The organism is Burkholderiales bacterium (assembly GCA_015075645.1).
Classification (GTDB): domain Bacteria; phylum Pseudomonadota; class Gammaproteobacteria; order Burkholderiales; family Casimicrobiaceae; genus VBCG01.
In genome coordinates, this window is record JABTUF010000001.1 from 400332 (window position 1) to 457593 (window position 57262).

General features: G+C 69.7%; 54 protein-coding genes (2 of these 54 only partly in view). 18 read left to right on the top strand and 36 right to left on the bottom strand.

The genetic code is table 11. The features are described from left to right. The 5 genes from mnmA to HS109_01830 form a co-directional block, all read right to left on the bottom strand. Positions 1–752, bottom strand: the 5' portion of a protein-coding gene (gene mnmA, locus HS109_01810; protein MBE7521099.1) for a tRNA 2-thiouridine(34) synthase MnmA. The gene continues 412 nt to the left of window position 1, outside the view; only the first 752 of its 1164 coding nucleotides appear in the window; it begins with the start codon at positions 750–752; the stop codon falls past the left edge of the window. Next, on the bottom strand, positions 749–1225 hold the full coding sequence (locus tag HS109_01815; protein MBE7521100.1) for an NUDIX hydrolase: 477 nt from the start codon (positions 1223–1225) through the stop codon (positions 749–751). Before HS109_01815 ends, mnmA begins: the two co-directional genes overlap by 4 nt. Before the next feature lie 106 nt (positions 1226–1331). Further along, positions 1332–1715, bottom strand: a complete 384-nt coding sequence (locus HS109_01820; GenBank protein MBE7521101.1) for a hypothetical protein — start codon at positions 1713–1715, stop codon at positions 1332–1334. 398 nt (positions 1716–2113) lie between these two features. Continuing rightward, complete coding sequence (gene hda / locus HS109_01825) at positions 2114–2833, bottom strand: DnaA regulatory inactivator Hda (protein MBE7521102.1); 720 nt, start codon at positions 2831–2833, stop codon at positions 2114–2116. A gap of 52 nt (positions 2834–2885) precedes the next feature. Continuing rightward, positions 2886–4013: an AI-2E family transporter gene (locus HS109_01830; GenBank protein ID MBE7521103.1), complete on the bottom strand. Its 1128-nt coding sequence runs from the start codon at positions 4011–4013 to the stop codon at positions 2886–2888. Positions 4014–4104: 91 nt separating this feature from the next. Here HS109_01830 and purM point away from each other — a divergent pair, with 91 nt between their 5' ends. From purM to HS109_01860, 6 genes are all read left to right on the top strand, one after another. After that, positions 4105–5157: a phosphoribosylformylglycinamidine cyclo-ligase gene (purM, locus tag HS109_01835; GenBank protein MBE7521104.1), complete on the top strand. Its 1053-nt coding sequence runs from the start codon at positions 4105–4107 to the stop codon at positions 5155–5157. Positions 5158–5169: 12 nt separating this feature from the next. After that, complete coding sequence (locus HS109_01840; protein MBE7521105.1) at positions 5170–5814, top strand: phosphoribosylglycinamide formyltransferase; 645 nt, start codon at positions 5170–5172, stop codon at positions 5812–5814. Between the two features lie 22 nt (positions 5815–5836). Further along, on the top strand, positions 5837–6919 hold the full coding sequence (locus HS109_01845) for a DUF3108 domain-containing protein (protein MBE7521106.1): 1083 nt from the start codon (positions 5837–5839) through the stop codon (positions 6917–6919). Between the two features lie 118 nt (positions 6920–7037). Further along, the gene (locus HS109_01850; GenBank protein ID MBE7521107.1) at positions 7038–8180 is read left to right on the top strand and encodes an RsmB/NOP family class I SAM-dependent RNA methyltransferase; all 1143 of its coding nucleotides are present in this window, start codon (positions 7038–7040) and stop codon (positions 8178–8180) included. Positions 8181–8187: 7 nt separating this feature from the next. Then, the gene (locus HS109_01855) at positions 8188–9465 is read left to right on the top strand and encodes a mechanosensitive ion channel (GenBank protein MBE7521108.1); all 1278 of its coding nucleotides are present in this window, start codon (positions 8188–8190) and stop codon (positions 9463–9465) included. Between the two features lie 179 nt (positions 9466–9644). Continuing rightward, positions 9645–10844, top strand: coding sequence for a fatty acid desaturase (locus HS109_01860; protein MBE7521109.1), 1200 nt, complete (start codon positions 9645–9647; stop codon positions 10842–10844). Between the two features lie 99 nt (positions 10845–10943). On the opposite strand, the gene rpmG is transcribed toward HS109_01860, so the two are convergent. The 3 genes from rpmG to radC form a co-directional block, all read right to left on the bottom strand. Then, positions 10944–11099 (bottom strand): 50S ribosomal protein L33, encoded by a 156-nt coding sequence (gene rpmG, locus HS109_01865; GenBank protein ID MBE7521110.1) that lies wholly within the window; start codon positions 11097–11099, stop codon positions 10944–10946. A gap of 16 nt (positions 11100–11115) precedes the next feature. After that, positions 11116–11352, bottom strand: a complete 237-nt coding sequence (gene rpmB, locus HS109_01870; GenBank protein MBE7521111.1) for a 50S ribosomal protein L28 — start codon at positions 11350–11352, stop codon at positions 11116–11118. Between the two features lie 165 nt (positions 11353–11517). After that, positions 11518–12192 carry a DNA repair protein RadC gene (radC, locus tag HS109_01875; GenBank protein ID MBE7521112.1) on the bottom strand — a complete coding sequence of 225 codons (675 nt, stop codon included), beginning with the start codon at positions 12190–12192 and terminating at the stop codon, positions 11518–11520. Positions 12193–12236: 44 nt separating this feature from the next. Here radC and coaBC point away from each other — a divergent pair, with 44 nt between their 5' ends. Both coaBC and dut read left to right on the top strand, forming a co-directional pair. Next, on the top strand, positions 12237–13448 hold the full coding sequence (gene coaBC / locus HS109_01880) for a bifunctional phosphopantothenoylcysteine decarboxylase/phosphopantothenate--cysteine ligase CoaBC (GenBank protein ID MBE7521113.1): 1212 nt from the start codon (positions 12237–12239) through the stop codon (positions 13446–13448). A 20-nt stretch (positions 13449–13468) separates the two neighbouring features. Further along, positions 13469–13912 (top strand): dUTP diphosphatase, encoded by a 444-nt coding sequence (gene dut, locus HS109_01885; protein MBE7521114.1) that lies wholly within the window; start codon positions 13469–13471, stop codon positions 13910–13912. 194 nt (positions 13913–14106) lie between these two features. Here the strand turns inward: dut and HS109_01890 are convergent, their stop codons facing one another. The 6 genes from HS109_01890 to HS109_01915 all read right to left on the bottom strand — a co-directional run bounded on the left by HS109_01890 (position 14107) and on the right by HS109_01915 (position 20772). Next, positions 14107–15474, bottom strand: coding sequence for a radical SAM protein (locus tag HS109_01890; GenBank protein ID MBE7521115.1), 1368 nt, complete (start codon positions 15472–15474; stop codon positions 14107–14109). After that, positions 15471–16739, bottom strand: coding sequence for a glycosyltransferase (locus HS109_01895; GenBank protein ID MBE7521116.1), 1269 nt, complete (start codon positions 16737–16739; stop codon positions 15471–15473). The genes HS109_01890 and HS109_01895 overlap by 4 nt, the downstream gene beginning before the upstream one ends. A gap of 3 nt (positions 16740–16742) precedes the next feature. Continuing rightward, positions 16743–17819 carry an NAD-dependent epimerase/dehydratase family protein gene (locus HS109_01900; protein ID MBE7521117.1) on the bottom strand — a complete coding sequence of 359 codons (1077 nt, stop codon included), beginning with the start codon at positions 17817–17819 and terminating at the stop codon, positions 16743–16745. A gap of 5 nt (positions 17820–17824) precedes the next feature. Beyond that, complete coding sequence (locus HS109_01905) at positions 17825–18889, bottom strand: NAD-dependent epimerase/dehydratase family protein (GenBank protein ID MBE7521118.1); 1065 nt, start codon at positions 18887–18889, stop codon at positions 17825–17827. Between the two features lie 86 nt (positions 18890–18975). Then, complete coding sequence (locus HS109_01910; protein MBE7521119.1) at positions 18976–19743, bottom strand: glycosyltransferase family 2 protein; 768 nt, start codon at positions 19741–19743, stop codon at positions 18976–18978. Positions 19744–19989: 246 nt separating this feature from the next. Continuing rightward, positions 19990–20772 (bottom strand): hypothetical protein, encoded by a 783-nt coding sequence (locus HS109_01915; protein MBE7521120.1) that lies wholly within the window; start codon positions 20770–20772, stop codon positions 19990–19992. Positions 20773–21078: 306 nt separating this feature from the next. On the opposite strand from HS109_01915, the gene HS109_01920 reads away from it, so the two are divergent. Next, a complete protein-coding gene (locus tag HS109_01920) occupies positions 21079–21324 on the top strand; it encodes a hypothetical protein (GenBank protein ID MBE7521121.1) in 246 nt (81 codons plus the stop codon). 248 nt (positions 21325–21572) lie between these two features. On the opposite strand, the gene HS109_01925 is transcribed toward HS109_01920, so the two are convergent. The 11 genes from HS109_01925 to HS109_01975 form a co-directional block, all read right to left on the bottom strand. Then, positions 21573–21884 (bottom strand): hypothetical protein, encoded by a 312-nt coding sequence (locus HS109_01925; protein ID MBE7521122.1) that lies wholly within the window; start codon positions 21882–21884, stop codon positions 21573–21575. 42 nt (positions 21885–21926) lie between these two features. After that, positions 21927–24428, bottom strand: a complete 2502-nt coding sequence (locus tag HS109_01930; protein MBE7521123.1) for a tetratricopeptide repeat protein — start codon at positions 24426–24428, stop codon at positions 21927–21929. 109 nt (positions 24429–24537) lie between these two features. Then, positions 24538–26574, bottom strand: a complete 2037-nt coding sequence (locus HS109_01935) for a tetratricopeptide repeat protein (protein MBE7521124.1) — start codon at positions 26572–26574, stop codon at positions 24538–24540. A 768-nt stretch (positions 26575–27342) separates the two neighbouring features. Next, on the bottom strand, positions 27343–27804 hold the full coding sequence (locus HS109_01940; GenBank protein ID MBE7521125.1) for a pilin: 462 nt from the start codon (positions 27802–27804) through the stop codon (positions 27343–27345). A 123-nt stretch (positions 27805–27927) separates the two neighbouring features. After that, positions 27928–28368: a pilin gene (locus HS109_01945; GenBank protein ID MBE7521126.1), complete on the bottom strand. Its 441-nt coding sequence runs from the start codon at positions 28366–28368 to the stop codon at positions 27928–27930. Between the two features lie 251 nt (positions 28369–28619). Further along, positions 28620–29531 (bottom strand): FHA domain-containing protein, encoded by a 912-nt coding sequence (locus tag HS109_01950; GenBank protein ID MBE7521127.1) that lies wholly within the window; start codon positions 29529–29531, stop codon positions 28620–28622. A 91-nt stretch (positions 29532–29622) separates the two neighbouring features. Further along, complete coding sequence (locus HS109_01955) at positions 29623–30456, bottom strand: Stp1/IreP family PP2C-type Ser/Thr phosphatase (protein MBE7521128.1); 834 nt, start codon at positions 30454–30456, stop codon at positions 29623–29625. A 175-nt stretch (positions 30457–30631) separates the two neighbouring features. Beyond that, entirely contained in the window at positions 30632–31330 is a 699-nt protein-coding gene (locus HS109_01960) for a TerC family protein (GenBank protein ID MBE7521129.1), read from the bottom strand. 42 nt (positions 31331–31372) lie between these two features. Further along, positions 31373–32248, bottom strand: coding sequence for a succinate--CoA ligase subunit alpha (sucD, locus tag HS109_01965; GenBank protein MBE7521130.1), 876 nt, complete (start codon positions 32246–32248; stop codon positions 31373–31375). 10 nt (positions 32249–32258) lie between these two features. Beyond that, the gene (sucC, locus tag HS109_01970) at positions 32259–33425 is read right to left on the bottom strand and encodes an ADP-forming succinate--CoA ligase subunit beta (protein ID MBE7521131.1); all 1167 of its coding nucleotides are present in this window, start codon (positions 33423–33425) and stop codon (positions 32259–32261) included. A 67-nt stretch (positions 33426–33492) separates the two neighbouring features. Continuing rightward, the gene (locus HS109_01975) at positions 33493–34032 is read right to left on the bottom strand and encodes a DUF2889 domain-containing protein (GenBank protein ID MBE7521132.1); all 540 of its coding nucleotides are present in this window, start codon (positions 34030–34032) and stop codon (positions 33493–33495) included. 129 nt (positions 34033–34161) lie between these two features. Here HS109_01975 and glpK point away from each other — a divergent pair, with 129 nt between their 5' ends. The 3 genes from glpK to HS109_01990 all read left to right on the top strand — a co-directional run bounded on the left by glpK (position 34162) and on the right by HS109_01990 (position 37462). Further along, positions 34162–35640, top strand: a complete 1479-nt coding sequence (glpK, locus tag HS109_01980) for a glycerol kinase GlpK (protein ID MBE7521133.1) — start codon at positions 34162–34164, stop codon at positions 35638–35640. Between the two features lie 122 nt (positions 35641–35762). Then, complete coding sequence (locus HS109_01985; protein MBE7521134.1) at positions 35763–36245, top strand: winged helix-turn-helix transcriptional regulator; 483 nt, start codon at positions 35763–35765, stop codon at positions 36243–36245. Positions 36246–36283: 38 nt separating this feature from the next. After that, on the top strand, positions 36284–37462 hold the full coding sequence (locus tag HS109_01990) for an MFS transporter (protein MBE7521135.1): 1179 nt from the start codon (positions 36284–36286) through the stop codon (positions 37460–37462). Between the two features lie 17 nt (positions 37463–37479). Here the strand turns inward: HS109_01990 and ugpQ are convergent, their stop codons facing one another. The 7 genes from ugpQ to HS109_02025 form a co-directional block, all read right to left on the bottom strand. Next, positions 37480–38217 (bottom strand): glycerophosphodiester phosphodiesterase, encoded by a 738-nt coding sequence (ugpQ, locus tag HS109_01995; protein ID MBE7521136.1) that lies wholly within the window; start codon positions 38215–38217, stop codon positions 37480–37482. Continuing rightward, positions 38217–39281, bottom strand: coding sequence for a sn-glycerol-3-phosphate import ATP-binding protein UgpC (locus HS109_02000; protein MBE7521137.1), 1065 nt, complete (start codon positions 39279–39281; stop codon positions 38217–38219). The genes ugpQ and HS109_02000 overlap by 1 nt, the downstream gene beginning before the upstream one ends. Before the next feature lie 2 nt (positions 39282–39283). Next, positions 39284–40132, bottom strand: a complete 849-nt coding sequence (ugpE, locus tag HS109_02005) for a sn-glycerol-3-phosphate ABC transporter permease UgpE (GenBank protein MBE7521138.1) — start codon at positions 40130–40132, stop codon at positions 39284–39286. A 95-nt stretch (positions 40133–40227) separates the two neighbouring features. Beyond that, entirely contained in the window at positions 40228–41109 is an 882-nt protein-coding gene (gene ugpA, locus HS109_02010; protein MBE7521139.1) for a sn-glycerol-3-phosphate ABC transporter permease UgpA, read from the bottom strand. A 110-nt stretch (positions 41110–41219) separates the two neighbouring features. Further along, positions 41220–42548, bottom strand: coding sequence for a sn-glycerol-3-phosphate ABC transporter substrate-binding protein UgpB (gene ugpB / locus HS109_02015; GenBank protein MBE7521140.1), 1329 nt, complete (start codon positions 42546–42548; stop codon positions 41220–41222). A 132-nt stretch (positions 42549–42680) separates the two neighbouring features. Further along, entirely contained in the window at positions 42681–45776 is a 3096-nt protein-coding gene (locus HS109_02020) for an efflux RND transporter permease subunit (protein ID MBE7521141.1), read from the bottom strand. 4 nt (positions 45777–45780) lie between these two features. Beyond that, on the bottom strand, positions 45781–47007 hold the full coding sequence (locus HS109_02025; GenBank protein MBE7521142.1) for an efflux RND transporter periplasmic adaptor subunit: 1227 nt from the start codon (positions 47005–47007) through the stop codon (positions 45781–45783). A 145-nt stretch (positions 47008–47152) separates the two neighbouring features. Between HS109_02025 and HS109_02030 the strand changes: the two genes are divergently transcribed. Together HS109_02030 and HS109_02035 are read left to right on the top strand one after the other, a co-directional pair. After that, positions 47153–48157 (top strand): tripartite tricarboxylate transporter substrate binding protein, encoded by a 1005-nt coding sequence (locus tag HS109_02030; protein ID MBE7521143.1) that lies wholly within the window; start codon positions 47153–47155, stop codon positions 48155–48157. Positions 48158–48496: 339 nt separating this feature from the next. Continuing rightward, complete coding sequence (locus tag HS109_02035) at positions 48497–48811, top strand: hypothetical protein (protein ID MBE7521144.1); 315 nt, start codon at positions 48497–48499, stop codon at positions 48809–48811. A 14-nt stretch (positions 48812–48825) separates the two neighbouring features. Here the strand turns inward: HS109_02035 and HS109_02040 are convergent, their stop codons facing one another. Then, the gene (locus tag HS109_02040; GenBank protein ID MBE7521145.1) at positions 48826–49206 is read right to left on the bottom strand and encodes a DUF423 domain-containing protein; all 381 of its coding nucleotides are present in this window, start codon (positions 49204–49206) and stop codon (positions 48826–48828) included. Positions 49207–49284: 78 nt separating this feature from the next. On the opposite strand from HS109_02040, the gene HS109_02045 reads away from it, so the two are divergent. The 4 genes from HS109_02045 to astB all read left to right on the top strand — a co-directional run bounded on the left by HS109_02045 (position 49285) and on the right by astB (position 53598). Then, complete coding sequence (locus tag HS109_02045; protein ID MBE7521146.1) at positions 49285–49632, top strand: RidA family protein; 348 nt, start codon at positions 49285–49287, stop codon at positions 49630–49632. Positions 49633–49864: 232 nt separating this feature from the next. Next, positions 49865–51076, top strand: a complete 1212-nt coding sequence (locus tag HS109_02050; protein MBE7521147.1) for an aspartate aminotransferase family protein — start codon at positions 49865–49867, stop codon at positions 51074–51076. A gap of 82 nt (positions 51077–51158) precedes the next feature. Further along, positions 51159–52202, top strand: a complete 1044-nt coding sequence (astA, locus tag HS109_02055) for an arginine N-succinyltransferase (GenBank protein MBE7521148.1) — start codon at positions 51159–51161, stop codon at positions 52200–52202. Positions 52203–52260: 58 nt separating this feature from the next. Next, the gene (gene astB, locus HS109_02060; GenBank protein ID MBE7521149.1) at positions 52261–53598 is read left to right on the top strand and encodes an N-succinylarginine dihydrolase; all 1338 of its coding nucleotides are present in this window, start codon (positions 52261–52263) and stop codon (positions 53596–53598) included. A 55-nt stretch (positions 53599–53653) separates the two neighbouring features. Here astB and HS109_02065 read toward each other — a convergent pair whose 3' ends face one another. The 3 genes from HS109_02065 to HS109_02075 all read right to left on the bottom strand — a co-directional run. Continuing rightward, a complete protein-coding gene (locus HS109_02065; GenBank protein MBE7521150.1) occupies positions 53654–54928 on the bottom strand; it encodes an MFS transporter in 1275 nt (424 codons plus the stop codon). 387 nt (positions 54929–55315) lie between these two features. Continuing rightward, the gene (locus HS109_02070) at positions 55316–57109 is read right to left on the bottom strand and encodes a hypothetical protein (GenBank protein MBE7521151.1); all 1794 of its coding nucleotides are present in this window, start codon (positions 57107–57109) and stop codon (positions 55316–55318) included. Positions 57110–57117: 8 nt separating this feature from the next. Then, on the bottom strand, positions 57118–57262 hold the final stretch of the coding sequence (locus tag HS109_02075) for a glutathione peroxidase (protein MBE7521152.1). The gene runs 335 nt beyond the window's last position; 145 of the gene's 480 nt are visible here — the last part of the coding sequence; its start codon lies off the right edge, out of view; its stop codon occupies positions 57118–57120.

Sequence of the window (57262 nt, forward strand, 5' to 3'; positions counted from 1 at the left end):
GCCTCCGAGGCGCCACGCGCGCCTCCGATGCCGAGCCCCTGCCGCTGCCCGAGCGTGTAGTACGCGAGGCCCTGGTGGCGACCGACCTCGCGGCCCGCGGGCGTGACGATCGGTCCCGGCTCGCGCGGCAGGTAGCGCGCGAGGAACTCGCGGAACGGCCGCTCGCCGATGAAGCAGATGCCGGTCGAGTCGCGCTTGGCGTGGGTCGGCAATCCGGCGTCCCGCGCGATCTCGCGTACCCGGCGTTTCGCGAGGCCGCCCACCGGGAACGACACCGGCGCGAGTTGCTCCTGCGTCAGGCGGTGCAGGAAATAGCTCTGGTCCTTGGTCGCATCGGCGGCCTTCAGCAACTCGACGCGCCCGTCGACGCGGCGCACGCGCGCGTAGTGTCCGGTCGCGATGCGGTCGGCGCCGAGCGCGAGTGCGTGGTCGAGGAACGCGCGGAACTTGATTTCGCTGTTGCACAGGACATCGGGATTGGGCGTCCGGCCGGCGCGGTAGTCGGCAAGGAAGCTCGCGAACACCCGCTCGCGGTACTCGGCGGCGAAGTTCACCGCTTCGAGTTCGATGCCCAGCACGTCGGCGACCGCCGCCGCGTCGACCAGGTCCTCGCGCGAGCGGCACTCCTCGTCGCCCTCCCAGTTCTTCATGAAGACGCCGACCACCTCGTGGCCGGCCTCCTTCTCGAGGAGCGCCGCGACCGAGGAGTCCACGCCCCCCGACAGTCCGACGATGACGCGCTCGCGCTTCATCGCGACACGAGCCCCGCGCCTTCGCCGACGACCTCCTGCACGAGGTCGAGCGGCCAGCGCCGGCCGGCGCGGAAGTCGTCGATGCAGCGCAGGACGAGCGGGCTCCTGTGTTCGGCGCGCCGGGCGAGGACCTCGTCGTAGCGGAGCCACAACGCTTCGACGATGCCTTGGTCGAGCGCACGGCCGGACACCTGCGCGATCGGTCGCGCCGCGTACGCGAAGCGCACGAAGGTCGCGCCGTTGTCCGGCGCCTCCCAGCGGTAGACGCCGACGAGCGCGGTCGCCTCGACGCGCCACGCCGCCTCTTCGAGCGTCTCGCGCGCCGCGCCGGCCGGAGGCGATTCGCCCGGCTCGAGGTGCCCGGCTGGCTGGTTGAGCTTGAGGCCGCTCCGCGTGTGCTCGCGCACGAGCAGGAACGCGCCGTCCCGCTCGACGATCGCGGCGACGGTGACCGACGGGCGCGCGGGGGTGATTTCCCTCACGAAAGCGATCCCAGGAGTGCGCCCGTGCCGGGCGCACAAAAGGAAAAGGCAGGAGCGCGTGCGCCCCTGCCTTTCGATGCGGAGGAATGCGCGCCGGTTACTGCGTGGCGGCCTTCTGCATCTGCTTCTCGACCGCCGGGTCCTTCAGGTTCGGCTTGGCGACCCTCGGCGTGCCCTTCTCGGACTTCGCCTTGGCGACCGCGGCGGCTTCGCCCTGGGCGGTGTCGGCTTGCGCAGCGGCCTGCGTCGTCGAGGAAACGGCCTGCTGCTTTGCCGACTTGCCCTGCAGCGCCTTCGGCGTGCCCTTCTCGGACTTCGCCTTGGCGACCGCAGCGGCTTCGCTCTGGGCGGTGTTCTGCTCCGCGGCCTTCTGGGTGACCGACTGCACTTCCTGCTGCTTCTGCTTGGCGGTGGCGCCGGCCTGCGCGCCGGCAACGGTCGCGAACGAGGCCGCGATCAGCGCAACGAGGAGCTTGCTCATGGATTGTCCCTCAGTAAAAGCTGGTGGTGTGGGTGGATGGTTCCGGCCCCCCGAGGGACCGCTGTGAACCAAAGGTGTTCCAAAGCTTTGAAATCCTACGACGAAATGCCCGGCTCCGCAACCCCGACGCCCGTGCCGGCGCCCCGGGGAAGCCCGACCGGCCGCCACGCTCGCCGTGACCCCCGACGCGGCGCCGGGCATCGCGGAGGCGAGTGCCTGGGCCTTGGCGGGGGCCGCGGGCGCCGAAGCGGACCGGGCCGTCGAGCATGGACACATGCAATGCAACCCTCGATGGACGGAAGGTCGACGCCGAAGTCCTGCGTCGGCGCCCATAACGGCCCTCCGTTCGGGTGGGTTGACACGCTGCCGGACGGCGCGTTCGACACGCGAAGGCGCGTTCAGTCCTGCTTCAGTCCCGGATGATCCCCGGGCGGCGGATCCGGGTCGAACGACCGCTGCAGCCACTCGCGCAGGAGCGGCACCGTCACCGGGCGCTTCTGCGCCAGCGAACGCCGGTCGAGCGCGGCGAGCGCCGCGACGAGCGAACCCATGTCGCGTCGACCATGCGCGAGCAGGTAGGCGATCACCTCGTCGTCGAGCGCGAACCCGCGTGAGCGCGCGTAGGCCGCCAGCGCCGCCGGCTTGTCGGCGTCGGCGAGCGGCACGATCTCGTAGGCGAGTCCCCAGGCGAGCCGGGTCCGCACGTCGTCGCGGAACGGCAGCCGGGCCGGCGGCACGTCCGACGCCGCGACGAGCGTCCCGCCGCCCTCCTTCAAGGCGTTGTAGAGCGAGAAGAGCCGCGCCTGCGCCGACGGGTCCGCCTGCCCGATGTCGTCGATCGCCACCAGCATTCGCGGCTCGATCGAATGAGGCCACGCCGTCGCGCCGTCGCACAGGACGGCGGACCGCGCCGCCGCCCGTGCGGCGGCGCAGGTCGCCGCGAGCAGGTGCGACTTGCCGGCCCCCCGCGCCCCCCACACGACGATCCCGGTCTCGGCGAGCGCGCCCTCCGCTGCACGGCGCAACGCCTCCACGGCTTCGGCGTTGCGTCCCGCGACGAAGTTCGCGAAGGTCGGCGCCTCGGGGACCGCGAGATCGAAGACGAGTTGCTCGTTCACCGGGATGCGGAGACAGGATCGGTACGGCTCGCCATCGCGCGCCGTCGGGACGCTACGTTTCGTCGGGACCGTCGCCGTAGAGCGCGCTCTCGCTGTAGGCCGCGCGCAGGTGCCGCAAGCCGACGAGCAGCGCGGCCGACGCGGGCAGCGCGAGCAGCACGCCGGCGAAGCCGAAGAGCGTCCCGAACGCCAGCAGCGCGAAGATCACCGCGAGCGGGTGGAGCCCGATCCGGTCGCCGATGAGCCAGGGGATCAGCACGTAGTTCTCGAGCACCTGGCCGACCGCGTAGACCGACAGGATCGCGAGGAACGGCCCGACGCCGTTCCACTGCAGGAGCGCGGCGATCATGCCGAGCACGAAGCCGGTGCCGAAGCCCACGTAGGGGATGAACACGAGCAGCCCGGTGAGGACGCCGATGGGCAGTGCGTACTGGAGGCCCGCGATCGACAGGCCGATCATGTAGTAGAGCGCGAGCGACACCATGACGAGGCCCTGCCCGCGCAGGAATTCGGCGAGCACGGCGTCGACCTGGCCGGTGATCTGGCGCGTCCGCGCGCGCCAGCGGTGCGGCACCAGTTCGAAGAAGCGCTCCCAGATCATCGTCCAGTCGCGCAGGAGGTAGAACATCACGACCGGGATCAGCACCGCGTTGACGATGACCGCGAGCGCCAGCACTCCGCCCGCCCGCAGTCCGGACAGGAGGCGCAGGCTCAGCGCCTTCGCGCTCTCGACGTTCTCGGCGAGGAGGTCGCGCAGCGTGGCGAGGTCGAACGCGAGCGTGATGCCGAGGTTCCGCTCGACCCACGGCGCGACGTCGGCGAAGAGGCGGCCCGCGAGTTCGGGCAGCTTGGTCATCGCGAGCGCGAGTTCCGCCTGGACGAGCGGCACGAGCACCAGCAGCACCGCGAGCACCGCGACGATGAACAGGAGCACCGTGACCGTCGACCCGAGGGCGCGCGGCACCCCGCGGCGCTGCATCGCATTGACGATCGGCGTGCCGAGGTAGGCGAAGATCGCGCCGATCAAAAACGGCGTGAGGACCGGCCCCAGGAAGTGGAGCGCGAGCACCGCGACGATCGCGGCGCCGACGACCCACAGGTACTGCGGGATGGTGACCGGCCGGCGCGCGGGCTCGACGGGCGAGGTCGCGGCAGGCTCGTCGGGACGATGGGGATCCATTTCCGGTAGAATTCGCGCTCTCGACGGGCGTCGAACTGTACCGCGTTCGCGCCCCCGCGCCTAATTCAAACCCGGCTGCCGGGCCGACGCGATGCCGCCCGCCGATCCCTCCCCGACCCCAGGCCTCTCGTACCGCGACGCGGGCGTCGACATCGACGCTGGCGACGCGCTGGTCGAGCGCATCAAGCCGTTCGCCCGGCGCACGATGCGCCCCGAGGTGCTGGCCGGCATCGGCGGCTTCGGCGCCCTCGTCGAGATCGGAAAGCGCTTCCGTGAACCGGTACTGGTCGCGGGCACCGACGGCGTCGGCACCAAGCTGAAGCTCGCCTTCGCGCTCGACCGGCACGACACGATCGGCATCGATCTCGTCGCGATGAGCGCGAACGACATCCTGGTCCAGGGCGCCGAGCCGCTGTTCTTCCTCGACTACTTCGCGTGCGGGCGGCTCGACGTCGACGTCGCGGCACGCGTCGTGCAGGGCATCGCGCGCGGCTGCGAACTCGCCGGCTGCGCGCTGATCGGCGGCGAGACCGCCGAGATGCCGGGCATGTACGCGGAGGGCGAATACGACCTCGCGGGCTTCGCGGTCGGCGTCGTCGAGAAGTCCCGCATCATCGACGGCCGGAGCATCGTCCCCGGCGACGCGGTGCTCGGCCTCGCCTCGTCCGGGCCGCATTCGAACGGCTACTCGCTCGTCCGCCGCATCGTCGACGACGCGAAGGCGGATCTCGCGTCGTCGCTCGACGGCGGCACGCTCGCCGACGCGCTGATGGCGCCCACGCGCATCTACGTGAAGCCGATGCTCGCGCTGATGCGCGCGCTGCCGGTCAAGGGCATGGCCCACATCACCGGCGGCGGCATCACCGAGAACGTGCCGCGCATGCTGCCCGCCGGCGTGCAGGCGCGGCTGGAGCGCGCGAGCTGGAAGCGCCCCGCGGTGTTCGACTGGCTCGCGCAGCACGGGCGCGTCGACGACGCCGAGATGCTGCGCGTGTTCAACTGCGGCGTCGGGCTCGCGGTCGTCGTCGCCCCCGAGCACGAGGCGCGCGCGCTCTCGATGCTCGCGGACGCGGGCGAGCGGGCATGGCGGCTGGGCACGATCGTGGCGCGGCCGGACGGTGCGCCGGCGGCCCTCGTCGCCTGACGCGCGGCGCGCGTGGCGCTCGCCCGCATCACCGTCCTCGTCTCGGGCCGCGGGTCGAACCTCGGTGCGCTCTTGGCGTCCGAGCGCGCCGGCGCGCTGAAGGGGAGCATCACCCACGTGATCTCGAACCGCCCGGACGCGGGCGGACTCGCCCTCGCACGCGAGCACGGCATCGCGACCTCGGTGATCGATCACCGCGGCTTCGCGAGCCGCGACGCGTTCGACGCGGCGCTCGTCGCCGAGATCGACCGGACCGAACCCGATCTCGTCGTGCTCGCCGGATTCATGCGCGTGCTCGGACGCGCCGCGGTCGAGCGTTACTCGGGCCGGCTCATCAACATCCATCCGTCGCTCCTGCCCGCGTACCCCGGACTGCACACCCACCGCCGGGCGCTCGCCGACGGCGTCGCGATGCACGGCTGCACCGTGCACTTCGTGACGCCCGAGGTCGACGTCGGACCGATCATCGCGCAGTCCGCGCTCGCGGTGCACCGCGACGACGACGAGGCTTCGCTCGCCGAACGCGTGCTCGCGCTCGAGCACCGGCTCCTGCCCGCGGCGGTCGGCTGGTTCTGCGAGGGCCGGCTCGTCATCGACGGGATGCGCGTGCGCGTTGAGGAGCCGGGCACCGTGCCGCTGCGTTCGCGGCCCGGCTGACGACCGCTCCCGAAACTCGACGATGAACGCCACGACGCTTCCCGCACCGGCCGCACGCCGCACCGCGCCTGCGGCATCGGGCGTGCACGGCCGCGTCCTCGCGATCGCGCTGGCCGCATCGCTCGCCCTGCACGTCGCGGCCACGTTCTGGCCGGTCGAGTTGCCGTCCGACCCGGAAGCGATCGTGCTCTCGGCGACGATCACCGAGTTGCCTCCGCCGCCGCTGCCCGCGCCCGCGCCCCCCGCGCCGAAGCCGAAGGCGAAGCCCAAGCCCAAGCTGTCCGCGCCTCCGGTGGCGGCGCCGGTCGAGCCCGCGCCCGAGCCCGAGCCGGCGGCGCCTGCGGACGCGCCGCCGGTGGACGCGGCGCCGCCGCGCGAGGCCGAGCCCGTGCAGGCCCCGCCCGCGCTCGTCGAGGAGACGGCGCGCGCGGAACTGCCGCCGGCACCCTCGATGAAGACGCTGCCCGCGCGCGTCGATCTCACCTACCGCGTCACCTACGGTCCCGGCATCTACATAGGAGACGCGACCTACCGGTTCGAGCACGCGGCGAACCGCTACACGGTCTCGACCGTCGGCGAGGCGCGCGGGCTCGCCGCGCTCGTGCTGCGCGGACAGGGCCGAATCGACGTGCGCGGCCTCATCACCGCGCAGGGCCTGCAGCCGTGGGAACTCGCGGTCGAGCGCGGCAGCCGCGACCGCCGCGAAGTCGCGACCTTCGACTGGGAATCGGGCATCGCGACGCTCACCGGCGACAAGACCGCGGCGCTCGAGCTGCCGACCTTCGATCCGCTGTCGCTGATGTGGCAGTTCTACTTCGTGCCGCCCACCGGCGACGAACAGGTCTTCAACCTGGTGACGACGCGGCGCGTGATGCGCATCACGGTGAAACGCGAAGGGACCGAGACCGTCGCCTGGCCCTACGGCGACGTCGCCGCGGAGCGCTGGCATCGCACGAGCGAGGACGGCCGCACCGAGTCGATCGTGTGGCTCGCGCCCTCGCTCCGCTACCTGCCGATCAGGATGCGCATCAGCCACACGCTGCGCGGCACGCTCGAGGTCGAACTCGCGTCGATCCGCGTCGACGACGGTGAGCGCGGTGAATAGACGCGCGGTGTTCGCGCCTGCCCGCGTGGCCGCGCTCGCCGACGCGGTCCGTGCGCTCGCTCCGCTCGACGCGCCGGCCGACCTGCGGCTGCGCCAGTTCTTCCGCACGCGGCCAGCCATGGGCAAAGAGGATCGCGCCGAGATCGCCGAGGGCGTGTACGCGTGGCTGCGGCGCAAGCGCTCGACCGAAGCGCTCGCCGGGTCGCACGATCCGCGCCGCATCGCGCTCGTCGTGCTGGTGCGCGACCTCGCCCGCTCGGTGCGCGACCTCGAACGCGCGCTCGATGCCGACGAGCGCGAATGGCTCGCGGCGCTCAAGGGCCGGCTCGGCGAACGGCAGCCCGACATCGTGGCGGCGGAGCTTCCGGACTGGTTGTGGGAACGGCTGGGCGAGATCCTCGGCGCCGAAGGGCGCGCCGCCTTCGCGCGCGGAGCGGCCGAACGCGCGCCGTTGGACCTGCGGGTCAACGCGCTCAAGGCCACGCGCGACGAGGTGCTCGCGCAACTCGCGCAGGACGGCATCGACGCGACGCCGACGCCGTGGTCGCCGTGGGGACTGCGCGTGCGCGGACGCCCGATGCTCGGGCAGCATCCGTGGTTCGTCGACGGACGGCTCGAGGTGCAGGACGAGGGGAGCCAGCTCATCGCGTTCCTCGTCGCGCCACGGCGCGGCGAGATGGTGGTGGATTTCTGCGCCGGCGCCGGCGGGAAGACGCTCGCGCTCGGCGTGCTGATGCGCTCGCAGGGCCGGCTCTACGCGTTCGACACGGTCGAGAAGCGCCTCGCCGCCTTCAAGCCGCGGCTCGCGCGCTCGGGCCTGTCGAACGTGCATCCGCAACTGATCGCGCACGAGCGCGACGCGCGCGTGAAGCGCCTCGCGGGCAAGGTCGACCGCGTGCTCGTCGACGCCCCGTGCACCGGCACCGGGACGCTGCGCCGCAATCCGGACCTCAAGTGGCGCCACCGTCCGTTCGACGTCGCCGAACTGGCCGCGAAGCAGGCCGCGATCCTCGCCTCCGCCGCGACGCTCGTGAAGCCGGGCGGGCGCGTGGTCTACGCGACCTGCAGCGTGCTGCCGGAGGAGAACGAGCGCGTCGTCGACGAATTCCTCGCGCGCCACCCGGAGTTCCGCCGCGGCGATGCGCGCGCCGAACTCGCGCGCGCCGGCATCGGCCTCGACACCGGCGCGGATCTCGTGCTGTCGACCGCGAAGCACGGCTGCGACGCGTTCTACGCCGCGATCCTCGAGCGCGCGCGATAATGGCGCGATGACGTCCATCGCCTTCGACCGCCTGGTCGCCGCCCTCGAGTCGCCGAGGGGCGCGCTTCAACTGGGCGCGCTCGCCGCCTGCGTCGCGCTCGCCTGGCTCGCCGATCACCTGGTCTCGACCCGCTTCGGCCGCGACACCGACCGGCGCGGCGGGCGGATCGCGCTCGGCGCCTTCCCGCTCGCGCTGCTCGCGCTCGTGCTGCTCGTGCGGGCCGGATTCAAGCCCTCGGGCCCCACGCACGTGCTCGACCTCGCGATCCCGCTGGTCGTCGCGCTCGCGGTGATCCGCCTGCTCGTCTACGTGATGCGGCGGCTCTTCGCCAACGCCCCGTGGGTCAAGTCCTCGGAACGGGCGATCGCGTTCGCCATCTGGGCGATCTTGGCGCTGCACTACCTCGGCGTCACCGCCGAGGTGAACGAGATGCTCGAGCGCATCGTCGTGCCGCTCGGCAAGCAGAACGTCTCGGTGTTCGCCATCGGCCAGGGATTCCTGGTCGTGCTGGTCGCCGTGGCGACGACGCTGTGGCTGTCGAGCTTCGTCGAGAAGCGGCTGATGGCGCTCGAGTTCGACATCAACGCGCGCGTCGTGCTGTCGAAGTTCCTGCGCGCGTTCTTCGTCGTCGTCGGCGTGCTGATCTCGCTGCCCGCCATCGGGGTCGATCTCACGCTGCTGTCGGTGTTCGGCGGCGCGCTCGGCGTCGGCATCGGCCTCGGACTGCAGAAGCTCGCGTCGAACTACATCGCCGGCTTCACGATCCTGCTCGACAAGTCGATCCGGGTCGGCGACACGATCACGGTCGACGGGCGCCAGGGCAGGATCGTCCGCGTCACCTCGCGCTACGTGGTGGTGCGCTCGAACGACGGCATCGACGCGATCGTGCCCAACGAGACGCTCGTGACCACGACGGTGCTGAACCACCCGGTGCGCGACGAACGCATCCGGATCGTCACGCCGGTGCTGGTCGCGCACGGCACGGACGTCGCGCGCGCGCTGTCGATCCTCGTCGAAGCGGCGCTCGCCGAGCCGCGCGTGCTCCGCGAGCCGGGGCGCGCCCCCGACGCGTACGCGACCGGGGTCGGCGAGATGGGCACCTCGATCGAGCTGGCCGTCTGGATCGCCGACCCGCAGAACGGCCAGGTCAACCTGCGCAGCTCGATCCTCGCCCGCGCGCTCTCCGAGTTCGCAGCGGCGGGATTCCCCAGTCCCACGCGGTTTCGCGATCTGCGCCCCGAGTCGCCCCCGGGGGGCGCTCCGGCAATCCCGCCTGGATCCTGATGCCCTCGCGCTGGCCTGCCCGGGTTGAGAAACCTCACGCTAAGCAGCACCTTTTCGTTCGACTGTCCTCCTCGCCGCCGGTCAGCCGGTAGACGGCGCCCGGGGCAACCCCCGGCGCGAGTACAATCCGGGCCATCACGAACCTGCTTCGCGGCCCGACCGGGCCACGGAACGACTCCATGATCGATTTCGACGCCGTCCTGACCTTCCTCGCCCGCGGCCTGATCGACCTGCCCTGGTGGGGCTACGTCGTCGTCGCGCTGGTCCTGACGCACATCACGATCGCGTCGGTCACGATCTTCCTGCACCGCTGCCAGGCGCACCGCGCGCTCGACCTCCACCCGGCGGTGTCGCACTTCTTCCGCTTCTGGCTGTGGCTCACCACCGGCATGGTCACCAAGGAGTGGGCCGCGATCCACCGCAAGCACCACGCGAAGGTCGAGACCGCCGACGATCCGCACAGCCCGATGACGCGCGGCCTGTCGACCGTGCTGTGGCGCGGGGCCGAACTCTACCGCGACGAGGCGAAGAACGCGGCCACGATGACGCAGTACGGGCACGGCACGCCCGACGACTGGCTCGAGCGCAACGTCTACGCGCGGTACTCGTGGCAGGGCGTCGGCCTGATGCTCGCGATCGACCTCATGCTCTTCGGCGCGCCCGGCGCGACGATCTGGGCGGTGCAGATGGCGTGGATCCCTTTCTTCGCCGCAGGCGTCGTCAACGGCGTCGGCCACTACTGGGGCTACCGCAACTACGCCACCGCCGACACGTCGACCAACCTGGGCCCGATCGGCATCCTGATCGGCGGCGAGGAACTGCACAACAACCACCACGCGTACGGCACGTCGGCCAAGTTCTCGGCGCAGTGGTACGAGTTCGACCTGGGCTGGGCCTACATCCGCACGCTCTCGGCGCTCGGGCTCGCGAAGGTTCGCCGCCTCGCCCCGAAGCTCAGGCTGGACTCGGCGAAGCCGCACGCCGACCACGCGACGCTGCAGGCGGTGATCACCCACCGCTACCACGTGGCGACGAGCTACGCGCGGTCGCTCAAGGCCGCGTGCCGCGCCGAACTCGAATCGCTGCGCGAGCGGGCACGCCACGTCGAACTGCCGAGCGCCGGCCGGCTCAAGCGCTGGCTGATCGACCCCGAGGCGCTGCCGGAGGGCGAGCGCGCCCGGCTCGCGGACCTCGCGAAACACAGCCGCGTGATCGAGAAGATGGTCGCGATGCGCTCCGAACTCTCGTCCTTGTGGGCGCGCTCGACCGAGTCGTCCGAGCAACTGCTCGCGCGCCTGCAGGACTGGTGCCATCGCGCGGAGGCGTCGGGCATCCCGCCGCTCGCGCAATTCTCGCTGCAGCTCAAGCGCTACGCCTGACGGCGCGCGGGCTCGTCCGCGCCGCGGCGGCCGCCAGGAAACGACGAAGGGCCGCTTCCGCGGCCCTTCGTCGTTCCAGCGGTCCGGCGTCGGGCCGGACTACTTGATCTTCGTTTCCTTGTAGTCGACGTGCTTGCGGGCGACCGGATCGAACTTCTTGATCACCATCTTCTCCGGCATCGTCTTCTTGTTCTTGGTCGTCGTGTAGAAGTGGCCGGTCCCGGCCGACGACTCGAGCTTGATCTTCTCGCGCATGGTCGTGCTCCCTGCGTCAGACGCGCTCGCCGCGGGCCCGCAGGTCCGCGAGCACCGCGTCGATGCCGTTCTTGTCGATGGTGCGCAGCGCGTGGGTGGTGAGCCGCAGGCTCACCCAGCGGTTCTCGCTCTCGACCCAGAACCGGCGACGCTGCAGGTTGGGCAGGAAGCGCCGGCGCGTCTTGTTGTTGGCGTGGGACACGTGGTGGCCCGTCATCGGGGCCTTCCCGGTCACCTGGCAGACTCGAGCCATGGCTCGCTCCTTCTTCAATCGTTCGAACGGCAAAGAGCGCGATTATCGCAGTTTTTCGCCGTCGAATCAACGGTGTCCGCCGGCCGGCGGCTTCGGGCGCCGGCCCCGGACCCGGGCGGCCTCCATGTCGCACAATCGTTATGAATCAATCGTTTATGATTCGCCTCACAGCAGCCCGCGCTCGGCGAACGAGGTCACGTGCGGGCCGGCGACGACCAGGTGGTCGAGCGTGCGCACGTCGACCAGCGTGAGCGCGTTGCGCAGCGACTGGGTGAGGAGTTCGTCGGCCCGCGAAGGCTCGGCGACGCCCGACGGGTGGTTGTGCGCGAAGATCACCGCCGCCGCCTCGCGCCGCAGCGCGGCCTTGACCACCTCGCGCGGGTAGACGCTCGTCTGCGCGAGCGTGCCGCGGGCGAGTTCCTCCGCGGCGATCAGCCGGTGCTGGCTGTCGAGGAACAGGCCGAGAAACACCTCGACCGTCTCCGGCGAGAGGCGAAGCTTCAGGTAGTCGCGCACCGCGTCGGGCGAGGTGAGCACGTCGCCCTGCGCGATCTCGGCGCGCAGGACGCGCCGCGCGATCTCGAGGCCGGCGGCGAGCTTGGCGGCCTTCGCGGCGCCGACGCCGCGCGAGGACGCGAGCGCCGCCGCCGGCGCGTTCGCGAGACCGCGCAGGCCGCCCCGTGCTTCGATGAGCGTGCGCGCGACTTCCAGCGCCGACGCGCCCCGCGCTCCGGTGCCGAGCACCACCGCCACCAGTTCGGCATCGGTGAGGCTCGCCACGCCGCGCGCGGCGAGGCGTTCGCGGGGGCGTTCGTCGTGCTGCGGCCGGGTCGTCTCCATGGCAAAGAGGGTAAACTTCGGCGCCGACTCCCGCGTTCCGACCGATGGCCGATCCCCCGCGCCCCGCCGCTCCCACGCCGCTCGCCCGCATCGTGCTCGGCGTGACCGGCGGCATCGCCGCGTACAAGGCCGCGGAACTCGCGCGCCTGTTCGTCAAGGCCGGCGTCGCGGTCGACGTCGTGATGACCGACGCCGCGACGCGCTTCGTCACGCCGATGACCTTCCAGGCGTTGACCGGCCGCCCGGTCGCGACCGACCTGTGGCACTCGGGCGCGTCGAACGCGATGGACCACATCGAACTTTCGCGCGGCGCCGACCTCGTCGTCGTCGCGCCCGCGTCCGCGGACTTCATCGCGAAGCTCGCGCAGGGCCGCGCCGACGACCTGCTGTCGACGCTCTGCCTCGCCCGCGAATGCCCGCTCGCGGTCGCGCCCGCGATGAACGTGCAGATGTGGTTCCACCCCGCCACGCAGCGCAACGTCGCGCAGGTCCGCGCCGACGGCATCGCCATTCTCGGTCCCGGCTCGGGCGAGCAGGCCTGCGGCGAGGTCGGCGACGGCCGGATGCTCGAAGCGCAGTCGATCTACGACGCGGTGCTCGCGTCCCGCGTCCCCAAGGTCCTCGCCGGCCGGCGCGTGCTCGTGACGGCCGGTCCGACGTTCGAGGCGATCGACCCGGTGCGCGGCATCACCAACACCAGCAGCGGCAAGATGGGCTTCGCGATCGCGCGTGCGGCCGCCGAGGCGGGCGGTACCGTCACGCTCGTCGCCGGTCCGACTCCGCTCCCGACGCCCGCGGGCGTCGAGCGCATCGATGTGACGAGCGCCGCGGCGATGGCCGACGCCGTGTTCGCGCGCACGGCGAAGTGCGACGTGTTCGTCGCGGTCGCGGCGGTGGCGGACTATCGTCCGGTGCAGGCGCATGCGCGCAAGATCAAGAAGAAGGCCGAAGCGATGACGCTCGAACTCGAGCCCACCGTCGACATCCTCGCCACCGTCGCGGCGAAGCGCAACGCGCCGTTCTGCGTCGGCTTCGCGGCGGAGAGCCACGACGTCGTCCGCTACGGCGAGGAGAAGCGCAAGCGCAAGAAGCTCGCGCTGCTCGTGGCCAACCGCGCGCAGGACGCGATGGGCGCCGACGAGAACGAGGTGACGATCCTCGACGACCGCGGCGCGCACCCGCTGCCGCGGATGGGCAAGCTCGCGCTCGCGCACCGCCTCGTCGGCGAGATCGCGGCGCGGCTGCCGAAGCGATGACGCGGCACGGCGGCGCCCCGCTGCGCGTCGATGTCCGCATCCTCGACGCGCGCGTCCGCGACGCGCTCCCCGCCTACGCGACGACCGGCTCCGCGGGGATGGATCTGCGCGCCTGCATCGATGCGCCGATCTCGCTATCGCCCGGCGACGTCGAACTCGTGCCCACCGGCATCGCGATCCACGTGGGCGATCCGGGCTACGCCGCGCTGATCCTGCCGCGCTCCGGATTGGGCCACAAGCACGGCATCGTGCTCGGCAACCTCGTCGGACTCATCGACTCGGACTACCAGGGCCCGCTGATGGTGAGTTGCTGGAACCGCGGGCGCGAACCGTTCACGCTGAATCCGCTCGACCGGCTCGCGCAACTCGTGATCGTGCCGGTCGCGCGGGCGGCGTTCCACGTCGTCGACGGCTTCGAGGCGTCGACGCGCGCGGAAGGCGGGTTCGGGAGTACCGGGCGGTAGTTGCGCCGGGACCACCGGCCAAGCGATATCCCGTTTCCCTCCCGGACCTCGCGCGCGCACCGAAGCCGCGCAATATACCGCGTACCTCAGGCCCCGCCCGGTTTGCAGGACAGCGCGGAGCCGCAAAGTACAGGAGCTCCCATGCCTTGTGAGCCCTCCTGCCCTGCGCAGCGCCGCCGGGAAGAAGCACTGAACTACCCTTCCTTTCTCTCGGGTCCGGCCTGGATCGATGTCGACAAACGTTCGAATTTGATCCGGCCATCGCGCTCGCGCAGATAGTCGTCCGTCAATCGGGCGCCCGAGTACTTTTTCAGCGTGTGCTCCTTTGCGAGCGTGTGCAGGGGCGTCCCCTCAATCTCCGCGCAACCTGATTCCTGCAAGGTGTCGAGCCCCAACGTGGCGATGTAGCGCTTCGTATCCTGCATCTGCTCCACCGTTTCGCCAGGGAGTCCGTAGGTGAACGTGCCATGTACCGACATGCCGGTCTTCTTGATCGTCGCCACGGTCTCCCGGGCAGCTTCGAGATTCAGCCGCTTGTTGACGATGTTGTCGATCACGTACTGATTCCCGCTCTCGAATCCGATCTTCACCCCGAAGCACCCGCTATCCTTCATCTCCCTCCAGAGCTCCGGACGAATCGTATCCGCGCGGCACATCGCCGACCAGGGAACGCCTACCCGTCGCATGACGGCACACATCCGCTCAACATGGCGATCTCCCAGGTTGAACGTATCGTCGTCGAAATAAATCATCCTGTACTGGTAGTTCGCCACGAGTTCGAACAGGAACGCCTCCATGTACTCAGGCGTGTAGTGCCGAACAGATCGCTTGCCCAGGCCATCCGGGTCGTTGCCGGTCATGGTCGCTGGCCAAACGCAGAATATGCACTTGTAGGGGCAGCCTCGACTGCTCCACACCTGCGCCTGAGGCGCGATGCTTCCCTTCGGATTTCCGTCCCAGTAGCGGTGCGCATAGGTCCTGTCGAAGTACGGGAACGGCGCCGCGTTCATCTCGTCGACAGTGAGCATGTCGAACTCGATCTTGCCTTGTTCGCCATTCACCGCGCGGACCACTCCCTTCTCGTACTCGCCACGGACGCACGCATGCACTGGAAGATCCTTCAGGATTTCGTCCGCCTGCGATGCGATCGGACCCGCGACGATGATTCGCGTTCCAGGACACTCCGAGCTGATCGTCGTTATCAGACTCCTGTCGTGTTCCCAGCTGGGCGACGCGGACTCGATGACGATGAAATCGAAGTGCCGAGATCGAAGAAATCCAATGTAGTCGTCATACGATTCACGGAGCGCGATACTGTCGCGAAACACCACGTCGCCGCCGGTCATCCGCTCGGCAAAAGTCGCCGCGTATCCCATGAAGAACGGATACGGCAGGTACTGGCCAAAGCGAAATAGACCTGGTGGAGCATCCAGGTAATAGGTGAACGGCCAACGAGAGCCCGCGCGAACTCCGGCACCGTAGAGGCGGACGGAACCACCGTCCGCGCCGGCGACAACGCGCTCATCGGTCCACCAGGGCGGGTTGCTGAACAGGATCTTCACTCTGACCTCCCAAGCGAACAAGACGTTCGGAAGGCGGCGTCGCTTCTCCCCGCGAGCGTCAGTATTTCGCGCGCGGTGTTGGCGGCCCCCATGGTCGATGCCCAGCGTGACGCGGCACTATCGGCCCGTTCGGCAAGCAGGTCGAATTCCGCGAGCGCATCCCGAGTTGCGGAAACGATTGACTCGACGCGCTGCTCCGGATAAGTCACGCCGCAATCGTCGTACTTCGCGACGAGGCGGGCCATCGATGTTCCGCCCGGAACGACGAGTGGAATCCCGTTCGCAACCGCATCGGTCGCAACGGCGGAATAGGACGCAACGTACCTTACCGGGTCATACGGGCAGAGCATCAAGTCCGTCTGCCGAAGCAACTTCGCCCAGCGCTCCGCTCCTACGGGTTGCTCGTCGATCAAGACGCGCGAGTCCCTCGAGGCGATGCGCCGCATGGCCTCATGTACGTCCGGCATGTCCGCTGGTACGCTGTTCTGAACGAGAAGGCGGATGTTCTTTTCCGATGCCAGAAGAGCTCGAGCGATCTCTGGCATGAGGTGATAGCCCTTGTCCGGACGCTGGTGGCCCACGACCCCGATCGTGATCGGGCTGCTCCCGGCGCGGTTGCGGACCGGTGGATGGCTGTCCTGCGGCAAGGGAAGTGTCCGCACCGGCCAACCGAGGATGCTGCCGAATACGCTCGACGTGACGTCGTCAAAAGTGGCGATGAAAAGACGATCTCGATCCTCCGGGTCGAGATGACCCGCCGCAAACCGATAGAGCATCGGCCTCGCGTCCAAGCGGTAGTCCCGCAGCCGGTACGTTGGTTGGCCCGCATCATCGACGCTCAATACGTCGACACCGGGATCTGTCCCGAACTCCATGACTACCCGCGGACGTTCGACCCTGGGGAGGCTCTTCCACCACTTCACGAGGCCCATGAACTGCGCCGGTTGAGCCGAGTTGAGATAGAGGACATCCCCGGCATCGATGCTGACGAGGCGAGAATAGTTGCCGGCCGCGATCGCCGACCATCGCTCGAACGCATTGAGAGGGCCGCAGAGGGGATCGCCGTCGGTGAGCGTCGAATACGTGTATCCATCGAAGAAAGGAGTTGCCCCCAACTCTTCGCGGAGTCCGGAATCCATCGCAAGGCAACCCAGGATCGCCACGTGTGCGTCGAGTCTGCGCAGTTCGCGACAGATGGATCGACACGAATTGGCGTGGTGACTCTGATTGTTGAGCAGGCCCGGATCGGAGTAGAAGAATCTCATGCGCTACGCCAGGATCGGTTCAAGCTCGCGGCGATGGTCATGGAGCCATCGCGCGATGTCGTCGAGCGTTCGCGCGACATTCCGCGTGGGCGCCCAGTCGAGCGTGCGAGCGACGAGGGTGCAATCAGTGACATACCAGGGGATGTCGGCCGGCCTGGTACCGGGGACACGCGAAACCTCGATCGACCGACCGCTCACCTGCGCGCAGGATCTCGTGAGTTCCACGAGCGACGAGGACCGGTCGATACCTCCCCCGACGTTGAAGACTCCGCCGTCCATGCGATCCCAGGATCTCGCTTGGAGCAATAGCAGCTCCAGCAGATCATCGACGTGGAGGATGTCCCGGACCTGCAATCCATCGCCGCCGAATCCCGTATAGGACAACGTCCCGCCGTACATGTGGCGGGCCATCCAGAGCACGACGAACCCCTGGTCCACCTTGCCCATTTGCCAGGGACCCGCGATGACTCCGCATCGATTGATGAATGCGCGCAATCCGTAGACAGCGCGATACTCCTCGATGAGAAGTTCCCCCGCCAGCTTGGTCGCACCGTAGAGCGATCTTGCCCCACGAAGCGGAAACTCCTCCCCGATTCCCTCGGGGGACCACCCAATCCCCGACCGTCCGGGCGAAACGATCATGCGATCCGCGTCGCGGACCAGGGGCAAATCGCGAAGCGGGGCGATTGGATAGACTCGGCTGCTCGACAGGAACACGAGGTCTCCGCCGGTTCGGCGGAGATGTTCGAGACAGTTCGCAAGACCCAGCAGGTTCGTGTTGATCAGGAACTGCGGACTCTGCCCGTAGCCCGCGTGCACGCTGGGTTCGGCCGAGCACTCGATCATCAGGTCGACGGGACCGACGGTTTCCAGGTCTTCGAACGAGCGAATGTCGCCGTGCACGAACGCCACTCCCCCTGCGCGGAGGCGCGCAAGGGCCAACTCACTGCCGCGACGCTTGAGATTGTCGAGCGCAATGACCTCTGCCTGGGGAAACGCCTCCTTCCAGCCCAGAGCAAGGCGTGCGCCCACGAACCCCGCCCCGCCGGTGACCAAGACCCGGTGGCGTGAATCAGCCACGACCGTCAGGCGGCGAGCCGGGCGCTGATGCCCTGGTGGATGTCGGCCACCAGCGACTTGATATCAAAGCGCTGCTTCCAGTCGGGGTACTGCGATTGGAACTTGCGAACGTCGCTGATCCACCAAATGTGATCTCCAACGCGATTGTCTTCCTTGTACTCATGTCGCATCGGCCGGCCGGTGAGCATCTCAGCCATCGAGATCGCCTCGATCACCGAGCAGTTCGAGTGCCGCCCCCCTCCCATGTTGAAGACCTCGCCGACCTGGGGGCGCTGAAAGAACATCCAGAACGCCTCGACCAGGTCTGCGACATGAATGTTGTCTCGAACCTGCTTGCCCTTGTACCCGAAAACGGTGTACGGAGTATCGGTAACGGCGCACTGGACGAGGTACGCGAGGAATCCATGCAACTGCGCTCCGGAGTGCCCCGGGCCGGTCAAGCACCCCCCGCGGAAGCACGCCGTGCGCATGCCGAAGTACCGCCCGTACTCCTGCACCATGACATCGGCTGCAACCTTCGAGGCGCCGAATACGCTGTGCAGCGTCTGGTCGAGGGACATCGTTTCCGGAATTCCGTGGGCATGCCACTCATGGTCGGTCGAGATCTCGTATCGAGTCTCGAGTTCCACCAACGGGAGATGGTTGGGTCGATCTCCATACACCTTGTTGGTACTGACGAATATGAACACGGACTCGGGAGCCGAGGCGCGCGTTGCTTCGAGGAGCGCCAACGTTCCGTTGGCGTTCACGGTGAAGTCCGCGACCGGGTCCCGTGCGGCCCAATCGTGCGACGGTTGTGCTGCGCAATGCACGACCACCACAATGTCGTTTCGATAGCGATCGAACACTCTCGCTATCGATGCCGCGTCGCGAATGTCGATGTCGTGATGGACATATCCATGCCGCTTCTTGAGCAGGTCGACCTGCCATTGCGTGCTCGCCGACGGGCCGAAGAAAACGCTGCGCATGTCGTTGTCGATTCCCACGACGGTCAAGCCCCGGGACAGGAGCATGCGCGTGGTCTCCCCTCCCACCAAGCCACCCGAACCGGTCACGATCGCTACCGCCATGTCTGCTCCGTCGTCTTCGTGCAATTCGCATTCGAGAGTCGAGCGCTGCACTCATCGCAATCCACGTGCGCGGTGGCCGGGAGCACCTAAGCGCGCAGCTGCTTTGCCTTCCGATCCGCGTCGGAGTAGGCAGAGCCCATGAGGTCGACCCTCGTCGGGTGCATCAAGTCATCGGGCTGCAGGATGTAGAAGGTCGTAGGTCGACCTGTGCTGCCCGGTGGACCCTGATGCTGCAGATAGTCGTAGACACGGCGATCCCCGCTCATCCCCTGCCGATCCCCGGTCAAGGGCGTACACCACCACCGTATCGCACCTTCGCAGGCGATCTTGTCGATCATCAGACAGTTTGGATCGACCCACCCACCGAATCTTTCGGCAAACACCCCCTTCCCTGGCCCGACGGATTCCCATATGTCCGGACAAATCGGCTCTCGCGACTGGTGGTGGACGAACCAGCGAAGGGAGTGGGCCCAGTCGCGCCCCTTGATCGCATCGAGCATCGTGCTCAGATGTTCCGGGTGCCACCAGTTGTCGTCATCGAGGTACGCGACGAGCCGAGCATTGGCGAGATAGGTGAGGACGGAACGCAGCGAGCCGCCATCGCGTGCCAAATGGGGGCCGCCGTGTCTCACGGAAGTCGAGTACCCGGGATAGAACAGGAAGGAGGTGACATGGAGAGGGGTGCGGCGAAGCAGATCGATCAGGTGCCGATCGGAGTTGAGGGCGGTGTCGATCCCGACCAGAAGCTGGATTCGGATGGAGGACGACTGATCGAATACCGATTGGATCGCGGCAAGTACCGTGGGACGGACAACCGTCGGCATGACCACCGCAACGTCGAAGCTTGACTGCAAGTCGCCAGTCCTGCCGAAGACCTGCCAGCCAACGCACGCCGTTGAAAACGATTCTCGTTCGCCAGTCGGCCCGGCACGATTCATGCGTACGGCACTGCGCCGTTTCCGCCACGCCTGATACAGATCCGAGAGGACTCTTCCCAGCATTGACGTGGATGGGTGTGCAGGATGAAGCGACGAACGGGCCCCACTACCGAATCGATATCCGCGCCTCGTCGCGCTACGGTACTGGCGTCGCTCTTGCCATCAAGACCATTGTACACAGCCATGCAAGAACCGTGCGGCGGTGGTAGGCGGGCAAAGTTCCGCGCCCAGCGCCGTCTTGTCCCTTTCTTCGACCATCGCCCAAGTCTCGCCGCCTCCCATGGTCTGTGCTTGGCGAATGCGGCGCTCCGGCGTCCGGGTACGATCCTGTCTTCGAGCGTGCGCACACCGACGGGCCTGTGCGTGAACCGCTGGGGCATGAAGCTGGCCGACGCGCGAGAACTCGGCCGCGTCCAACGTCTGGATGTGCGCAATCCTCACCGCGGCTGCGACGTCGTCGGGCGCGGACGCTCTCGGCACGCCGCAAGCCGGGACAATTGATCCAGTCTTGCGACGAGGCACGCTGCAATACGCTTCCTTCGCAGTTGGAGTCGGTCTCACATTCATGTCAGAACGGGCAAACTGCGGCGCCCGCGAACGATGCGCAGTCTCGCGGCCGATCCCGATCCCGCGCGTGCCGGGCTCGACAAGCATTTCGGCGAACAGCTCGCGCTGCCGGGCCGGGGCGCCGATGCTGTGGCGACCCATGATCGCGCGATCGGATGCCGGCCCGACGACTTCTTCGCTTTGGGCCGCCAACGACGGCTTCTGCTCGAGCGCTTCGATCTCTTCGACAACCAGCGCACCTTCGACAGGCATCGCGCATGGGGCGAGCGACTCGAGCGTTCCGTAACCGTGGCACGGCGACCGCGCATGAACGATCGGACTTCCGAACGAGGCCAGCACATCGACGTGCTGGTCGACCTCGCCGGACATGATCGGCACGACCGGGTCGACGCATTCGCTCGCAAGCCGGCACCCGTGCAGGTGGGCCGGTTCGGGCGCATGAACGCGACCGGACTCGCGACGATCGACCGGCGATTCACCGACGTCCGGCGCGTCCGCCAGGCTCGGAGTTCTGCTGCGGCGAAGGGCTTTGGCGTATCCCGTCGCCTGCCTGCTTCATGCCCGATCCCGGGCCGCCTCCGTTCGAGCGGAACGGCCATGTGACCTTCGCGAGCGTCAACGACTGGACCGAGGTGTCAGAGACGGCAACGGACACGTGGGCGGCCATCCTGCGCGCGGGGCCGAATGCGCACATCCAGGCGGTCGCGCACGATCGAGACGCCGTGCTCGCCCCCCGAGCGGCACGGCGTCGCCGGCGATCGCGTCGATGTGCTGCCGGTCATGCCGCTGGCGTCGTTCCTCTCGTCCATTCGCGTGGTCGATGTCGCGCTGGACCCGTTTCCGACCGGCGGCGGAACGACGACGCTGCGCACGTTCTGGACGGGCGTGCCGATGGTCATCCTCGGCGGCGATTCCCGCTCGCTCGGATGACGCCAGCCATGATGCGCAGCATCGATGCCGCCGAGTTCGTGGACTCGACGCCTTCCGCGTGCGCCAGGATCGCGTCGACTTTCGCACGGCGACCCGAAGGACTCACGCAAACTCGATCGGAAAGACGGGAGCGGCCCCTTGGCGTCCGGAGCGCCGGGCCATACGCGGTGCGCGCGAAGTGGAGACGGCGCGTCGGGAGGTGTGGCGGGGCTGCTGCGCGAATCCTCCAGCCGCACCGCGACTGTCGCTCACTTCATCGCGACCCGCGTCACGATCGCGGTCGTCGCCTTGTCGACGAACTCGGCGCTGTAGCCCAGCTCCTTGAGCTTCCAGCGGAACACGTTGCCGAGCTTGGCCTTCTTGTAGAGGCCCAGCTGTTTCTCGTCACGAAAGCGCGCCGCGCGCGCGCCGAGCCCCTCGAGGATCACGTTGAACTGGTGTGTCGCGCCGGCGTCGGTGCGCTTTTCCGAGGCTGGCGGGAAGCGCCGACCGAGATCCTCCGCGAGCGCGTTCGCGAATGCCTCGAGTTCCGTGGTGTCCACCAGACCGAACAGCGCCATCGATCTCCCTCCGTCAGCGAGCGCCGAAGCATCGGCGGGCCGTCAGGTCAATTCTACACAGTGCGCCGGTGGAGGATGCCGTTCGGACTCCTCCGGCAACGCGACGACCCACAGGGCGGGACGAATTGCCGCATTCGCCCGGTCCGTCCTCTCCACATCGGGCGCGGCCACGCCGGGGCCCGAGCGCCAGACGCGGTACGAGCACCCGCGCAACCGCTCCGCGACGCGATTCAGCAATCCTTCGTCGGAGCATGCGAGCACCAGCCACGGCCGGCAGCGCCAGATCGTGTCGATTGCGCCCTCGAGGACCGCCCCGGCAGCCGCACCCGCGTTCGCGAAAATGCCATCCAGACGCTCGAGCCACAAGTCATCGACGCCGTCGGCGCCCGGGTCGTTCGTGCCGTCGCCCGCGCCTCGCATCGGCCCCTCGAGCACGGTGGCGTTCCCGATTTCGTTCGCGGCGAGATTGTGCACGAGCATGGCCCGCAAACGCGCGTCCGGCTCGTGCGCGAAAAGGTGCCCCGAACGGCCGATCCGGCGGCCCGCGGCAACCGCTTCGAGACCGGCGCCGGCCCCGAGCACGGCGATCACGTCGGCGGGCTGCGCGAGTGCGAGCAATCGCTCGAGCTCCGGGGTGGGCGAACTCGCCGCGAGCGCGACGTGCTCGAGCGCGTCGGCATCGACGTCCATCATCAGGCTGCCGAACGGCGTTTCCACCAGTTGCGCGATTCCTCGATCGGACGCATCGTCGCTGGACTCGCTCGCCACTTCGGGCGGCGCGGCGATGCCCGGAGGACGACTGGAGAGGTTCGATCCGGCTCGCGCCAGTTCGGCCGCCACCCGCTCGACCACGTCGCTCCACTCCCCGCTCACGCGCTGCCGGAAGAGCCGCATCGTCGGATACCACGGGCTGTCGTCGCGCCCCGTCAACCAGCGCATGTCGGGGGGGTCGCAGATCATCGCCCAGACCGGCAGGCCCATCGCGCCCGCGATGTGGGCGGGGCCGGTGCACACCGATATCACGAGATCCATCCGCGACATCGCGGCGACGAGGTCGTCGAGGTCCTCGAACGACGCACCGAGCGGTACCAACGAGACGTCGGCCGGAAGTTCGCCGATCTGCGCCTCCGACGGGCCCTTCTGCAGCGAACAGAACTCGACGCCCCGAACGCGCAGGATCGGCAAGAGCTGGGAGAGCTGAAGGGAACGGCTCGCGTTGCGTGGCTGATCGGGCCTGCCGGCCCAGACCAATCCGACGCGCGGCCGACCTGCCGGCGCCAGCCGTCGCTCCCACCGCTGCGCGTCGTCTGGTCCCGCGCGGAGGTAGGGCACGTCGGCGGGAATCGTCCGAAGCGTGGTGCGAAAGCGCGTCGCCAGCGTCATCAGATTCACGTGGAAGTCGAGAGGCGGGAGTGCCTCGCCTTCCCGCAGCACGTGGTCGACGCCGTCGAAACGCCATGACATCCGCTGCATGTCCGCCCGTGGCAGGAACACGACACGCGCGCCCAGGCGCTCGAGCAGCGGGAAGTAGCGCGCGAACCAGACCACGTCGCCGACCCCCTGCTCGGCCTGGACGAGAACGGATCTTCCCGACAGCGGCTGTCCGACCCAGGGCGGAATGCCGTAGTTCCGGCGCTCCCCGCGCATGGCACGCTCGAACTTGCGGAACTCGAACTGTCGCCAGCCGGACCGGAACTTCCCTTGAGCGATCAACGCCTCCGACAGCATGAACTGACCGGCCGCGGACGGGCGCTCGCGAAGTTCGGCGACGAGCAATGCCGCTTGATCGGACAGCCTTCCGGCGCGACGCAGCTGTTCCGCGCGCACGAACACGGCGTCGAACGGCACGTCCGCGTCGCCCGAGAGACGACGCGCCAGCTCCATGGCATCGTCCGCTTCGGCGTCGCGCCCCTGCGCCTGCAACGCCGAGGCGAGCTGCCGATGCAAACGGGGGTCCGCGGGTCCGGCATCGATAGCCGCACGAAGGTATCGCTCAGCCTCGCGAGGGTCGCCCAAGGCGGACGCGCAAGCGGCCAGCGTGAACAGGGCGTCGACACGCCGTCCCCCGGAGGCCGCCTCAGGCGATGCCATCGCACGGGCCTCCACGGCCCTCCCGGTGGCGGCCAGATGGCGCGCGAGCGCGAGCGCGGCCCCCGTCGCTTCGGGAGACTTCGCAACCGCTTCGCGCAGTGCGGCTTCGGCCTCGTCGGGTCGGCCGACGCGGATCGCACTGTCGGCGAGTGCGACGGCGATCGCTTCGGACGACGGACGGAGCGCAAAGGCTTTCCGGCAGGCGTCCAGCGCCTCGCGATGACGGCCCTGCCGGGCAAGCAGCGACGCGCGCTCGCCCCACGCTTCGGCATCGTCGGGGTGAAGCGCGGTTCGCTCCAGAACACGCGACAGTGCCGCACCGCGGGTGGAGCGATGCGCCCCACCCGCGGCCGTCCCGGCCGCGGCAGGATTCGAAGGCGATCCCTCGGCAGTCGCCCGACTCGTCGCAGTGCGTCCGCGCAGCGACTTCACGAGATCGGAGATCACGCCCACGGCCGCGCTCCGGGAACGTCGAAGCGCGGATGTCGAGCGCGACGGCGGCGTCGCGGCGAGGCACGCGCGGAAGCAGCGCGGCCAATCCTTCGTTCGGGGCCGCTCATGATCACTCCGACCAGCCGGCGGGGACGGCACCCGCATCGACCTCCTCGGGCAGAGCGAACAGGGTCATCGCCGCGGCACCTCCCGAGATGTCCCGATCGCGCCGATTGAAGTTGTCCTCTCGGAACAACGGCACCTCCGACCGCCAGATCCGGTAGCCGTGCGCCATCAGCGTGTCGCGCAGCGCGACGAGCGAGCCTGACTCGGGGTCGGTCATCATCACCCAGGGCCGGCACCGCCAGAGCGTCTCATCCGCGCCGGCAACGACGTCGATCGCGCTCGCGGTCTCGTTCACCTTCAGCCCGTCGAGCCGGGCGAGTTGCAGGTCGTCGACCGTGTCGTGGTCGACGGTCTCACCTTCGGCCGCGGGTCGGCCCAGCGGACGACGCATCACGCACGCGTGCGGGAGGCGATGGATGGCGAGATTGTCGGCGAGCAGGTGCCGCAGCGGGGTCCGGTTCTCGTAGAGAAGCACGAGCCCGTCGAATCCAACGGCCCGCGCGAGCGGGACCGCGTGCGCGCCTGCGCCCGAGCCGACTTCGAGCAACGTCATCCCCGGGCGGACGAACCGGCCGAGAAATTCGAGCTGCGGCTGCAGCCATTCGCCCAGGTGGCCGAGCGAGCGGCCGCAGCGGTCTGCGTCGGGCATGAATCGAAGCAGTCCTGCGTTCGTCTCGGCAACCTCAGCGATGCCAGCGAGACGACTGCTGTCCTCGGACGGCGTCGTCACCGGCGTTGGCCCGGCCCGTGGCGCCACCTCAGGCCTGACGGGCGGCGCGCGGCGCGATTCGGCGCTCCACGCGGCACGCCAGACCGCGAGTTCCGCCGCGACGCGATCGATCACGGAAGGCCAGTCGCGAAGCGTTCGCTGGCGAAACAGCCGCATCGTCGGGTACCACGGCGTGTCCTCGCGCCCGGTCAGCCACCGGTAGTCGGCCGGGTGGGGCAGCATCACCCAAACCTCCTTGCCCATCGCCGCGGCGAGGTGCGCGAGGCCGGTGTCGACGCACACGAGCAGGTCCAGCTCCGCCAGGACGGCCGCCGCATCGTCGAGATCGTCGAGTTCCGTGCCGATGCCCTCCCAGGACACGGAATCCGGTATGCCTTCGGCCTGCACGGCGGCGGGTCCCTTCTGCAGCGACACGAAACGGATGCCGCGCACGGCGAGCAACGGACCGAGCTGCCGAAGCGCCAGCGAGCGATGGCGATCGACCCGATGCTGAGGGCGCCCGGCCCAGGTCAAACCGACGCGCGGCACACGTCGGTCATCGAAGCGGGGCTTCCATTTCGCCGAGTACGCTGGATCCGGCGAGAGATAGGGAATCGTCCGCGGGATCGAATCGACCGTGGTTCCGAGCGCCGCGGGCAGACTCATCAGGTTCACGAAGTAGTCGAACGGGGGAAGACGTTCCCCATCGGCCACCATCGCGTCGACGCCGGGAAATCGGCGCGCGATCACGTCCATGCCCTGGAGCGGCTGGAACAACACGCGCGCACCCCGCTCCTTCAGCTGCGGCAGGTAACGGGCGAACTGGAAGACGTCGCCCAACCCCTGTTCCGACCGCACGAGGACCGTGCACCCCTGCAGCGGCTGGCCGGTCCACTGAGGCACGCCGTACCGGGCGCGGATGCCGAGCAGCGGCTCGACGAGCCATCGATGTTCGTACTGTCGCCACCCGTCGGCGTAACGGCCGACCGTCAGGAGCGCGACGCTCAACTGCAGGTGGCCGTTGATCTCCGGTCTCTCGCGCAGTCCTGCCGCGAGGAGCGGCAACGCTTCTTCGGAGCGGCCGAGTTCGCAGAGCGCTATGGCGCGATTGACGAACGGTGCCGCGTCCGGACTCGCACGTGCGGCGAGCTCGGTGCTTCGCACGAGCGCCGCGAGCGCTTCGTCGGGCCGATCCGCGGCGGACAGCGCCACGCCGAGATGTTCCCAGGCGGGCGGCGACTCGGGCGACATCCGCGTCGCGCGTTCGAAATGCGCGATGGCATCGCGCGGCCGGCCCGCCCGAAGTTCGCAGATCCCCGACGCGAGGACCACCGCGACGTCTCCCGACGCGCGTTCCCTCAGGGTTGCACAGAGTGCGCGGGCGGCGTCCCACTGCCCCGAGTCCGCCCAGGCCGCGGCCAGCGAAAGCGACGTCTGCAGGCTCGCGTCGCCGGCGTCACGCGCGCGAACAAACCAGTCAGCCGCATCATTGGCGTCGCCGACCCGGGACGACGACCACCCCTTGAGCGCGAGCACCTCGGGGCGCCGGTCCCCGAGGTTCCATGCACGATCGACTGCGCGCGTCGCCTCCGCGTCGCGGCCCCAGTCGCGAAGGATGCGAGCGCGGGAAAGTTGCAGGCCTGAGTCGGCGACGGCGTCTCCGTCGAACGATCCGACCGACCTCAACGCGCGCGCGAAGTGTCCCCTATCGAGCAGCGATCGCCACGCGTCGCGATCATCCGAGACTGATGCGCGCGCCGGACCCGATTCATCGTCGGCGCGCGCCCGGTCCGCCTGCTGTCGGGCGGAACGCCAACGTCCGAGGTTGAACAATCCCATGCGGTCCGCGCGAAGAGGCGCGCAATCCCGGTGTGCCGAGCCAGAAGCTCGCTTGATGGTTCGCGGTGAAATCAACCGCCATGCGGCGTTGCCCGGCCAAAAGGTACCACGGAGCGGGGTGTCGAGCGGCCGCCTTGCCTGACGGCCGATTCATCCGCTCCTTTGTCGTCGGACCATCTGGCTCGGGGCACCGGCACGCCGGCGAGTGGCCGCTCGCGAAGGCAATCGGACGCGGGTCGAGCGGTCGCGAAGAAGCATGCCTCAACCGCAGGTCTGCGGCTTGCAAGCCGCGTTCGTCGAGCAGGTCCAGGTGATCGGATCACCCACCTGCGGCGGCGCCCGAGGCGTCAGCTGAACTATTGCACCGGTCACGCAAGGCGAGACTCCATTCGATCTCATCTGCGCGACGATCGTGCCGGCAACCACGCCCAAGGAATCCACGTACTGCCCGGCACCGGATGGCACGTCGTCGGGAATGCCGCCCGAGCCGCCGTTGATGCTCGCGAACGGTGTGCCAATCGAGAACTGCTCAGCGACCGCAGCCTTGAGGCCCACGCTGATCTGGATCGCCTCGCCGAGTTGCGCCTTCCCCGTATAGACTTGGTATTGGGGCACCGCGATCGCGGAGAGGATGCCGACGATCGCGACCACGATCATGAGTTCGATCAGCGTGAACCCGCCCGCGATTCCGCGAGCGAAACGTCGAGGCGGCGAACAACACATCGGCACCCTCGTTGACGGTAGCACGAACCCGGGATCGACGGGCCGCAGCCGAGATCGGGTATGGGAAGCAACGAAGGGGCCTCGCGGCCCCCTCGTTCTCTCGCAATGGAGATCCTGGCCTAATCAGGTGCAGGTCGACGGCTTGCAGCCCGGGCTCGCGTTCGATGTGCAGGTCCACGCAATCGGCGCCTCGGGTTGAGCGGGGGTCGCCGGAGTCAGCGTGACGGACTTGCCGTTGACACATTGGGCGACACCGCTACTGTTCATCACCACGGTGATCGTTCCATTCGCCGTCGTAAGCGACGCCGCGTACTTGCCCGCGCCGCTCGCAATGTTGGCCGGAATGCCGCCGACGCTCCCGTTCGCTCCGGTAAACGACCCGTTGACCTGGTAGAACTCACCCACCGCGGTCTTGACCCCGGAAGCGATCACGATCGCATCCGACAACTGCGCCCGCCCGGTGTAGTTCTGGTACTGCGGAATCGCGATGGCGGCGAGGATGCCGATGATCGCCACCACGATCATCAGCTCGATGAGCGTGAAGCCTTGTTGAATCCGTTTCATGACGTTCTCCTGATGTGGGGTGACGACCCGAAAATCTGCGTCAGCGATGCCGGACCAGATAGAGCAACCGCTGTGCCAGGCCGACGAAGGGGGGGGCATCCGGGAGGAATCGACGCCAAGCGCTTGAAGCTCAATCGATTTCCATCGACGAACGGCGACACGCCCGTGCCCATGACGTCGGCATGGCGCGGTCACGGCGACGGAATATTCGCGCTGTCGAGGTGACGTGCGCCGTCACATGACGCGTGGCGTCACCCCGCGTCTGCGGTCGCTGCCGGATGCTCGGGTGCCAGCAGCTCGAGCCGGACTCCGGCGACTTCGAGACCATCTCCCGCCACGATCGTCCGGCCCTCGCCCGTTACCGGCTCACCGTTGACGTTCGGAGGATTCGCACCCTCTCGAGGAACGAGCCGCAATTCACCGCCATGCCGCACGATCGCCGCGACCTGGATGCCGATGCGACCGAGCACGAATTCGTCGCGCGCGATCGGCACGACCTGACCCGCTGACGGACCGGTCAGCACGTACAGGCGCGCGTGCGGCTGTGCTTCCGGCGGTGCCGCCGGGGCATCGGGAGGCGGTGCGAGCGCGGCGTCCGCGCGCGCCATCCGGATCGCCGCGAGGTCGGCGTCGAATGACGGAGCCTCGACCGCGCTTCCCAGCCCCGACGTGTCCGTCTCGATCCGCATCGGCGCCGATCCCTGCGCCGGATTCGGCGTCGCCATCCTGTCCTTCAACTCGGCGCCCAGATCCTCGTCGATCGGGTTCTGCGCGGCGACCACTCGATCCGGAACGCGCGCCGGCGCCACCCGTTGGCCGAGTTCGCGCCGATCCTCGCGCGCCGCGATCGAGGCCGGCACGTCGGCCTTGGCGGCGTTGTCCTCGACGTAGACCAAGAGCTGGCGTCCGATGTCGATCTGGTCGCGATCGCGCAGGAAGTGCTTCGCGACCGGGCGGCCGTTGACGAGCGTGCCGTTGGTGCTGCCCAGATCCTCGAGAAACGAGTCGGCGAGGATGGTGACGACCGCCGCATGCTCGCCGGAGACCGCCGGGTAGGGCAGGCACACGTCGTTGTCGGCGCGTCGGCCGATCGTGACCCGCTCGCGGGCGAGCGGAATCTCGACCGGGGTTGCATCCTTGAGGAACAGGACGAGCTTGCCCATGGCTCACAATCGCGTCGCCGCCGCCCGGCGGGCCATCGGCCATCCGGACGATCCCTCGCGCGGCGAGGTCGGGACTGCAGCCACGACGCGGTCAGCCGGCCTTCTTCCGGGCGAGGAAACGCTGCGCCCAGCCGGTCGACGGGAGGAACTCGGGCGGTACCCGCACGAGGATCACCGACACGTTGTCGCGCCCGCCGTTCTGGTTCGCGAGGTCGATCAGTTCCGCGGCGGCGAGGGCGAGTTCGCCGCGCTTCTCGTCGACCACGGTCTGCACCATGTCCGGATCGACCATGTCGGTCAGGCCGTCGGAGCACAGCAGGTAGATGTCGTTGGGCTCCAGCCGGTATTCGGCGATGTCCGCGGGCACGATCGCCTCGATGCCGAGCGCGCGCGTCACGAGATTCTTGTTGAGCGAGTACTTCGCCTGCTCCGCCGTGATCTGCCCGCTGTCGATCTGCTCCTGCAGGAGCGAGTGATCGTGGGTGAGCTGCTCGAACTTCTCGCCGCGCAACCGATAGCAGCGCGAGTCGCCGATGTGGCCGATCGACACGCGGTTGCCGAAGAAGACGGCCGCGACGATCGTCGTGCCCATGCCGGCGCACTCCGGCCGCGCCTGGGCCGCGTCGTAGATGCCCTTGTTGGCGGCCGCGATCTGCTGCTGCAGCAGGAGCGCGGCATGCGAAAGCCCCGACTGGGAATCCACTTTCGACAGTTCGCGACCCGACGAGAGTTCGGGCAGCATGCCGCCGGACACGACGTTCACCGCGATGCCGCTCGCCACCTCGCCCGCGTTGTAGCCGCCCATGCCGTCGGCCAGGATCACGATGCCCGCGGCCGGATCGGCGAAGACCGTGTCCTCGTTGTGCGAGCGCACCATCCCCGGGTGCGACAGGGAGGCTACGTCGAGGTCGACGCGGTCGGTCATCGGACGGCAGCGGCGGATGCGGGGGGCGCGATGCCCGGACGGGCGCGGCGGTGCGGTCGTCGAGGCACGGTAGGCGAGTGTAAAAGACCGCGCGCCCGGAGGCGAGCCTTGACGGCCGCCGCAGGTCGGCCGGCCGCGCCGCGCCCCGTGCGCCGCACCGGCTGCCGCCCGGCGGTCATCCCGGGGCGGGGTCCGGCGGCTCGCCGCGGCGGAGCTTCAGGATGTGCGCGGCGCCCACCACCAGGGCGATGCAGGCGACGGGCAGCGCCCAGTGCAGCCAGTGGGCGTGCGCACCAATCCAGCCCTCGACCGCATGGTCGGAGACCGCCATCTCGCCCGCGACGTAGCCCAGGAGCCCTCCGCCCGCGACCACGAGGATCGGCAGGCGCTCGATCGCCTTCAGGATCAACTGGCTCCCCGCGACGACCAGCGGGATCGAAATCAGCAGACCGAACACGAGCAGGAAGGTGTCCCCCTTCGCCGCCGCCGCGACGCCGATCACGTTGTCGAGGCTCATCACGAGGTCCGCGACGATGATCGTGCGCACGGCGCCCATCAGGCGGCTGCTCGCCTTCACCTCGCCGTGGCCGCCGCCGTCGTCCTCGGCGATCAGCTTGACGCCGATCCACAGGAGCAGGATGGCGCCGACCACCTTGAGCCAAGGGAGGTCGAGCAGCGCGACCGCGAAGAACGTGAGGACGATCCGCAGGACGACGGCGCCGGCCGCGCCCCAGATCACGCCCCACTTGCGCTGCGTCTCGGGAAGGTTGCGGCAGGCGAGCGCGATCACCACCGCGTTGTCGCCCGACAACAGGATGTTGATGACGATGATCTCGACGCCCGCCAGCCAGAACTGGGGCGACCCGAATTCCACCTCTGCTCCTCCCTGGCAAGCGGCTCCCGCCGGCGCAAGCGACTACAGCACCGACTTCAGGAGCTTCCCCATCTCCGCGGGATTCTTCGTGACCTTGATGCCGCAGGCCTCCATCACCGCGAGCTTCTCCTGCGCGGTGCCCTTGCCGCCGGAGATGATCGCGCCCGCGTGGCCCATGCGTTTGCCCGGCGGCGCCGTGACGCCGGCGATGAAGCCGACGATCGGCTTCTTCATGTTCGCCTTCGCCCACACGGCGGCCGTTTCCTCGTCGCTGCCGCCGATCTCGCCGATCATGACGACCGCGTCGGTGCCCGGGTCGTCGTTGAACAGGCGCAGCACGTCGACGTGCTTGAGGCCGTTGACCGGGTCGCCGCCGATGCCGACCGCGCTCGACTGGCCGAGCCCGAGTTCGGTGAGCTGTCCGACCGCCTCGTAGGTGAGCGTGCCGGAGCGCGACACCACGCCGATGCGGCCCTTCTTGTGGATGTGGCCGGGCATGATGCCGATCTTCAGCTCGTCGGGCGTGATCACGCCCGGGCAGTTCGGGCCGAGCAGCAGGGTCTTCGACCCCTTCATCCGGTCGCGCGTGCGGATCATGTCGCGCACCGGGATGCCCTCGGTGATGCACACGACGAGGTCGAGTCCCGCGTCGACCGCCTCGTCGATCGCCGCCGCGGCGAACGGCGGCGGCACGTAGATCACGCTGACGGTCGCGCCGGTCGCCGCCTTCGCGTCGGCCACCGTCGCGTAGATCGGGATGCCCTCGAAGTCCTCGCCGGCCTTCTTCGGGTTGACGCCGGCGACGTAGCAGGCCTTCCCGTTCGCGTACTCGCGACACATGCGCGTGTGGAAGGCGCCGGTCTTGCCGGTGATCCCCTGCGTGATCACCTTGCTGTGCTGGTTGATCAGGATCGACATCGCGGTCTCCTCAGCGCCCGCGCGCGGCGGCGACGACCTTTTCCGCCGCTTCCGCCATGTTGTTGGCCGAGATGATCGGCAGGCCCGACTCGGCGAGGATCCTGCGCCCGAGTTCCTCGTTCGTGCCCTTCATCCGCACGACCAGCGGGACCTTCAGCGCGACCGCCCGCGAGGCGGCCACGACGCCCTCGGCGATGGTGTCGCACTTCATGATGCCGCCGAAGATGTTGACGAGGATCGCCTTCAGGTGCGGATTCCGCAGCATGATCTTGAACGCCTCGGTGACCTTCTCGGCGGTCGCGCCGCCGCCGACGTCGAGGAAGTTCGCCGGCTCGCCGCCGTAGAGCTTGATCGTGTCCATCGTCGCCATCGCGAGTCCGGCGCCGTTGACGAGGCAGCCGATGTCGCCGTCGAGCGAAATGTAGGAGAGGTCGAACTTCGAGGCCTCGATCTCCGCGGGATCCTCCTCGTCCAGATCGCGCATCTCGACGATGTCGGGATGGCGGAAGAGCGCGTTCGCGTCGAAGTTGAGCTTGGCGTCGAGCGCGACGACGCGGCCGTCGTCGGTGAGGATCATCGGGTTGATCTCGGCGAGCGAGGCGTCGGTCTCGTCGAACACGCGGTAGAGCCCGGCGAGCATCGCGCGCGCGGCGGGCACGCTCGCGTCGGGGATGCCGATCTTGCGCGCGACTTGGTCGGCCTCCGCGTCGGAGAGCCCGGTCTTCGGGTCGATGAAGACGCGAACGATCTTCTCCGGCGTCTTCGCGGCGACCTCTTCGATGTCCATCCCGCCCTCGGAACTCGCCATCAGCGCCACGCGCTGCGTGACGCGGTCGACGACCATGCCGACGTAGAGTTCCTTCGCGATCGCCGCGCCGTCCTCGATCAGGAGCCGGCGCACCTTCTGGCCCCCGGGGCCGGTCTGGTGGGTCTTCAACTGCATCCCGAGGATCTCGCCGGCGAGCTTGCGCACCTCGTCGGGCGAACGCGCGAGCTTGACGCCGCCGCCCTTGCCGCGGCCGCCGGCGTGGATCTGCGCCTTGACCACCCACACCGGCCCGGGCAGCGACTTCGCCGCGCGCACCGCGTCGTCGACCGAGAACGCCGGGATGCCGCGCGGGACCGAAAGGCCGAACCGGCGGAAGATCTCCTTGCCCTGGTACTCGTGGATTTTCACGTGATCGCTCCGTCGTGCCGGTCGTTTCGTCAGCGACGCGCGCGGCCTGCGCCCGGCCGCGCGCCCTTCAGGCGGCGCCCCGGTACCACTTCGGGTACCAGCGACGCACGGTGTCCGTGTGCGACTCGAGCGCGTGGCAGCGGTCGAGCTGGAACGGCTTGTGGCGTCCGTCGTCCTCGGGCACGAGGCTCGCGAACATCTGCACCGCCGCCGTCGGCAGGTGTCCGGCGAGTTCGGTCAGGTGCGAGCAGCCGCGCACGCTGCCCAGCCGGTCCTTGACGACACCGCGAAACCCCTTGATGAGATTCGCACCGACGAGGCGGGCATACCCGGCCTCGATCGCCTCGCAGCCGCCCGGATACGGCGTCGCCGGCATCGAGGCCTCGACCGCGTGGATCGTGTAGTCGCGATCGATCGTCACGCGCAGCCACATGTCGTGGATCGGCTCGCCCGGCGCGCGCACGCCGGTCATCAGCCGGTAGGGCGCGGGTTTGGTGTCGACCAGGCGCGCCTCGAGGTCGAAGCGCCCGTCCTCGCGGCGATAGCCTTCGCAGACGACGCTACGGGTGTGCAGCAGGGCGCGCGGAACCGGCGGGGTCAGGGCCATCGATCGTCAGGGGCAAGCGGGACCTCGTACTTCGTCCCGCGCGCCGACCGGACCCGGCGGCGCACTACAATGGGGCAGAAGGACGATATTTTACGACGCGGCGCGCCGGTGCCGCAACCGGAGCTTCCGATGCCCCACGTTCTCGCCCTCGACCAGGGCACCACGAGTTCGCGCGCGATCGTGTTCGACGGGAGCGGCGCGGTGCGCGCGACCGCGCAGCGGGAGTTCCGCCAGATCTATCCGCAGGGCGGCTGGGTCGAGCACGACGCGACCGAGATCTGGGCGACGCAGTCGGGCGTGCTGCACGAGGCGATCGCGAAAGCCGGCGTCGCGGCGCGCGACATCGCCGCGATCGGCATCACCAACCAGCGCGAGACGACGCTCCTGTGGGAGCGCGCGACCGGCCGGCCGGTCGCCCACGCGATCGTCTGGCAGGACCGCCGCACCGCGCCGATGTGCGACGCGCTGCGCGAGGCGGGCCACGCGAACGCCTTCCTCGCGAAGACCGGGCTCGTGCTCGACGCCTACTTCTCGGGCACCAAGCTCAGGTGGCTGCTCGACCACGTTCCCGACGCGCGCGAGCGCGCGCGCCGCGGCGAACTCGCGTTCGGCACGATCGACAGTTGGCTCCTGTGGAACCTCACCGGTGGCCGCGTGCACGCGACCGACGCGTCGAACGCGAGCCGCACGCTCCTCTACGACATCCACCGCGGCGTCTGGGACGACGAACTCTGCGCGCTCCTCGACGTGCCGCGCGAGGTGCTGCCCGCGGTCGTGCCGTCCTCGGGCGTGTGCGGCGAGACCACGATCGGCGGCGTCGCGGTCCCGATCGCGGGCATCGCGGGCGACCAGCAGGCGGCGCTCTTCGGGCAGGCCTGCCACGCGCCGGGGCTCGCGAAGAACACCTACGGCACCGGCTGCTTCCTGCTGATGAACACCGGCACGCGACCGGTCGCCTCGTCGAACCGGCTCCTCACCACGGTCGCGTGGTCGCGCAACGGCACGACCGAGTACGCGCTCGAAGGCTCGGTGTTCATCGGCGGCGCCGTCGTGCAGTGGCTGCGCGACGGGTTGCGGATCATCCGGCACGCGAGCGAGGTGGGCGCGCTCGCGGCGAGCGTTCCCGACAACGGCGGCGTCGTGCTGGTGCCTGCGTTCGCCGGGCTGGGCGCTCCGCACTGGGATCCGTACGCGCGCGGCGCGGTCTTCGGGCTCACGCGCGGCGCGAGCGGCGCGCATCTTGCCCGCGCGGCGCTGGAGGCGATCGCGCTGCAGAGCCGCGACGTGCTCGTCGCGATGCAGAAGGACTCGGGCATCGCGCTCTCGGGCCTGCGCGTCGACGGCGGCGCGGCCGCGAACGACCTCCTGATGCAGATCCAGGCGGACGTGCTCGGCGTGCCGGTCGTGCGCCCGAAGGTGCTCGAGACCACCGCGCTCGGCGCGGCCTGCCTCGCGGGCCTCGCGGTCGGCACCTGGAAGGACGCCGCCGAGGTCGCCGCGAACTGGCAGGTCGACCGCGCCTTCGAGCCGTCGATGCCGCGCGATCGCGTCGATGCGCTCGTGGCCCTCTGGCAGAAGGCGGTGGAACGGAGCAAGGACTGGGCGTGAGCGCGGCATTCGACGTCGGGCCGCGAAGGCGGCACGGAGTCGGCGCGGGCCGGCACCGGCGTCTTGCCCGACGCCGATCGCGTGCGTATACTCGCATTTTGCGTGCATGAGCGCCTGTTGCGATGCCCCCGAGCCCGCACACCGTCCGACCGTCCATCGAAGGCGCCTGCGCCTGCGGCCGCCTGCGCCGCGCGTCGCGCGCGCTCACCCAGTTCTACGACGACGCGCTCGCGTCCTCCGGCCTGCGGGTGACGCAGTTCGCGCTGATGCGCTCGATCGCGCGCACCGGCGCGGCGCGGGTGAGCGAGGTCGCGCGCGCGCATCTCCTCGACCGCACGGCGCTCTCCCGCGCGCTCGGTCCGCTGGTCGAACGGGGTTATCTCCGCGTAGCGCCCGGACGGGACGCGCGCACGCGCGAGGTGGCGCTCACGCGCGCGGGTGAGCGGGCGCTCGACGGCGCGTCCGCGGACTGGAAGCGGGCGCAGGCCGCAGTGGCGAAGCGCCTCGGCCGCGAGCGCCTCGACTGCCTGATCGAGGCGCTGCGCGACCTCGAATCCCTCCATCCCGACGCCGTCGCGCGCTCCGATCGGCAGGCCGCAACGTGAACGCCGGCTCCCGCGCCGACTGGCGCACGCCGGCCGCCGTGCTCGTCTGCGGCGGCCTCATCCTGACGCTCGGCTTCGGACTGCGGCACGGCTTCGGACTCTTCCTGCAGCCGATGTCCTCCGAGTTGCACTGGGGACGCGAGTCCTTCGCGCTCGCGATGGCGGTGCAGAACCTCGTGTGGGGCGCCTCCCAGCCGTTCGCCGGAATGATCGCCGACAAGTACGGCTCGGGCCGGGTCGCCGCGGGCGGCGCGGTCCTCTATGTCCTGGGACTCGTGCTGATGGCCAACCCGATCGCGCCATGGTCGTTCGTGCTGGCGACCGGCGTGCTGATCGGCCTCGGGCTCTCCGGGGTCTCGTTCTCGGTGATCCTCGGCGTGATCGGGCGGCGCCATTCGCCCGAGAAGCGCAGCCTCGCGCTCGGCATCGGCGCGGCGGCCGGATCGTTCGGCCAGTTCGCGCTGCTGCCGCTCACGCAGTGGCTCCTCACCCACCTGGGCTGGCGCGGCGCGCTCCTCGCGATGGCGGCAGTCGGCCTCGCGATGATCCCGCTCGCGTTCGGCGTCGTCGAGCGGAAGGCGGCGCATGCGCCGGGCTTGCGCCAACAGTCGGCGCGAGAAGCCTTCCGCGAGGCGGTCGGGCATCGGGGCTACGTGCTGCTCACCGTCGGATTCTTCGTGTGCGGCTTCCAGCTCGTGTTCATCGGCGTGCACCTGCCGGCCTACCTCGCCGACCGCGGCTTCGCGCCGCACGTCGCGGTGATCGCGCTCGCGCTGGTGGGCCTGTTCAACATCTTCGGCACCTACACCGCAGGCTGGCTGGGCGGCCGGATGCCGAAGCGCTGGATCCTGTCGGCGATCTACTTCGGACGCGCGGTCGTCATCGCGCTGTTCGTGTGGCTGCCGATCTCGCTCGTCACCGTCTACGGCTTCGCGGTGCTGCTCGGCCTGCTGTGGCTGTCGACCGTCCCGCTGACCAACGGCATCGTCGCGTCCGTCTTCGGCACGCGCTACCTCGCGATGCTCGCGGGCTTCACCTTCTTCAGCCACCAGATCGGCAGCTTCCTCGGCGCATGGCTCGGCGGCTACCTCTACGACCGCAACGGCAGCTACGACTTCGTCTGGTACCTGTCGATCGCGCTCGGGATCATCGCCGGACTCGTCAACCTGCCGATCGACGAGCGGGAGATCAAGCGGACGGCCCCTGTGCCGGCGTAGGCGCCGCGCCGCCCCGTCTACGTGATGACGTCGACGGCGTCGGTGATCACGGTGTCGACGCCCCAGGCGGCGAGCTCGGCTGCGCGCTCCGCGTCGTTCACCGTCCACGCTGCAACGCGCAAGCCGGCGGCGTGCGCCTCGCGCACGATGTCCGCGCGCAACAGCGATTGCTTGGCGTCGAGCGCGACGCAACCCAGCGCGCGGCAGCGCTCGCGCCAGTCGGTGGGCAAGGTCTCGGTGAGCCAGGCGCGCGGCAGCGCGGGCACCGTCTCGAGCGCCGCCTCGAGCGCGGTGGCGGAGAACGACGACAGGAGCGGCGGCACCTCGCTGCCCTTCCACAGGGCGGCGGCGTCGATCGCGATGGCCGCACCGGTCTCGCGCTCGCGGCCCGGCGTCGGCTTGATCTCGATGTTGAGCGCCACACCGTTGGCGCGGCACCAGCGCGCGACCGCGGCGAGCGTCGGGATCGTCTCGCCTGCGTAGGGCGGCGAGTGCCAGCTCCCGGCGTCGAGCCGCGAGAGTTCGCGCCAGTTGAGCGCATCGGCGCGGCCCGCGCCGCCGGTCGTGCGTTCGAGCGTCGTGTCGTGCAGCAGGAACGGCACGCCGTCGGCGGACAGCTTGACGTCGATCTCCGCCATCCGGTAGCCGTGAGCGTGTCCGAGCCGCAGGGACGCGAGCGTGTTCTCCGGCGCGAGCTTGCCGGCACCCCGGTGCGCGCAGCGCCCGGGATACGGCCAGGGCGGCAGCGCGGCCATCAGCGGATGCGCGCGCCGGTCTGCGCGTCGAACAGGTAGACGCGGGCCGGATCGGCGGCGACATGGAGTTCGGCGCCGGCCCCGGGCTGTTCGCCGTGCGGACGCCGCACGACCGCGGCGTCGCTGCCGTGGGCGAGGTGCACGAGCGCGTCGGCGCCGAGCTGCTCGACCAGTTCCACCGTGCCCGCGAAGAACGCGCCGGCCGGATCGACGAACTCGAGGTGTTCGGGCCGGATGCCGACGATCACGTTGCGCCCGGTCTCCACCTGTCCGGTCGCGAAGCGCGCGATGCCGCCGTGCTCGAGCGCGATCCGCCCGGCGCCCGCGCCCTTGCCGGGCAGGAAGTTCATCGAGGGCGAGCCGATGAAGCCCGCGACGAAGCGCGTGGCGGGGTTCTCGTAGACCTCCATCGGCGAGCCGACCTGCTCGGCGCGGCCGGCGTTCATCACGATCATCCGGTGGGCGAGCGTCATCGCCTCGACCTGGTCGTGGGTGACGTACAGGCTCGTCGTGCCGAGCTGGCGGTGCAGCTTCTGGATCTCGAAGCGCATCTGGACGCGGAGCTTCGCATCGAGGTTCGACAGCGGTTCGTCGAACAGGAACACCTTGGGCTCGCGCACGATCGCGCGCCCCATCGCGACGCGCTGCCGCTGCCCGCCGGACAACTGCCGCGGCTTGCGTTCGAGCAACGGCGCGAGTTCGAGGATGCCCGCGGCGCGCTGGACCGCGACGTCGATCTCGGCCTTCGACTTACCCCGGATGCGCAGGCCGTAGGCCATGTTGTCGTAGACGCTCATGTGCGGATAGAGCGCGTAGTTCTGGAACACCATCGCGATGTCGCGGTCCTTGGGCTCCAGGTCGTTCACCACGGTGTCGCCGATCGCGATCTCGCCGGAGGTGATCGGCTCGAGTCCGGCGACCATGCGGAGCAGCGTCGACTTGCCGCAGCCCGACGGGCCGACGATGACGATGAACTCGCCGTCGGCGACGCGCGCGTCGACGCCGTGGATCACCTCGAGGGTGCCGTAGCTCTTGCGGACATCGCGGAAGTCGACTTTGGCCATCGCTATTTCTCGGTCTCGACCAGTCCCTTGACGAACCAGCGCTGCATCAGGATCACGACGAGGGCGGGCGGGATCATCGCCATCATCGCCGTGGCCATCACCAGGTGCCACTCGGTCGCGGCGTCGCCGCCGCCCGCGATCATCCGCTTGATGCCGATCGCGGTGGTGTAGTAGTCCTCCTGCGTCGTGACGAGCAGCGGCCACAGGTACTGGTTCCAGCCGTAGATGAACTGGATCACGAAGAGCGCCGCCACGCTCGTCCGCGACATCGGCACGACGACGTCGACGAAGAAGCGCATCGGGCCGGCACCGTCGACGCGCGCCGCCTCGGCGAGTTCGTCGGGGATCGTGAGGAAGAACTGGCGGAACAGGAAGGTCGCGGTGGCCGACGCGATCAGCGGCAGCGTGAGCCCGGTGTAGCTGTCGAGGAGGCCCAGGTCGGAGACCACCTTGTAGGTCGGCAGGATGCGGACCTCGACCGGCAGCATCAGCGTGACGAAGATCATCCAGAAGAAGAAGTTCCGCAGCGGGAACTTGAAGTAGACGATCGCGAACGCGGAGAGCAGCGAGATCGCGATCTTGCCGATCGCGATGACGAGCGCCGTGATCAGGCTGTTCAGCATCATCGTCCCGACCGGCGCCGCCGAGTTGCCCGCGCCGCTCTGCCACGCCTGCACGTAGTTCTCGATGAAGTGCCCGCCGGGGACGAGCGGCATCGGCGCGGCGAGGATCTCCTCCGCGGTGAGCGTCGACGCGACGAAGGTCACGTAGACCGGAAAGGCGACGATCGCCACGCCGATCCACAGCACCGCGTGCGTGAGGACCGTCAGCGCCGGGCGGTTCTCGACCATGCCCTCGCGGCGTGCGCCGACCCAGGGCAGCAGTTGCATGAGCCACGGCATGCGGATGCCGCCGCGGCCCGATCCGGAGTCGTCGCGCGCGGCCATCAGTACTGCACCTTGCGTTCGATGTAGCGGAACTGGACCACGGTGAGCGCGATCACGATGGTCATCAGGATCACCGACTGCGCCGCCGAGCCGCCGAGGTCGAGGGCCTTGAACCCGTCCTTGTAGACCTTGTAGACGAGGATCGTCGTCGCCTGGCCGGGACCGCCGCCGGTCGCGGCGTCGACGATGGCGAAGGTGTCGAAGAACGCGTAGACGATGTTGACGACGAGCAGGAAGAACGTGGTCGGCGAGAGCAGCGGGAACACGATGGTCCAGAACCGCCGGCCCGGGCCCGCGCCGTCGATCGCGGCCGCCTCGACGAGCGACTTCGGGATCGACTGCAGCCCGGCGAGGAAGAAGAGGAAGTTGTAGCTGACCTGCTTCCAGGTCGCCGCGATCACGATGAGCACCAGCGCGTCGTTGCCGTCGAGCAGCGGATCCCAGTTCATGCCCGCGCCGCGCATCCAGTGCGCGACGACGCCGAGCGTCGGATTGAACAGGAACATCCACAGGATCGCGGCGACGACCGGTGCGACCGCGTAGGGCCAGATCAGCAGCGTCTTGTAGAGGTTCGCCGCGCGGAGCGCCCGGTCGGCGAACACGGCGAGCAGGAGCGAAAACGACAGGCCGAGGCCCGCGACGAGCAGCGAGAAGACCGCGGTGACGCGGAACGACGCGAGGTACTCGTCCTCGGAGAACAGGTGGCTGAAGTTGTCGAGGCCGACGAACTCGACCTCGATGCCGAACGGATCCTGCGCCAGCATCGACTGCCAGGCGGCCTGGCCCGCCGGCCAGAAGAAGAAGACGATCGTGATCGCGAGCTGCGGCGCCACCAGCGCGTAGGGCAGCCAGCGCGAGCGGAAGACGACGCGCTTGTCCACGACCGGTCAGGCGGCGGAGGATCGGCCGGAGCCGGTCCTCGCCGCCGCGTCAGACGCGTTGTTCACGCAGGTTCCCGTACCCGGGACCGCCCAGGGCCGGCCCCGCGGGCCTACTCCTTCGCGGTCTTCTGGAACCGCCGCAACAGTTCGTTACCGCGCTTGACCGAGTTGTCGAGCGCCGTCTTGGCGTTCTGCTTGCCGGCGAGCATGTTCTCGAACTCCTCCTCGAACGCGTCGCGGATCTGCACGAAGCTCCCGAAGCGCAGGCCCTTCGAGTTCGGGGTCGGCGGCTTGTTGTTGATCTGGCGCACCGACACGTCGGTGCCCGGGTTCTTGTCGTAGAAGCCCGACTTCTTCGTGATCTCGAACGCCGCGAGCGTGATCGGCAGGTAGCCGGTCTTCTGGTGCCACTCGGCCTGGCGGTTCGCGTCGGACAGGTAGGTGAAGAACTTCGCGATGCCGCGGTACTCGTTCTTCTTCTTGCCCGACATCACCCACAGCGAGGCGCCGCCGATGATCGAGTTCTGCGGCGCGCCGGCGACGTCCGCGTAGTAGGGCATGAACGCGACGCCGTACTTGAACTTCGCGTTGCGGTTGATGTTGGCCTGCGCCGCCGACGACGAGGTCAGCATCGCGCATTCGCCGCTGTAGAACTTCGCCTCGGCCTCGTTGCGGCGGCCGGCGTAGGTGAAGTAGCCCTTCTTCGACCACTCCTGCAGGTTCGACCAGTGGCGCACGTGCAGCGGCGAGTTGATCTTGAACACGGTGTCGAGCCCGGCCATGCCGTTCTCGCGCGTGCCGATCGGGACGTTGTGCCAGGCGCTGAAGTTCTCGACGTGCACCCACGACGGCCAGCCGGTCGTGTACGCGCACTTGGAGGCGCCCGACACCTTGATCCTGGCGGCCGCGGCCATGACCTCGGGCCAGGTCACCGGCGCGCGGTTCGGATCGAGGCCGGCCTTCTGGAACACGTCCTTGTTGTAGTAGAAGACCGAGGTCGAGCTGTTGAACGGGAACGACAGCATCTCGCCGCGGCGCGTCGTGTAGTAGCCCGCGACCGCCGGCAGGTAGATCTTCGGGTCGAACTTCTCGCCCGCGTCCTTCATCACCTGCGCGACCGGCCGGATCGCCCCTTTGGCCGACATCATCGTGGCGGTGCCCACTTCGAACACCTGCAGGATGTGCGGCGCGTTGCCGGCCCGGAACGCCGCGATGGCCGCAGCCATCGATTCCGGATAGGCGCCCTTGTAGACCGGGACGATCTTGAATTCCTTCTGGCTGTCGTTGAAGCCCTTCGCGAACTCGTTGACCCGGTCGTTCAGCGCGCCGGTCATCGAGTGCCACCACTGGATCTCGGTCTGCGCCTGCGCGAGCGATGCGGCGCCGGCGAAGAGCGCGGCGAGCGCGACGCGGGCGAGGCGTGCGGGACGGTACGTCATGGTTCCTCCTCGGGTGGGACGATGCCGGGCGATGCGCCCTGTGGTCGCGGCGATTCTAGGGCAAACCGCGCTCCGCGACGAGTCCCCGCGAGGCGCGAGCGTGAGTGCCCCGGTGGCCTTTGCCGGTCCTGGTCAGTCGGCCTGGCCGGGGTGCAGGACCGGGCGGGGCGGAGCGCCGGACGCCTCCCGGGGCTCGGCCGCGCTCCGGCGGCGGCCGGCGAGGAGCGTGTAGGCGGTCGGGACCACGAACAGCGTGAGCAGCGTGCCGAACGACATGCCCCCGACGATCACCCAGCCGATCTGGGTGCGCGACTCCGCGCCCGCGCCGTGGGCGAGGGCGAGCGGCAGCGCGCCCAGCACCATCGCGCCGGTCGTCATCAGGATCGGCCGCAGCCGCAGCGTCGAGGCGTCGACCACCGCGGCGAAGAGTTCCTCGCCCTTCGCGCGGAGCTGGTTGGAGAACTCGACGATCAGGATGCCGTGCTTGGTGATGAGGCCCACGAGCGTCACGAGACCCACCTGGCTGTAGATGTTGAGCGTTCCCCCGGCGAGCCACAGCATCAGGAGCGCGCCGGTCATCGACAGCGGCACCGACAGCATGATGACGAACGGATGGACGAAGCTCTCGAACTGCGCGGCGAGCACGAGGTAGATGAACAGAAGCGCCAGCACGAAGGTGAAATAGATCTCGCCGCCGGACTTGCGGAACTCGCGCGACTGGCCGTCGAGGTCGGTCTGCGCGGTCGGGGGCAGCACGGCCTTCGCGGCGGCGTCCATCGCCTTGAGTCCGTCGTCGACCGTGTAGCCGGGCGCGAGCGTCGCGGTCACCTTGACCGCGCGCAGACGGTTGAAGTGGTTGAGCGACTGCGGCGCCACGCCCTCGCGGATCTGGACCAGGTTCGACAACTGCACCATCTCGTTGTTGCGACCGCGGACCCAGGTCTCGCTGATGTCCGCGGGACGGGTGCGGTCGACCGGCGCGAGCTGGACGATCACGTCGTACTGCTCGCCGTCGCGCTTGAACCGGGTCACCTGGCGGCCGCCGAGCATCGTCTCGAGCGTCCGGCCGACGGTGTCGACGTTGACCGCGACGTCGGAGAGCTTGTCGCGGTTGATCGTGACGCGCACCTCCGGCGTGTTGAGCCGCAGGTCGGTCTGGAGGTTCTGCAGCGCCGGGGACTTGCGCGCCTCGTCGATCACGCGCTCGACCATCCGCTGCAGTTCGGCATAGGGCACCTGCGCCATAATCACGTAGTCGACCGGCTGCGAACGGAACGACTGCCCGAGCGACGGCGGATTCAGCGGGAACGCGATCGCCCCGGGGATGCTCGCGAACTTCGGGCGCAACTCGTCGGCGATCTGCTGCTGGCGCTTGGTGCGCTCCTCCCACGGCTTGAGGCGCAGGATCGCGTTGCCGTCGACCACCGTCGGGAAGCCGGAGAACGCGGTGTAGGCGCCCGCCTCCGGCACGGTCGCATAGAACTGCTCGATCGGCCGCAGGACGTCGCTGGTGTACTGCGGCGTCGAGCCCTGCGGCGCGGTGACGATGCCGAAGATCACCCCGCGGTCCTCGGACGGCGCGAGCTCCGACTTGAGCGACAGGAACATCACGGCGCCCAATGCCGCCACGCCCGCCCACAACGCGACGATGAGCCAGCGGTGGTGGAGCACGGCGGTCAGCGCGCGCCGGTAGCCCGACGTGAGGCCGACCAGCCCGGTTTCGATCAGGTTGTAGAGCCACGAGTGCTTCGTCTGGTGCTTGAGCAGCACCGAGCACATCATCGGCGTCAGCGTCAGCGCGACGAACCCCGACACGACCACCGCACCGGCGAGCGTCAACGCGAACTCGATGAACAGGCGGCCGGTCCGCCCGGTGGCGAACGCGAGCGGCGCGAACACCGACGCGAGCGTGAGCGTCATCGCCAGCACCGCGAAGGCGATTTCGCGCGCTCCCTGGATCGCCGCCTCCCTCCGCGGGATCCCCTCCTCGACGTGCCGGTGGATGTTCTCCAGCATCACGATCGCGTCGTCGACGACGAGTCCGATCGCGAGCACCATCGCGAGGAGCGTCAACGTGTTGATCGTGAATCCGAACAGGTACATGAGCCCGAACGCGCCGATCAGCGACACCGGGATCGTGACGATCGGGATCAGCGTCGCGCGGAAGCTCCGCAGGAACACGAAGATCACCAGCACGACCAGGAGGATCGCCTCGCCGATCGCCTGGAACACCGAGCCGATCGACCGGTCGATGAACACGGAGGTGTCGTACGCGACGATGAGGCGCATGCCCGAGGGCAATCCCGCGTTGATCCGCTCCACCTCGGCGCGCACCGCCGCGGACAGCTCGAGCGGGTTCGCGACCGCCTGCTTGATGACGCCGATGTTGAACGACGGCTTGCCGTTGTAGCGCGATATCGTGCGCTCGTCGATCGGGCCGACCCCGACGGTGCCGACGTCGCGGATGCGGACCGGGTAGCCGCCGACGTTCGCGACGATGATCGCGCCGAACTGCTCGGGCGTCTGCAGGTCGGTCTCGGCGACGACGGTGAACTCGCGCGCCTGCGACTCGATGCGGCCGGCGGGGATCTCGGCGTTCTGCCGGCGGATCGCGTCCTCGACGTCCTGCACGGTGAGCCGGTAGCCGGCGAGCCGGAAGCGGTCGAGGTTGATGCGCATCGACACCTGGCGCTCGCCGAAGATGCGGACGTCCGCCGCGCCCGGCAGCACCGAGAGCCGCGGCTGCACGTAGCGCTTGATGTAGTCGGACGCTTCGAGCGGCGTGAGCCTGCCGGTCTCGACCGCGATGTAGATCACCGGGAACGAATCGGACTCGACCTTCGCGACGACCGGCTCGTCGACGGTGTCGGGGAGCTTCGCCCGCACGCGGGCCACCTTGTCCCGGACATCGGCCGCGGCCGAGTCCGGGTCGCGCTTGAGCGAGAACCGCACGTTGATCTGGCTGCGCTCGGATCGGCTCTGCGAGGTCATCAGTTCGACGCCCTCGATCCCGGAGAGCGAATCCTCGAGCACCTTGGTGACCTGCGACTCCACGACCTCCGCGGAGGCCCCGCGGTAGGTCGTGTTGACCGAGACGACCGGCTCGTCGATGCGCGGGTACTCGCGCACCGCGAGGCGCGTGTAGGAGATCAGCCCGATCAGGAGCACGACGAGCGAGAGCACCGTCGCGAACACCGGCCGGCGGATGCAGATCTCCGGCAGTTGCATTCCGCTAGCCCTTGATGTCGGCCTGCGCGCCGGCCTTCGACGGCGGCGCCGACGCCGTGCCCTTGACCGCGCCCGGCGCGCCACCGGCCTGGGCCGGTCGTGCCGGCGGCGCAGCGACCACCGGCACGCCGTCGCGCACCTTGAGCTGGCCGGCGACGATGACCGTGTCCTCCGGACCGAGCCCCTGCCGGATCTCGACGCGGCCGTCGCCGCGCTGGCCGATGTCGACGCGCACGCGCTGCGCCTTGCCGTCGACGACCCTGAACACGAACTGGTCGCTGCCGAACGGCACGAGCGCCTGCTCGGGGACGACGATCGCGTCCTGCCGCTCGCCGGTGATGAGCCGCACGCGCGCGAACATGCCCGGCCGCAGCGTCGTGTCCGGGTTCGCCACCTGCGCGCGGATCACGATCGAGCGGCCGGCGGCGTCGACGAGCGGGTTGATCGCCAGGATGCGGCCGGCGTAGCTGCGCCCCGGAAGCGCGTCGAGCGTGATCTCGAGCGGCTGGCCGGTGCGCACCTGCTTCAGGAACACCTCGGGCACGCGGAAGTCGACCTTGAGCGGGTCGATCGACTCGAGGTTGACGATGTCGGCGCCCTCCTTCACGTAGTCGCCGACCGACACCGAGCGCAGGCCCACGATGCCGGAGAACGGGGCGCGGATCTCCATCTTCGCGCGCTTCGCCTCGGAGAGCGCGAGCGCGGCCTGCGCGACCTTGAGGTTGTTCTCGGCCTCGTCGCGCGCCTGTCCCGAGATGAAATTGCTCTTCGCGAGGTCGACCGCGCGGTCGAACTTGGTCTTCGCGAGCGTGAGATTCGCGCGCGCCTGCAGGACCTCGGCGTCGTTCACCGCGGGGTCGAGGCGCAGCAGCATGTCGCCCTTCGCGATGCGCTGGCCTTCCTTGAAGCCGATCTCGCTGATGCGGCCCGCCGCTTCGGGCCGGACGGTGACCGATTCGTCGGAGCGGAGGCTGCCGACCGCGATGATGGCCTGCGGCAGCGCGGTCAACGTGACCTTCGCCGCCTCGACCGTCACCGCTTCGCCTCCCTGGGCCGCCGCTCCATTCACCGGTCCCTTGACGGGATCGCCCCCTTGGCCAGCCTTCCCTCCGGCCTGCTGGCCCGACGCGCCCGGCAACGACGCGATCTTGCGCTGGCCCATCCAGTAGCCGCTCCCCGCGGCCGCGACGACGAGGATGACGATGACGGCGACCGCGGCGGGCTTGTTCATGAATTCGGCTGTGGGGCCCGGGGAACGCCCCGGCGAGGCAAAACGACGATTATGGACCGGGGACGGGACCCCGGCAAACCGCGCGGCGCCCCCCGGAGGGGCTTGCTAGAATCGACGCCCCTTCGTCCGCCTTGGGACCTGCACGATGAGCCGACGTTCCCTGACTCTCTTCCGAACCATCACCGGCGCCGTGCTCGCCGCCCTGCTGACCGTTGCCGCCCCGGGCGCCATCCCGGCGGCCGGCGCGCAGGCGTTCCCGTCGAAGCCGGTCAAGCTCGTCGTCCCGTTCCCGCCGGGCGGGTCGCTCGACAACGTCGGCCGCCTCCTCGCCCAGAAGCTGTCGGAGGAGTGGGGGCAGCAGGTGGTGGTCGAGAACAAGCCGGGCGCGGGCGGCAACATCGGCGCCGACGCGGTCGCCAAGTCGCCCGCGGACGGCTACACGGTCGTGATGGGTGCACTGTCCACGCACGCGGTCAACCCGAACCTGTACCGGACGATGCCCTACGACGCGGCGCGCGATTTCGCGCCGATCAGCAACGTCGCGATCACGCCCAACGTGCTGATCGTGAGTTCGAAGTCGCCGGTCCACACGTTGAAGGACCTCATCGCCTACGCGAAGGCGAACCCGGGCAAGACCAACTTCGGCTCGGGAAGCAACGGCAGCGCCGGGCACCTCGCGGGCGAACTCTTCAAGCTCGAGAGCGGCACCGACGTGATGCACATCCCGTACAAGGGCGGCGCGCCCGCGCTGCAGGCGCTGCTCGCGGGCGACACGCAGTTCATGTTCGACAACCTCGCCAACGCGATGGCGCAGGTGAAGGGCGGCACCGTGCGGCCGATCGCGGTGACGACGGCACAACGGAGCCGACTCGCGCCCGACCTGCCGACGATGGCGGAGGCCGGGATGCCGGGCTTCGACATCTCGACCTGGTTCGGACTGCTCGCGCCGGCCGGAACGCCGCCGGAGGTCATCGCGAAGTGGAACGCGGCGGTCGTGAAGGCGCTGAACTCGCCCGACGTGCGCGAGAAGATGCTCGCGCAGGGCGCGGAACCGTCGCCGACGACGCCCGCGGAGTTCGCGGCGTTCATCGCGAAGGAGCGAGAGAAGTACGCGCGCATCGTGAAGGCGAGCGGCGCGAAGGTGGACTAGCGGGGTCGCTGCGTCGGCGAGGGCCCACGGCGCTTGCGCCGGGGATCGACGACGCGCGAATGCGATCCCCGCTGCAGCCGACACTCGGTGGTGCGCCTCGTACCGACGGTGCGATGAGGCCGCCGGCGTCGCGGCAGCGCTTCGGTAGCGTGCGTCGGCGTGCGGTAGCGGGTGCGGGTCCGGGGCGCGCGCCCCGCGCCCGCGGGAAACGCACCGGCTCGCGCCGGGCGATTCCGCGGCGCACGGCGACGCGGCGAACGAAATGCTCGCGATGCGAGCGGCGCGGATATGCCGCGGAATGACCACGACACGCGGCGACAGCGCCGCCAGGAGGAAACGATGAACCGTCGCACGTTGATCGCCGCGGTCGCGGCGACGCTCGCCGCCGTCGCATCGCCCGTCGCGCTCGGACAGCCGGCCTATCCGCAGCAGCCGATCCGCATCGTCGTGCCGTTCCCGGCCGGCGGCGCCACCGACATCCTCGCCCGCGCGGTCGCCGCCCGGTTGACCGAGGCGTGGAAGGCGCAGGTGTTCGTCGACAACCGGCCCGGCGCCGGCGGCAACCTCGGGTCCGAGCTGGTGGCGAAAGCGCCCGCCGACGGCTACACGCTCCTCCTGGGCACGGTCGGCACGCGTCCGGAAAGTCGAGTCTGACCCTGCTTTCCGTCTCACGACCCAACCCGCCACGCCCCCCACGCGAACGCGGCCCAGCCCGCGAGGAACGCGACGCCCCCGAAAGGCGTGACCGCTCCGAATCCGCGCACGCCGGTCAGCGCAAGAACGTAGAGGCTTCCCGAGAACAGCACGACGCCGGCGAGGAAGAGCCAGGCGGCCACCGCGATCGCCGCGGCATCGGGACGCGGCATCAGGAACAATCCGGCGCCGACGAGCGCGAGCGCGTGCCAGCCGTGGTAGAGGACCGCGGTCTGCCAGACCGCCGCCGAGTCCGGTGCGAGACGGGACTTGAGCGCATGCGCGCCGAACGCTCCCAGGGCAACCGCCGCGAACGCGAGGATCGCGCCGAGCGCGAGGGCAAGGCGGGCAGTCATGGTCACGGGTCGCCGGTCGAACGGATCGCATAGAATCCTGCCTTCACGCGGCGTTCGCCGCAACCACGGGAAGGCACCATGACCATCAAGCGTCACCACGTCGGCAAGCGGATGTCGCAGAGCGTCGTCCACGGCAACACGGTCTACCTCGCCGGGCAGTGCGCGGACGATCTCGCCGCCGATCTCGCGACCCAGACCCGCCAGGTCCTCGCGACGATCGACCGTCTGCTCGGCGAGGTCGGCAGCGACAAGACGAAGATCCTGTCCGCGACCGTCTACCTGCGCTCGATCTCCGACTTCGCGGCGATGAACGCGGTGTGGGAGGCCTGGGTGCCGGAGGGTCACACGCCGGCGCGCGCGACGGTCGAGGCGACGCTCGCCCGGCCCGAATACAAGGTCGAGATCGTGGTGATCGCGGCGCTCTGATCCGCGCGGCAACGGCCGCCCGGAGGCCCAGAGGAACCCGACTCGGCTGCCTCGCGCCTGCCACGGCCGGGGCGCCGCCGACCGATGCCTCACGGTTCGCGCGACACGCCGCCCGAAACCGCGTCATCCCTGCTAAGGTTCGCGCATGAACTCCCCGATCGACCCAGCCACCGCCCGCGCGGTGCTCGCCGCCGGCCCGCGCGAGGTCGCCCCCGCATCGCCGCGCGCGTCGATGCCGGTGACGCGCGAGGACTTCGACCGCCTGATGGTCCCCTGCTACGCGCCGGCGGCGTTCGTCCCGGTGCGCGGCGAAGGTTCGCGCGTGTGGGACCAGCAGGGGCGCATGTACATCGACTTCGCGAGCGGCGTCGCGGTCACCTCGCTCGGCCACTGCCATCCGGCGATCGTGCGGGCGCTCGAGCAGCAGGCGCGCACGCTGTGGCACGTGTCGAACTGGTTCACCAACGAGCCCGCGCTGCGTCTCGCGCAGCGGCTCGTCGACGCGACGTTCGCCGACCGCGCGTTCTTCTGCAATTCCGGCGCCGAGGCGAACGAGGCGGCGCTCAAGCTCGCGCGCCGCTACGCGCACGACCGTCATGGCGCGCACAAGATGCGCGTGATCTCGACCGTCAACGCCTTCCACGGCCGCACGCTCTTCACCGTCACCGCCGGCGGGCAGGCGAAGTATTCGCAGGGCTTCGGCCCGAGCCCCGCGGGCATCACCCACGTGCCGTTCAACGATGTCGCGGCGCTCGAGGCGGCCTTCCGCGACGGCGGCGACGACATCTGCGCGGTGATCCTCGAACCGATGCAGGGCGAAGGGGGCATGACGCCGGGCACGCCGGAGTTCCTTCTGGCCGCGCGGCGCCTGTGCACCGAGCACCGGGCGCTCCTGATCCTCGACGAGATCCAGAGCGGCATGGGGCGCACCGGCGCGCTCTACTCGTACATGCAGAAGGGCGTCGTCCCCGACATCCTGACCTCCGCGAAGGGCCTGGGCGGCGGCTTTCCGGTGGGCGCGATGCTCACGACCGACGAGATCGCGAGCGTGTTCTCGGTCGGCGTCCACGGCACGACCTACGGCGGCAATCCACTCGCCTGCGCGGTGGCCGGAGCGGTGTTCGACATCGTCAACACGACCGAGGTCCTCGACGGCGTGAAGGCGCGCCATGCGTTGTTCATGGAGGGGCTCAAGGCGATCAACGCGCGCCGGCCGGTGTTCCGCGACCTCCGCGGCGAAGGCGTCTGGCTCGGCTGCGAACTCGCGGAGCCCTGGCGCGGCAAGGCGGGCGCCGTCATGCAGGCGGCGGGCGAGGCCGGTCTCCTGGTGTTGATGGCCGGGCCCGACGTCGTGCGCATCGCGCCCTCGCTCGTGATCTCACTCGACGAGATCCTCGAAGGGCTCGCGCGCCTCGAGTCCGCGCTCAATCGCGCGTTGACATGACCGGGGTCGGGCTCGACTTTCGCCGTTCCGACGGGCGCCCAATGAGCGAGCCGGCCGGCGAAAGTCGAGTCTGACCCCTTCCATGTTCGTCGTCCGCCCGATCGCGCGCGACGACCTGCCCGCCGTGCTGGCGCTCTGCGAGCGCACCGGCGCCGGACTCACGACGCTGCCCGCGAGCCGGGAACCTCTCGCCGAGCGCATCGACCGCTCGATCGCGTCGTTCGCCGGCGAGGTGCCCCGCGCCGAGGCATGCTACGTGTTCGTGCTCGTGGAACCGGGCCGCGGCGGCGCGGCGCAGCGCGTCGTCGGCATCAGCGCGATCGAGGCGGCCGTCGGCCTGAAGGAGCCCTGGTACAACTACCGCGTCGGAACGCTGGTGCACGCCTCGCGCGCGCTCGACGTCTACACGGCCGTTCCGACGCTCTTCCTCGCGAACGACCACACCGGGCACACCGAGCTCTGCACACTGTTCGTCGACCAGGCGTTCCGCGATGCGGGCAACGGCCCGCTGATCGCGAAGAGCCGCCTGTTGTTCATCGCCGAGTTCGCCGAGCGTTTCGGCGCGAAGGTGATCGCCGAACTGCGCGGGCGCGTCGATGCCTCGGGCCGCTCGCCGTTCTGGGAGGGTCTCGGCCGGCACTTCTTCGCGATGGAATACACGACGGCCGACTACCTGACCGGCATCGGCCAGAAGGCGTTCATCGCCGAACTGATGCCGCGCCATCCGGTGTACGTGAACCTGCTGCCCGCCGCGGCGCGCGAAGCGATCGGCGCGGTCCACGTCGACACCGAGCCGGCGCGCCGGATGCTCGAGCAGGAAGGCTTCCGCTACGACGGCTACATCGACATCTTCGATGCCGGCCCGACGGTCGAGGCGTTCCGCGACACCATCGACGCGGTGCGCCGCTCGCGCGTGATGCCGGTCGTGATCGAGACCGGCGCGGCACCGCCCGAAGCGGTGCGCTGGCTCGTGTGCAATCGCCGCTTCGAGGCGTTCCGCGCGGTGCTCGCGAGCGCGCCGCCGGGTATCGAGCGGGTGCCGCTCACGTCTGGCGCCGCCGCGGCGTTGGGGGTGCAGCAGGGCGACGACGTGCGGGCGGTCGCGCTCGCGCCGCGCGACCGATGAGCGCCCCGCCACCCACCCGCGCGGGGCGCGGTCAGGCCCGCCGGCCTCGCGTACGGCCATGACGCTCGACGTGCAGTTCGACGGCCTGCCCGGCCCGACGCACAACTACTCGGGGATGTCGCCGGGCAACCTCGCGTCGCAGAAGCACGCGGGACTCGCGTCGAATCCGCGCGAGGCCGCGCTGCAGGGACTCGCGAAGATGCGCGCGCTCGCCGCGCGCGGCATTCCGCAGGCGGTGCTGCCGCCGCAGGAGCGGCCGCACCTGCCGACGCTGCGCGCGCTCGGCTTCGGCGGCGGCGACGCCGAGGTTCTCGCGCGCGCCGCCCGCGATGCGCCCTCGCTCCTGTCGGCGGCATCGTCCGCCGCGGCGATGTGGGCCGCGAACGCCGCCACCGTGAGCGCTTCCGCGGACACCGCGGACGGCCGCGTGCACTTCACGCCCGCGAACCTCGTCACGCTCCTGCATCGCTCGATCGAGGCGGAGACGACGACGCGCGTGCTGCGCGCGATCTTCGGCGACACGCGCCGGTTCGTCGTGCACGATCCGCTGCCCTCCGCCGTGCCCGCCGGCGACGAAGGCGCCGCGAACCACACGCGCTTCGCAGGACCTTCGGACGAGGATCCCGGCATCGCGCTTTTCGTGCACGGACGGCAGGCGTTCGACGCGCGGGCGAGCGCGCCGCGGCGCCACCCCGCGCGGCAGACGCTCGAGGCGTCGATGGCCGTCGCGCGCCGCCACGGCCTCGACCCCGCGCGCACGCTCCACGTGCAGCAGCACCCCGACGCGATCGACGCCGGCGTGTTCCACAACGACGTGATCGCCGTGGGGCAGCGGCGGACGCTCCTCGTGCACGAGGGTGCGTTCGTCGACACCGCCGCGACGGTCGCGGCGCTGCGCGAGCGGATCGGGTCCGCGTTCCGGGCCGACGTCGTCGGCGCGGGCGAACTGTCGATCGCGGACGCGGTGGCGACCTACCTCTTCAACGGACAACTGGTCGAGCGGCCCCAAGGCGGGCTGCTCTTCGTCGCTGCAGCCGAGGTGCGCGAGAACGCGCGGGCATCCGCGGTGCTCGACCGCTGGGCCGCGCCGGGCGGCCCGATCGCGGAGGCGCTGGTGCTCGACCTGCGGCAGAGCATGCGCAACGGCGGCGGCCCCGCCTGCCTGCGCCTGCGCGTGCCGCTCACGCCGGACGAGCGCGCCGCGATCGGTGCCCGCGTGTTCGTCGACGACACGCTCGCGGACGACCTCGAGGCGTGGATCCGCCGCCACTACCGCGACCGGCTCCTGCCCTCCGACCTCGCCGACCCCGCGCTTCTCGACCAGTCGCGGCGCGCGCTCGACGAACTGCTGCGCCTGCTCGCGCTGCCGCCGCTCTACGCGTTCCAGCGCGGCTGACGACCACCCGCGACCGGCGCCTGCGGGCGAAAACGGCAGGCCGCCCGGCGCCGCCTCACGCCTCGGCGGTGGCGGGCAGCCGCAGGTGCCGGCGCACCGGCGAGCGCAGCATCGCGCCGCCCGCGAGCAGGAGGCCCAGCACGCCGATCGAGAGCAGCGTCGCGCGCAGGCCGATCACGGTGGCGAGCGCGCCGCCCGCGAGCGAGCCGAGCGGCGCCGCCGCCACGGTCAGGAAGCGCATCGTCGCCGTCATCCGGCCGAGCAGCCGGTCGGGCGTGATCGCCTGGCGCAGCGACAGGTACTGGATGCCGAACATCACGCCGCCGAAGTCGAACAGCAGCATCGCGAGTCCCAGCGCGATCGTGGCGAACCAGGCCGGGCCCGAGACGAGGCCGTAGACCTGCCAGGCGATCGCGGTCGCCGTGAGTCCATGCACGATCATCGGCCCGACGCCGTAGCGCGCGGCCAAGCGTTCGGCCGAGGCCGCCGCCACGATGCAGCCCGCGCCGCCGAACACGTAGACCAGCCCGATCGCGCCGGCGGACAGCCCGAGTTCGCGCGTCGCGAACAGGATCAGCACCGCGAGTTGCGCGTGGTGCAGCAGTTGCCACAGGCCCGCGAGCCACGCGAGCGACCACAAGGTCGCGTTGCCGCGCACGAGCTTCAGCCCCTCGACGATCTCGTGCACGACGCCGGGCCGCGGACCGGTGTGCGGCACGTCGGTCGGGACCTTCAACTTGCGCAGCATCAGCGCGGAGGCGAGGAACGCCAGCGCGTCGGCGAGGATCGCGAACGGCGCCGTCAGCGCCTGGATCAGGAAACCGGCGACGCCGGGGCCGACGAGCGCCGAGCCGGTCTCGCCCAGCGAGATCTTCGCGTTCGCCTCGACCAGCCGCCGCCGCCCGGCCATCTGCGCGAGCAGGACCTGGTAGGCGGCGCCGCCCACGACGTTCTGGACGCCGACGAAGAAGCCGACGGCGTACAGCACCTCGATCGAGAGCCAATGCGTGAACGCGGCGAGCGGGATCACCGCGAGCGCGAGCGCGCGCGTGACGTTCGCCACCAGCACGATCGGCAGCTTGCGCACGCGATCGATCAGCACGCCCGCCTGCAGTGACACCAGCGCGAACGGCAGCGTCTCGAGCGCGACCAGCACGCCCATCTGGAGCGGCGTGGCGTGCAGCAGGATCGCGGCCGTCAGCGGCAACGCGAGATTCGTCACCTGCGCGCCGAACGAGGTGATCGTCAGCGACAGCCACATCCGCCGGAAATCGGCGGACAGCCACAGGCCGGTCAGGTGTCGGGCGAAGCGGCGGCGCAACGTCGGCACGATCGGACACTCCTTCCGCGCGGACGTACCTGTGCGGCGCACGCGCGGATGCGCGCCGCGGCGGACGCGATGCGCGCGTCCGGTCTGCCACACCGGCGGGAAACGAGACGGGGAACGGACCGACCCGGAAACCCGCCGCACACCCGGCGGATTCCCGTCGGGAGAGCGCTAGCGCACCACTCCGAGATCGCCGGGCGGCACGCCGATCGCGAACGCGCGCATCGGGACCTTCGTCTCGAGGCTCGTCTGGCGGAGGTGCGATCGGTTCATCGGTGGCCCGGCGGTGGGGATTGCGATCCGATTGTAGGTCCGTGCCGGAAGCGCGGGCAATGCCGAAGCGCCATCGGCCGGGGGGAAGCGCCGCGGTTGTCGCGGCGACGCAACGCCCTACCTGGCGACGCCGCGCCGTTTCGCGACATCGACGTCGAGGTAGGGAAACGGGTGCTGGGTGAAGCCGCTGTACTTGTACGCGCCGAGCCAGGGTTGGGTCAGCACGTTCTCGTAGCGGAACACCGTGATGTTCCACGGCGCGTACGCGCTCACGAGTTCGTTCATCCGCTGCATGACGCGCTCGCGCTCGGGCCCGTTGGGGAGCGCGCGTGCCTCCTCGTAGAGCTTGTCGAACTCGGGCAGCCGGAACCGGGCGAGGTTCGAGAAGCCCGAGTTCGGTCCGTACAGGAGCCCGAGGAAACCGAAGCCCTCCGGCGTCGTGTTGATGTTGCCGAGCGTGAACATCTGGATCTGGCCCAGGCGCGCCGCCTTGAGCAGGTCGGGCCACTTCTGCTTGACGAACTCGACCTTGAGGCCGATCGCGTTCGCGCTCTTCTGGCGCAGCTCGTCGTACTGGCGGTCGATCGCCGAGGGCGCGGACGCGAGCTTCAGCACGAGCGGCTTGCCGTCCGGCAGTTCGCGGAAGCCGTCGCCGTCGACGTCCCTGTAGCCGAAGCGGTCGAGGAGCGCTTTCGCGGCGGCCGGATCGTAGGCCTTCCGGCCGTCGAGCGACGGGTCATGGCCGGTCACGGTGGGCGGGATCACCTGCGTCGCGGGCATCGCCTGCCCCTGCCGGATGATCCGGATCTCGGCGTCGACGTCGTAGCCCAGCGAAAACGCGCGCCGCAGCGCCACCTTGTCGGGCGCGTAGCCGCCGACGACCGGATCCTCCATGTTGAAGTAGGTGTAGGTGATCGCCGGCTGGACGCCGCGCGAGAGCGCGATGCCCCGCTCCGCGAGCCGCGGCTTCACCTTCGCCGGCGGATCGAGCACGTTCCAGACGAGGTCGTTCGGCACCGCGGCGTAGTCGAGCTGGCCCTGCTCGAAGGCGAGGAGCCGCGGCGTGCTCTCCTCGATGATGGCGACCTCGACCCGCGGGACGAGCGGCAGACGGCGTCCCCTGTACTTCGCCACGATCGCGCGGTCCGCCGGATCGCTGCTGTCGGGGAAGCGCACGTCGCGAAAGCCGGGGTTCGCCTCGAGCACGATCTTCTGGCCGCGACGCCATTCGCGCAGCCGATAGGGCCCGGTGCCGACCGGATTCGACATCGCCCAGCCCGCGCCGTCCGCGTACTTCTCGATCACCTCGCGCGCGACGGCCGACGCAGCGGTCGTGGTCAGGTTCGCGAGCAGTTCGGTGTCGGGGAAATGGAGTTCCAGCCGGATCGTGTAGCGGTCGACGGCCTTCAGCCCCGCGATCGCCTTGTCGTAGTCGAACTTTCCGCCCTCGCGCGCCGGCGCGACCAGCGTCTCCATGCCGACGAAGCGTCCGTCGAACATCTGCATCGAATTCGACCGTATGCGCGGGTCCATCACGCGCTTCCACGAATAGACGTAGTCCTGGGCGGTCAGCTCGCGCTTCTTCCCGTTGAACGCCGGGTCGTCGGCGAAGTAGATGCCGGGCTTGATGCGGATCGTCCACACTCTGCCGCCGTCGCTGACCTCGGGGAGCGCGACCGCGGTGTTCGGAACCAGCTTGTGCGGGCGCGCGAGGTAGTCGTAGGTGTACGGCGTGTCGAAGATGACGCGGTTGATCGCGTTGCTGTAGATGTCGCCGGCCGCCTGCGGGTCGAAACCGGTTTCGGCGACCGGGAACACCGCACGCAGCACCTTCTCCGGTTCGCCCTGCGCGTGCAGCGCGGGCACGGCCGCGAACGCCGCAGCGGCGACGAGCAGGCGGAACGTCGACATCGTCCGCGTCACAGGAACTTTCTCACGTCGGCCTCGAGGTCCTTCGGCTCGGTCTGCGGCGCGTAGCGCTCGACCACCCGGCCGTCGCGGTCGACGAGGAACTTGGTGAAGTTCCACTTGATCGCCTCGGAACCCAGCACACCCTTCTTCTCG

What these genes read in the sequence shown, in the direction of transcription:
- HS109_01820 (MBE7521101.1), bottom strand. Translation starts at nt 1,715, where the DNA reads ATGAGCAAGCTCCTCGTTGCGCTGATCGCGGCCTCGTTCGCGACCGTT.
- HS109_01830 (MBE7521103.1), bottom strand. Translation starts at nt 4,013, where the DNA reads ATGGATCCCCATCGTCCCGACGAGCCTGCCGCGACCTCGCCCGTCGAG.
- purM (MBE7521104.1), top strand. Translation starts at nt 4,105, where the DNA reads ATGCCGCCCGCCGATCCCTCCCCGACCCCAGGCCTCTCGTACCGCGAC.
- HS109_01845 (MBE7521106.1), top strand. Translation starts at nt 5,837, where the DNA reads ATGAACGCCACGACGCTTCCCGCACCGGCCGCACGCCGCACCGCGCCT.
- HS109_01850 (MBE7521107.1), top strand. Translation starts at nt 7,038, where the DNA reads ATGGGCAAAGAGGATCGCGCCGAGATCGCCGAGGGCGTGTACGCGTGG.
- HS109_01855 (MBE7521108.1), top strand. Translation starts at nt 8,188, where the DNA reads ATGACGTCCATCGCCTTCGACCGCCTGGTCGCCGCCCTCGAGTCGCCG.
- HS109_01860 (MBE7521109.1), top strand. Translation starts at nt 9,645, where the DNA reads ATGATCGATTTCGACGCCGTCCTGACCTTCCTCGCCCGCGGCCTGATC.
- rpmG (MBE7521110.1), bottom strand. Translation starts at nt 11,099, where the DNA reads ATGCGCGAGAAGATCAAGCTCGAGTCGTCGGCCGGGACCGGCCACTTC.
- rpmB (MBE7521111.1), bottom strand. Translation starts at nt 11,352, where the DNA reads ATGGCTCGAGTCTGCCAGGTGACCGGGAAGGCCCCGATGACGGGCCAC.
- radC (MBE7521112.1), bottom strand. Translation starts at nt 12,192, where the DNA reads ATGGAGACGACCCGGCCGCAGCACGACGAACGCCCCCGCGAACGCCTC.
- coaBC (MBE7521113.1), top strand. Translation starts at nt 12,237, where the DNA reads ATGGCCGATCCCCCGCGCCCCGCCGCTCCCACGCCGCTCGCCCGCATC.
- HS109_01895 (MBE7521116.1), bottom strand. Translation starts at nt 16,739, where the DNA reads ATGAGATTCTTCTACTCCGATCCGGGCCTGCTCAACAATCAGAGTCAC.
- HS109_01905 (MBE7521118.1), bottom strand. Translation starts at nt 18,889, where the DNA reads ATGGCGGTAGCGATCGTGACCGGTTCGGGTGGCTTGGTGGGAGGGGAG.
- HS109_01920 (MBE7521121.1), top strand. Translation starts at nt 21,079, where the DNA reads ATGCGCACATCCAGGCGGTCGCGCACGATCGAGACGCCGTGCTCGCCC.
- HS109_01925 (MBE7521122.1), bottom strand. Translation starts at nt 21,884, where the DNA reads ATGGCGCTGTTCGGTCTGGTGGACACCACGGAACTCGAGGCATTCGCG.
- HS109_01940 (MBE7521125.1), bottom strand. Translation starts at nt 27,804, where the DNA reads ATGTGTTGTTCGCCGCCTCGACGTTTCGCTCGCGGAATCGCGGGCGGG.
- HS109_01945 (MBE7521126.1), bottom strand. Translation starts at nt 28,368, where the DNA reads ATGAAACGGATTCAACAAGGCTTCACGCTCATCGAGCTGATGATCGTG.
- HS109_01950 (MBE7521127.1), bottom strand. Translation starts at nt 29,531, where the DNA reads ATGGGCAAGCTCGTCCTGTTCCTCAAGGATGCAACCCCGGTCGAGATT.
- HS109_01955 (MBE7521128.1), bottom strand. Translation starts at nt 30,456, where the DNA reads ATGACCGACCGCGTCGACCTCGACGTAGCCTCCCTGTCGCACCCGGGG.
- sucD (MBE7521130.1), bottom strand. Translation starts at nt 32,248, where the DNA reads ATGTCGATCCTGATCAACCAGCACAGCAAGGTGATCACGCAGGGGATC.
- HS109_01975 (MBE7521132.1), bottom strand. Translation starts at nt 34,032, where the DNA reads ATGGCCCTGACCCCGCCGGTTCCGCGCGCCCTGCTGCACACCCGTAGC.
- glpK (MBE7521133.1), top strand. Translation starts at nt 34,162, where the DNA reads ATGCCCCACGTTCTCGCCCTCGACCAGGGCACCACGAGTTCGCGCGCG.
- HS109_01985 (MBE7521134.1), top strand. Translation starts at nt 35,763, where the DNA reads ATGCCCCCGAGCCCGCACACCGTCCGACCGTCCATCGAAGGCGCCTGC.
- ugpQ (MBE7521136.1), bottom strand. Translation starts at nt 38,217, where the DNA reads ATGGCCGCGCTGCCGCCCTGGCCGTATCCCGGGCGCTGCGCGCACCGG.
- HS109_02000 (MBE7521137.1), bottom strand. Translation starts at nt 39,281, where the DNA reads ATGGCCAAAGTCGACTTCCGCGATGTCCGCAAGAGCTACGGCACCCTC.
- ugpE (MBE7521138.1), bottom strand. Translation starts at nt 40,132, where the DNA reads ATGGTCGAGAACCGCCCGGCGCTGACGGTCCTCACGCACGCGGTGCTG.
- ugpB (MBE7521140.1), bottom strand. Translation starts at nt 42,548, where the DNA reads ATGACGTACCGTCCCGCACGCCTCGCCCGCGTCGCGCTCGCCGCGCTC.
- HS109_02020 (MBE7521141.1), bottom strand. Translation starts at nt 45,776, where the DNA reads ATGCAACTGCCGGAGATCTGCATCCGCCGGCCGGTGTTCGCGACGGTG.
- HS109_02025 (MBE7521142.1), bottom strand. Translation starts at nt 47,007, where the DNA reads ATGAACAAGCCCGCCGCGGTCGCCGTCATCGTCATCCTCGTCGTCGCG.
- HS109_02030 (MBE7521143.1), top strand. Translation starts at nt 47,153, where the DNA reads ATGAGCCGACGTTCCCTGACTCTCTTCCGAACCATCACCGGCGCCGTG.
- HS109_02035 (MBE7521144.1), top strand. Translation starts at nt 48,497, where the DNA reads ATGAACCGTCGCACGTTGATCGCCGCGGTCGCGGCGACGCTCGCCGCC.
- HS109_02040 (MBE7521145.1), bottom strand. Translation starts at nt 49,206, where the DNA reads ATGACTGCCCGCCTTGCCCTCGCGCTCGGCGCGATCCTCGCGTTCGCG.
- HS109_02045 (MBE7521146.1), top strand. Translation starts at nt 49,285, where the DNA reads ATGACCATCAAGCGTCACCACGTCGGCAAGCGGATGTCGCAGAGCGTC.
- HS109_02050 (MBE7521147.1), top strand. Translation starts at nt 49,865, where the DNA reads ATGCCGGTGACGCGCGAGGACTTCGACCGCCTGATGGTCCCCTGCTAC.
- astA (MBE7521148.1), top strand. Translation starts at nt 51,159, where the DNA reads ATGTTCGTCGTCCGCCCGATCGCGCGCGACGACCTGCCCGCCGTGCTG.
- astB (MBE7521149.1), top strand. Translation starts at nt 52,261, where the DNA reads ATGACGCTCGACGTGCAGTTCGACGGCCTGCCCGGCCCGACGCACAAC.
- HS109_02070 (MBE7521151.1), bottom strand. Translation starts at nt 57,109, where the DNA reads ATGTCGACGTTCCGCCTGCTCGTCGCCGCTGCGGCGTTCGCGGCCGTG.